General features: G+C 55.2%; 44 protein-coding genes, 1 tRNA gene and 1 riboswitch (1 of these 46 running past the window's edge). Of the genes, 4 read left to right on the top strand and 41 right to left on the bottom strand.

All coding sequences use genetic code 11. The annotated features are described in order from the left end of the window. From AB1724_14460 to amrA, 9 genes are all read right to left on the bottom strand, one after another. On the bottom strand, window positions 1–574 hold the 5' portion of the coding sequence (locus tag AB1724_14460; protein ID MEW6079013.1) for a glycosyltransferase family 2 protein. It extends 350 nt beyond the left edge of the window; 574 of the gene's 924 nt are visible here — the first part of the coding sequence; it begins with the start codon at window positions 572–574; its stop codon lies off the left edge, out of view. Between the two features lie 2 nt (window positions 575–576). After that, window positions 577–1266, bottom strand: a complete 690-nt coding sequence (locus tag AB1724_14455; protein MEW6079012.1) for a WbqC family protein — start codon at window positions 1264–1266, stop codon at window positions 577–579. Between the two features lie 2 nt (window positions 1267–1268). After that, a complete protein-coding gene (locus AB1724_14450) occupies window positions 1269–1808 on the bottom strand; it encodes an acyltransferase (GenBank protein MEW6079011.1) in 540 nt (179 codons plus the stop codon). Next, complete coding sequence (locus AB1724_14445; GenBank protein ID MEW6079010.1) at window positions 1795–2856, bottom strand: NAD(P)-dependent oxidoreductase; 1062 nt, start codon at window positions 2854–2856, stop codon at window positions 1795–1797. Before AB1724_14445 ends, AB1724_14450 begins: the two co-directional genes overlap by 14 nt. After that, window positions 2853–3995 (bottom strand): dTDP-4-amino-4,6-dideoxygalactose transaminase, encoded by a 1143-nt coding sequence (rffA, locus tag AB1724_14440; protein MEW6079009.1) that lies wholly within the window; start codon window positions 3993–3995, stop codon window positions 2853–2855. The genes AB1724_14445 and rffA overlap by 4 nt, the downstream gene beginning before the upstream one ends. After that, window positions 3992–4396, bottom strand: a complete 405-nt coding sequence (locus AB1724_14435) for a hypothetical protein (GenBank protein ID MEW6079008.1) — start codon at window positions 4394–4396, stop codon at window positions 3992–3994. Before AB1724_14435 ends, rffA begins: the two co-directional genes overlap by 4 nt. Window positions 4397–4555: 159 nt before the next feature. Next, window positions 4556–5746, bottom strand: coding sequence for an AmmeMemoRadiSam system radical SAM enzyme (amrS, locus tag AB1724_14430; protein ID MEW6079007.1), 1191 nt, complete (start codon window positions 5744–5746; stop codon window positions 4556–4558). Then, the gene (locus AB1724_14425; GenBank protein ID MEW6079006.1) at window positions 5733–7841 is read right to left on the bottom strand and encodes a hypothetical protein; all 2109 of its coding nucleotides are present in this window, start codon (window positions 7839–7841) and stop codon (window positions 5733–5735) included. Before AB1724_14425 ends, amrS begins: the two co-directional genes overlap by 14 nt. Further along, complete coding sequence (amrA, locus tag AB1724_14420; protein MEW6079005.1) at window positions 7825–8400, bottom strand: AmmeMemoRadiSam system protein A; 576 nt, start codon at window positions 8398–8400, stop codon at window positions 7825–7827. Before amrA ends, AB1724_14425 begins: the two co-directional genes overlap by 17 nt. 324 nt (window positions 8401–8724) lie before the next feature. Between amrA and AB1724_14415 the strand changes: the two genes are divergently transcribed. The 3 genes from AB1724_14415 to AB1724_14405 all read left to right on the top strand — a co-directional run bounded on the left by AB1724_14415 (window position 8725) and on the right by AB1724_14405 (window position 11096). Beyond that, window positions 8725–8800, top strand: a tRNA-Lys gene (locus AB1724_14415). A gap of 30 nt (window positions 8801–8830) precedes the next feature. Beyond that, a riboswitch (TPP riboswitch) is annotated at window positions 8831–8924 on the top strand. Between the two features lie 96 nt (window positions 8925–9020). Next, window positions 9021–10310, top strand: a complete 1290-nt coding sequence (thiC, locus tag AB1724_14410; GenBank protein MEW6079004.1) for a phosphomethylpyrimidine synthase ThiC — start codon at window positions 9021–9023, stop codon at window positions 10308–10310. 3 nt (window positions 10311–10313) lie between these two features. Beyond that, window positions 10314–11096 (top strand): sulfide-dependent adenosine diphosphate thiazole synthase, encoded by a 783-nt coding sequence (locus AB1724_14405; GenBank protein MEW6079003.1) that lies wholly within the window; start codon window positions 10314–10316, stop codon window positions 11094–11096. A 43-nt stretch (window positions 11097–11139) separates the two neighbouring features. Here the strand turns inward: AB1724_14405 and AB1724_14400 are convergent, their stop codons facing one another. From AB1724_14400 to AB1724_14245, 32 genes are all read right to left on the bottom strand, one after another. After that, window positions 11140–12816: a hypothetical protein gene (locus AB1724_14400; GenBank protein MEW6079002.1), complete on the bottom strand. Its 1677-nt coding sequence runs from the start codon at window positions 12814–12816 to the stop codon at window positions 11140–11142. 65 nt (window positions 12817–12881) lie between these two features. Beyond that, window positions 12882–14675 (bottom strand): outer membrane protein transport protein, encoded by a 1794-nt coding sequence (locus AB1724_14395; protein ID MEW6079001.1) that lies wholly within the window; start codon window positions 14673–14675, stop codon window positions 12882–12884. Window positions 14676–14693: 18 nt separating this feature from the next. Beyond that, window positions 14694–16586, bottom strand: coding sequence for an SPOR domain-containing protein (locus AB1724_14390; GenBank protein ID MEW6079000.1), 1893 nt, complete (start codon window positions 16584–16586; stop codon window positions 14694–14696). Between the two features lie 28 nt (window positions 16587–16614). Continuing rightward, window positions 16615–17397, bottom strand: coding sequence for a C39 family peptidase (locus AB1724_14385; GenBank protein MEW6078999.1), 783 nt, complete (start codon window positions 17395–17397; stop codon window positions 16615–16617). Window positions 17398–17602: 205 nt separating this feature from the next. After that, complete coding sequence (locus AB1724_14380; GenBank protein MEW6078998.1) at window positions 17603–18730, bottom strand: hypothetical protein; 1128 nt, start codon at window positions 18728–18730, stop codon at window positions 17603–17605. A gap of 134 nt (window positions 18731–18864) precedes the next feature. Beyond that, window positions 18865–19392: a DUF6160 family protein gene (locus tag AB1724_14375; protein ID MEW6078997.1), complete on the bottom strand. Its 528-nt coding sequence runs from the start codon at window positions 19390–19392 to the stop codon at window positions 18865–18867. Window positions 19393–19438: 46 nt separating this feature from the next. Then, a complete protein-coding gene (locus AB1724_14370) occupies window positions 19439–20074 on the bottom strand; it encodes a hypothetical protein (protein MEW6078996.1) in 636 nt (211 codons plus the stop codon). A 62-nt stretch (window positions 20075–20136) separates the two neighbouring features. Continuing rightward, window positions 20137–20658, bottom strand: coding sequence for a DUF6160 family protein (locus tag AB1724_14365; protein ID MEW6078995.1), 522 nt, complete (start codon window positions 20656–20658; stop codon window positions 20137–20139). A gap of 457 nt (window positions 20659–21115) precedes the next feature. Beyond that, on the bottom strand, window positions 21116–23515 hold the full coding sequence (locus AB1724_14360) for a tetratricopeptide repeat protein (GenBank protein ID MEW6078994.1): 2400 nt from the start codon (window positions 23513–23515) through the stop codon (window positions 21116–21118). Next, window positions 23512–24537 (bottom strand): lysylphosphatidylglycerol synthase transmembrane domain-containing protein, encoded by a 1026-nt coding sequence (locus AB1724_14355; GenBank protein ID MEW6078993.1) that lies wholly within the window; start codon window positions 24535–24537, stop codon window positions 23512–23514. The genes AB1724_14360 and AB1724_14355 overlap by 4 nt, the downstream gene beginning before the upstream one ends. Then, on the bottom strand, window positions 24530–25513 hold the full coding sequence (locus tag AB1724_14350; protein ID MEW6078992.1) for a radical SAM/SPASM domain-containing protein: 984 nt from the start codon (window positions 25511–25513) through the stop codon (window positions 24530–24532). The genes AB1724_14355 and AB1724_14350 overlap by 8 nt, the downstream gene beginning before the upstream one ends. Window positions 25514–25574: 61 nt before the next feature. Next, window positions 25575–26057 carry an acyltransferase gene (locus AB1724_14345; GenBank protein ID MEW6078991.1) on the bottom strand — a complete coding sequence of 161 codons (483 nt, stop codon included), beginning with the start codon at window positions 26055–26057 and terminating at the stop codon, window positions 25575–25577. 4 nt (window positions 26058–26061) lie between these two features. Then, on the bottom strand, window positions 26062–26994 hold the full coding sequence (locus tag AB1724_14340; protein ID MEW6078990.1) for a class I SAM-dependent methyltransferase: 933 nt from the start codon (window positions 26992–26994) through the stop codon (window positions 26062–26064). Continuing rightward, complete coding sequence (locus tag AB1724_14335) at window positions 26987–27967, bottom strand: glycosyltransferase (GenBank protein MEW6078989.1); 981 nt, start codon at window positions 27965–27967, stop codon at window positions 26987–26989. The genes AB1724_14340 and AB1724_14335 overlap by 8 nt, the downstream gene beginning before the upstream one ends. Beyond that, window positions 27968–29011 (bottom strand): glycosyltransferase family 2 protein, encoded by a 1044-nt coding sequence (locus tag AB1724_14330; GenBank protein ID MEW6078988.1) that lies wholly within the window; start codon window positions 29009–29011, stop codon window positions 27968–27970. An 87-nt stretch (window positions 29012–29098) separates the two neighbouring features. Further along, on the bottom strand, window positions 29099–31300 hold the full coding sequence (locus AB1724_14325; protein ID MEW6078987.1) for a tetratricopeptide repeat protein: 2202 nt from the start codon (window positions 31298–31300) through the stop codon (window positions 29099–29101). Window positions 31301–31304: 4 nt separating this feature from the next. Next, a complete protein-coding gene (locus tag AB1724_14320; protein MEW6078986.1) occupies window positions 31305–33083 on the bottom strand; it encodes a tetratricopeptide repeat protein in 1779 nt (592 codons plus the stop codon). Between the two features lie 38 nt (window positions 33084–33121). Then, window positions 33122–35311 carry a tetratricopeptide repeat protein gene (locus AB1724_14315; GenBank protein ID MEW6078985.1) on the bottom strand — a complete coding sequence of 730 codons (2190 nt, stop codon included), beginning with the start codon at window positions 35309–35311 and terminating at the stop codon, window positions 33122–33124. An 8-nt stretch (window positions 35312–35319) separates the two neighbouring features. After that, complete coding sequence (locus AB1724_14310; GenBank protein MEW6078984.1) at window positions 35320–37410, bottom strand: tetratricopeptide repeat protein; 2091 nt, start codon at window positions 37408–37410, stop codon at window positions 35320–35322. 179 nt (window positions 37411–37589) lie between these two features. After that, window positions 37590–38528: a lysylphosphatidylglycerol synthase transmembrane domain-containing protein gene (locus tag AB1724_14305; GenBank protein MEW6078983.1), complete on the bottom strand. Its 939-nt coding sequence runs from the start codon at window positions 38526–38528 to the stop codon at window positions 37590–37592. 3 nt (window positions 38529–38531) lie between these two features. After that, window positions 38532–39959, bottom strand: a complete 1428-nt coding sequence (locus tag AB1724_14300) for a radical SAM protein (protein ID MEW6078982.1) — start codon at window positions 39957–39959, stop codon at window positions 38532–38534. Next, window positions 39956–40318 carry a DUF2304 domain-containing protein gene (locus AB1724_14295; protein ID MEW6078981.1) on the bottom strand — a complete coding sequence of 121 codons (363 nt, stop codon included), beginning with the start codon at window positions 40316–40318 and terminating at the stop codon, window positions 39956–39958. The genes AB1724_14300 and AB1724_14295 overlap by 4 nt, the downstream gene beginning before the upstream one ends. Beyond that, on the bottom strand, window positions 40309–41025 hold the full coding sequence (locus tag AB1724_14290; protein MEW6078980.1) for a glycosyltransferase family 2 protein: 717 nt from the start codon (window positions 41023–41025) through the stop codon (window positions 40309–40311). The genes AB1724_14295 and AB1724_14290 overlap by 10 nt, the downstream gene beginning before the upstream one ends. Next, a complete protein-coding gene (locus tag AB1724_14285; GenBank protein MEW6078979.1) occupies window positions 41022–41672 on the bottom strand; it encodes a NeuD/PglB/VioB family sugar acetyltransferase in 651 nt (216 codons plus the stop codon). The genes AB1724_14290 and AB1724_14285 overlap by 4 nt, the downstream gene beginning before the upstream one ends. Before the next feature lie 39 nt (window positions 41673–41711). Continuing rightward, entirely contained in the window at window positions 41712–42821 is a 1110-nt protein-coding gene (locus tag AB1724_14280) for a DegT/DnrJ/EryC1/StrS family aminotransferase (protein MEW6078978.1), read from the bottom strand. 12 nt (window positions 42822–42833) lie between these two features. Then, window positions 42834–43829, bottom strand: coding sequence for an NAD(P)-dependent oxidoreductase (locus AB1724_14275; GenBank protein ID MEW6078977.1), 996 nt, complete (start codon window positions 43827–43829; stop codon window positions 42834–42836). Next, entirely contained in the window at window positions 43830–46118 is a 2289-nt protein-coding gene (locus AB1724_14270; protein MEW6078976.1) for a tetratricopeptide repeat protein, read from the bottom strand. After that, window positions 46115–47962: a tetratricopeptide repeat protein gene (locus AB1724_14265; GenBank protein ID MEW6078975.1), complete on the bottom strand. Its 1848-nt coding sequence runs from the start codon at window positions 47960–47962 to the stop codon at window positions 46115–46117. The genes AB1724_14270 and AB1724_14265 overlap by 4 nt, the downstream gene beginning before the upstream one ends. 17 nt (window positions 47963–47979) lie before the next feature. Next, window positions 47980–49815 (bottom strand): DUF6056 family protein, encoded by a 1836-nt coding sequence (locus AB1724_14260; protein ID MEW6078974.1) that lies wholly within the window; start codon window positions 49813–49815, stop codon window positions 47980–47982. Further along, complete coding sequence (locus AB1724_14255) at window positions 49805–51919, bottom strand: tetratricopeptide repeat protein (GenBank protein ID MEW6078973.1); 2115 nt, start codon at window positions 51917–51919, stop codon at window positions 49805–49807. The genes AB1724_14260 and AB1724_14255 overlap by 11 nt, the downstream gene beginning before the upstream one ends. Continuing rightward, on the bottom strand, window positions 51912–54080 hold the full coding sequence (locus tag AB1724_14250; protein ID MEW6078972.1) for a tetratricopeptide repeat protein: 2169 nt from the start codon (window positions 54078–54080) through the stop codon (window positions 51912–51914). Before AB1724_14250 ends, AB1724_14255 begins: the two co-directional genes overlap by 8 nt. Continuing rightward, window positions 54077–56494, bottom strand: a complete 2418-nt coding sequence (locus tag AB1724_14245; GenBank protein ID MEW6078971.1) for a tetratricopeptide repeat protein — start codon at window positions 56492–56494, stop codon at window positions 54077–54079. The genes AB1724_14250 and AB1724_14245 overlap by 4 nt, the downstream gene beginning before the upstream one ends. A 201-nt stretch (window positions 56495–56695) precedes the next feature. Between AB1724_14245 and AB1724_14240 the strand changes: the two genes are divergently transcribed. Beyond that, the coding region (locus AB1724_14240) for a hypothetical protein (GenBank protein MEW6078970.1) at window positions 56696–57671 on the top strand (976 nt) is incomplete at its 3' end.

The raw sequence follows: 57671 nt of genomic DNA, 5'->3' as shown, positions 1-57671 counted from the left end.
ATGAGATCTGTTTGAAACCTGTTATCGAATATATGCCCCCCAGTTCGACTTCGCTTTCTTTGTGCATGATCAAGGCTTGTACATATTTTCTGGTCATCAGCCTGGCCATAATGAGATTGGGCGGGAGATAATTTGAGGATAACAGATTGAAAAGAAAGTAATAAGCGGACCCGCTGATTCTCTCGAACAATTTTCCCTTGCGTTTTTCCTGGACACAATAAACGACATCAACATCATTGGTTTTTTTGAAAACTTCATGGCACTTGTTTAACAGCTCGGGTTCTTCTTCAAGATCGATGTCTATCAGAAAGACAAGGTCTCCCGTGGTTAATGACAGGCCGGTCATAACGGCCTTATGGTGACCGAAGTTCCTCGACAAATCCACAATTTTTACCCTTGAGTCTTTTTCATGGATACCCAGCGCCGCCCCGAGAGAATTGTCGGGAGACCCATCATTAACAAAGACGATTTCATAATCATTTGTGATGGATTGGAGCGCTCCGCTGATCCTCTCGTAAAATTCATTAATATAAGGTTCGGAGTAGTAAAGAGTGGTTACAACAGAGATGTCCATGTTTACGAAAAGCTCTTCATATATTGTTTGTAATTAGGGCCGGTATTGAATATGAGATCGATAATGCTGACAGAGTGGTCAAAAGGAGGATAAAGCTGCGGATGCTCAAGGTAACCGGTGTAATCCATATAGGATAAGACAATATGGTTATCGGAAAAAACGGTTTCATCGATATAATCTCTGGCCGCAGGACCTGAAATATAATGTTGAACCCCGGCGTTTTTGCATATTTCAACAATTCGTTCAGACTTATTGCCGGAAACAATAAAATCAGACGCATCAAGGATTTCCGTCTTGATACCCAGCAACTCACAAATTAATTTTATAAATTTCAGGTTTATCGCGCTCAGCATGACTTGATCGCAGTTTAAATATGCCTCTTCAAAGCATTGATAATAATTTTTAAAAAATTCGGATTTGTTGTAATTCTGACATATGGCCTTCCAGTGTTTTCTTCGCCAGCGTGAATCGGCCACTCGAGTCAGATTGATCGGTTGGCCAAGCTTTTCCTGAATTACGGGAATGGTAAGCCATTTAACACCTGTCGGCGTTTTAATCCTATTGCGATTGCGCCAGTCATTTTTTGTATACTGAACAGTATCATAAACTATAAAAATATCGACTTGATTGATTATGTCAAAATAGCCTTTCCAGGGGATATAGTTTGATTGTAAAAGGGCGCCTTTGATCATATTTACCTTAAGGGCTTTCTTTCTCCTATTTTCCGCGCCGGACTTCCCGCATAAATGCCCCAGGGATCCAGGTCCCGGTTCGCGAAGCTTCCCGCCCCCAAGATAGCTCCTTCACCGACAATAATTTCCGGCATCAGGGTACAATTGGCGCCTATATAAACATCATTCTGGATAACCAGTTTTCCGTATAACGCACGGGCAGAACCTTCCGGCAGACCGTCAACCATCATCAGCCCTTCATCATGAGCATATACGGCGGATAATAGGACTGTGCCCGGCCCGACCGAAACGCGGTCGCCGATGATGGTCTCCCCCCCGCCCCAGAAAGTGACATGGGGCTGAATATCGGTATAACATCCAATTTTTACCCCTTTCCCGGCAAAGATAAAGACAAAATCACAGATGCGGCAATGATCACCCAGATCAACACGGTCGGGAAGAGCAATTTTTGCCAGGGGGTTAATACGCACACCGGTGCCGCAGGATTTTAATTTATTTATTACGTTTTCGCCCATATTTTCAATATCTTTAAAATAATCCATCTTTATCCTCATGCGTACCATTACATTGGGGCCGGGTATTAAACATTTTTTTACGCTTGCAGACCAGATGACCAAACCTGTCCGATTGCATCTCTTTTTTATAATCGGTTAACATGGATTCAAAATCATATTCAGGTGTCCAGTTCAAATCCCGTTTCGCCCTGCTGATATCATAAAGGTAAGTTTCAATGAAGTGAGGCTTGTCCGGGCGTTCGATAATAACAACCGGCCGGCCGGCATCTCCCCAGAAAACCTTTGCGATTGCGGCCACCTCTTCCTTTAATGTCAATAATTTCCCGGACGCGATATTGTATAATCCATCCGCTCTATCAGTGGTAATCGCTTTGATAAAAGCCGACACCACATCTTTGACGTAGATAATATCCCTGCCGGCATTGCTGTCCCCCCAGACTTCGATCGGTTTACATGTCATGGAGTTTTCAATAAAGGTAAGGAAACCTGTTTTAAAATATTTCCCGTTTTTGTAAATTTCAATATGCGGTCCATATCCATAAACCGGAGGCAATCGAAATAAAATGCATGGCATGCCATATTGGGTTCTATAGTGTTCAATGCAATCTTGAGCGGCGCTTTCTGAAATACTGAACATCGCGTATTCGCCATCATATTTGAATTTTCTGCCATCGTCCTCTTTTATGGGGACTCCTTTTTCCCATAGAGCGCTGGTGTTCCTGTGTGAATAGGCAAAAATGGTTTTACGGGCCTTAATGGTTTTAGCAAATTCGAGTATATGCAAACACCCTATGGTATTCACCTTAATATAATCCACCGGATCGTATCGCTCGGTACTTATATTGGCCGGCTGCAAAGCGGCAAGACAAATGACCGTGGTGATATCCGTACCGGCAATTTTTTTAAAATCATTATTGTTCGTAATATCAATCTGAACATAAGGGATATTTCGATTTTTATAGAAGGTTTCGCCTTCTTCACAGGTATCCGAAGCGATCACATTGAATTTTCTCTTTACCAGTTCATCGATTAAATATGTCCCGATGAAACCGCCTGCTCCGAAGACCAGTATCATTTCATGTTCCTGAAAAATTTGTAAATTTCAGCAATTGTTTTGTCCTGCTCCTCTCTTGTAATTTCGAAATAACAGGGAAGACGCAGAAGCCTGGCGCTTAAATCATCCGTCACGGGTAAGTCCGGTATCGTCCGACCTGTTTTTTTCCCCATTGGGGATGTGTGAAGGGGGATATAATGAAAAACCGCCCAGACCCCTTTCAGCTGTAAGTGCGCGAGCAGCTTGTCTCTGATTTCCTGATTGCCGGAAACAAGAATATAAAACATGTGAGAGTTGTGCCGGCAGTGGGAAGGGCACACCGGTAAACGAATCAGGCCTTTTTCCTGCAGTAACGACAAATGCTGATGGTAGTAGTCAACGATTTGAAGACGTTTCCGGGTTATCGCTTCAATCTGTTCAAGTTGAGCATAGAGAAATGCCGCCACCAGTTCAGACGGCAAAAACGATGAACCCAGGTCCACCCAGGAATACTTATCGACTTCACCGCGCAGGAAGTTGCGTCGGTTGGTGCCTTTGTCTCTTATGATTTCAGCTCGCTCAATAAAGCAGTCATCATTGATGAGCAAAGCGCCGCCTTCACCGCTGATAATATTTTTTGTTTCATGAAAACTGTATGCGCCCAGATTCCCGATTGTCCCGAGAAACCGGTTTTTGTAGGTTGACTGAACCCCCTGGGCGGCATCCTCGATTACAGTCAAGTGGTAATGACGGGCGATTTCCATAATCCTGTCCATCTCGCATCCGACACCGGCATAATGAACAGGGACGATGACTTTCGTCTTTTTTGTTATGGCCGCTTCAATATGGTTTTCATCTATATTCAAGGTGTCAGGCCTGATATCGACAAAGCGTATTTTCGCGCCTCTCAAGGCAAAGGCGTTGGCCGTCGACACGAAGGTAAACGAGGGCATGATGACCTCGTCTTCCGGCCCGACATTGCAAAGCAGCGCGCTCATTTCCAGCGCCGCCGTGCAGGAGTTGGTTAACAGGACTTTTTTGGAACCGAAATTATCCTCCATCCATTTCTGACAGCTTTTTGTGAATCTGCCGTTGCCCGCGAGGTTGCCTTCAAGCACGGCCCGGGAAATATAGAAGAGTTCTTTTCCGGCAATAAACGGTTTGTTGAAAGGAATCATCATCTGCTTCCAAGATACAACCCGAAAAGGACAATGGACAATCCGAGCCATTGATTTGGGCGGACCTGTTCGTTAAAAACAACTAATGAAAGGATGGCAACCAGAGGAAAGGATAAGCTCATGAATGGATAAGCATAACTTAATTGGTAGTGCTGTACTGCTCTAATCCAAGATACCGCTGCCGCAAAAGCGGCCATAAAGCCTGAAATAATAAATATATTGTAGCCGTATGCCCAAAAGGATGGGGCTGATTTTAAATCAATCGCGCCTTTTTTTATTAATAACTGGCCGATGACGGTAAAGACGACGCAACTTATAATATATAAGAATTTCAATTCATTAAATCTCACAGAAGCGGGGGGTTTTTGAGTAAAACTAAAATTTCCCCCGGACTCCAACAGCATCAGGCCCCCCCGCATACATCAAAAATCGTCAGCAAAAGGCACCAGGCCGCGGATCGATATTTTGTTAAAGATAATGCAAATCAGGCATCTATGTCAATTTGAATATTCTGCGGAGGCGGCCGGTACCGGGTTGTAAACGATAGCGGGTTTTACTGTTATTCAAGCCCAGATGCCGGGTATCGGGGTGCCGCAGAACCGGCACTTCCCGTTCTCGAGGTGCCAGCCGCCGATCTGGTAGCCGTTTCTTTCAACCACCATTCTCCGGCAGTTATGACAATAGGTGTGGCAACCGTCGTGCCCCGGCACATTGCCCACATAGACGTAATGGATGCCAGCGGCCAGAGCGATTTCCCGGAAACGGGTCAGGGTCGACACCGGGGTCGGCGGCAGACGCTTTAACTGGTATTGAGGAGAGAACCGGGAAAAATGAAGGGGATGGTCGGGCCCCAGCGCTTCCAGGATCCAGCCGCACATTTGCTTCACCATCTTGTCGTCGTCCGTATAGTCGGGCACGACCAGATTGGTTATCTCAAAATGGACTTTCTGCCGGTGCAGGGCGCAGAAAGTGTCCAGTACCGGCTGCAGTCTTCCCCCGTTAAGCTTTCTGTAAATGGCGTCGCTATAGGCTTTCAGATTGACATTGGCGGCATCCATCACCCGGCACAGGTCCTTCAGCGGTTCAGGGCTGATGTAGCCGTTGGAGATCCACAGGTTGGACAGTCCGCTGCCGCGGGCAAGAGCGGCCGTGTCGATCATGTATTCAAAGAAGGTGGTCGCTTCCGAATAGGTGTAGGCGATGGAGGCGGCGTCTGCCTGCCGGGCCGACTGCACCACGGCCTCCGGAAAGAGGTCATAATGGCGGACATCTTCCGGACGAACCTGGGATATCTGCCAGTTCTGGCAATTCAGGCACCGCAAATTACATCCTGCCACCGCAATGGAAAACGCTTTGGAAAGAGGTTTGAAATGCAGCAGGGGCTTTTTTTCGATGGGATCGACATTGACAGAACAGGGATTGCCGTAACCCAGGGTGTACATGCGGCCGCCGATGTTGACCCGGGAACGGCAAATTCCGCGGTCTCCGGGTGAGAGCTGGCAGGAATTGGGGCAGAGCCCGCAGACGGTCTGGTCCGCCCGGAAGACCTCGTAATGCCGTGCCTCCCGCGACCATTTCCAGAGGGTTGCCGGCGCGTCATTTTCAAAGACATGGCCGCTGATGTCATCCCGTCCGGAGGATGCCGGATCGTTCCCGCCAAACAAAGAAAATGGGGCAGCCGGGGCGGCCAGGGAAAACAGTATGGCGCCGGCAGCGCCTGACTTGAGGAATTTTCTTCGATTAATGGGTGTCATGACTTGTTCCGATCATCGCCATGCTGGCGGTTTTCAGGCCCATGATCGCCAGGGCGGTTCCCCCCAGCCCGGTGTATGGGATCAAAAGCGTGCTGGTTATCAACGCACCGAAAGCGGCGCCGATCAGGTCGGCTGAAAAAGCGCCGGTTGTCTGACGGTCCCTGTCCCCGAACAATTTCAGGATGGCCGGGAATTGGAAGCCGCAGAGACAGGAAAAAACAAATCCGTAAGCAAGGAAAAAAGGCAGGGACAGACCGTGTCCGATAATCATGACGGCGGCGGCGAAGACTCCTGACAGCACAACCAGCAAGCCGTCAAGCAGCATGACGGCTTGCCGTGAATGGTAACGGGCGTGTCCGCCAAGCCAGGCGCCAGGAAAGAGCCCCGCCAGGAATACGGTCACTATCCATCCGATCTGAAAATAGATATATCCGAAAAAGATCTGGAAGGCAAATATGGCCAGGATCTCCGAAGCCATATTGGCAAAGCCGCTGGAGAACAGAACAAACTGGCCGCGGGAGAGTCGTGACCAGTAAACCAGAAGGAAAAGGCCGGTGACGGCATAAAAGAACGCCGGTGAGGAGGCGAACAGGGAAAACCAGCGGGAGAACATCAGCCGCATCAGCCGGGGGCGGGTATCTACGTTGACGGGAGCGTCGGCGTCGATGATGCTTTTCAGGTAATTCGTCCGTTCGGAGGTGATGTTCCCGTCAAAATAGGCGGCAATGTAGTCGGTCTCAATGCCTTTCTGTCGCAGCCGTCGGGGGATGTCCGCGGTCAAGGGGCCCGGACCGCAGATGAAGGAGATGACTTCTCCGGGAAGCACGAGGACTTCAGGAAAAGAGGCGGCCGCCGTGTTGTATACGGTAGAGAGCTTCTGACGGTCCGGTTCGGATGGATAGTTGTCGAATCCCTGCAGGCTGAAGGAAAAAACGCCCTTTGCAGTCAAACGTTGCCGTACGAGAGAAAAGAAGGAGAGCGTATAAAACCGGTTCAACTGATAGGTTTCAGGCTCCGGCAGACACATGATAATGGCGTCATAATGACGGGTTGAACGGGACAGAAAAGCCCGGGCGTCGTCATGGATGACGTTCATCCGGTCGGTCTTTTCAAGCAGGTTGAAGCGGAACATGGCCCCGGCCACTTCCGGATCGATTTCCACGTAATCAATGCGTCGAGGGTGATGCTTGTCAATCTCCTGCATGATTCCGGACTCGGCGGCAATGATCAGGACGTCCTCGGGTTCGTCTACCTGGGACAGAGGATAGTGGGCCGCTTCCTCCGCGCCCTGGCGGTCGCTGGAACTGGCGACAGGTACACCGTCCAGAAAGAGGGTAAACTGATCGGCCTGGTGTTCCACTTTAATCCTTCCACTGCGGGATTCCCGGTACCAGGCCAGGTCTCCGCCGGGAGGCGTCAGGGTCCGGGTTTCAATCCAGACCGGTGCGAGGACGACAACCAGGGTGATCAGGATCCCGATTAACGCGGCGGTGGATTTCAGGCCGCGGCCTGCCAGGAGCAGGATGGCCGCGGCCGTGAGAAGCAGCGATGCCAGGCATGCGCTCTGAAGCGGCGTGGCGATAAACAGCAGCACAAATGAGAATAGCGCCCCGCCGGCGACATCGCCGATATTGTCCATGATGTAAACCGTCGTTCCCGTGTATCCGGGCGATTCCCGCCGGAGAACGAAGAGGCTGTAGGGCAGGGCGAACCCGATCAGAAGGGAGTAGGGGCTGACCGTAACCAGGGTATAAAGAAGGGTCGGATAAAATCCGGCCTCGCTGCCGTGGACGAACACAACGTCCCTGAGAAGACGAATCGTCAGGAGAAGCGCCGGCGACATGGCCGCGGCCAGCAGGGAGACACCTGCCAGCCGCGGGATTGAAGGGAGAAAGAGACGATGGGTGATCCGATAGGCCAGCAGCGTACCGGCACCGCCAGCCATGAGCCAGATAAAAAAAATGAGGGCGATGACGAATTCATTACCGGCCAGGAGCGCCAGAAATTCCCGGATGGTCAGTAGCTGGGTGACCACCGATGAAACGCCGGTGGCCAGAATGACGAAATTTATGACGCGATCATTTTTTGCTCTCAAAGGATTGAACCTGATAGGTGAGGACTTTCAGATCCTGATGCTCCCAGGCGTTCGGCGGCAGGCCGGCTTTGGTGCAGAGATTCTCCATGAAGGCGACTTTGTCCGTAAGCTGTTCCCATACCTGGGGCAGAAACGTCGCCCGGGCCAAGCCTTTCTGGATGATGACGCCGTCCGCATGGGGGGTCAGTTTGGCCAGCAGGTCCTTTGGATTCTTGTAGACCAGCGGCTGCGGTTCCGTGAGAACGCTGACTTCCACTGCCACACGGGTCGCTTCCTCCGTTGTCAACGGAGGGAAGCGGGGATCCTGGAAGGCGGCGTTCACGGCGTTTCGTTTAACGCCGGAGAGGATGGATTCATCGGCGGTCAGGCTGCCGATGCACCCGCGAAGGGATCCATTGAGGGTCAGCGTGACAAATGTTCCCGCCCGTTCCGAAAAAGCCGGTTCTTTCTCCGGATCAAATTCCGGTTCTTCCGCTTTCATTCCGAGCCGTTCAAAGATTGTTTTCCGGGCCAGATGAACCAGGGCGGTTCCCTGTTTCTTCGTGATTTTTTTGGTCATGAACTGCCCTCCGTAAATTGCGATGACTGAATATCCGACGACGCGGTCGCGGTTACCCGCGGCGTCGTCGCTGTTGGAATAATGAATGAATACTAGTTCCCAATCATACGTTCGCGCCAGATCCGCAGGATTTCTATACGGGTTATGACTCAATATACCGCAGGGCAAAATGGCCGTCAATGGGATAAGCGGGTATATGCGGGTCGAAACCTTCATTGAAAGCCCGTCTTTCTCCTGAAACGGCTCCATTTTCCCTTGACTTGTGTTTTTCCGGTTATTATAGTGACTCGGTAATTGTGACCAAGCAGAAGGTCACAGGATATGGGGCCGTTAGCTCAACTGGCAGAGCAACTGACTCTTAATCAGTAGGTTCAGCGTTCGATTCGCTGACGGCCCACCAACATATCACGGGCAGGCGATTTTTATCGTATGTCCCGGCCAGGGGTGGCAGTTTTGCCTGAGATTATACCCGTTGAACCTGATCTGGGTAATGCCAGCGAAGGGAGATGCAGAGAGGATCGAACGGAAGTCGCGCAAGGCTGTTCCCCTTTTCGGGAACAGCCTTTTTGTTTTGTGATGTTATTCGTAAATATAAGAGAATGATAGGGCGAATGAGCGATATGACTCAACTTATTCAGGCGCGACAAGGCGTCATTACCGAAGCCATGAAACAGGTGGCCGCGAGCGAACATTTGTCTCCGGAAACGATCCGGGATGGCGTAACCGCCGGGACTATCGTTATACCCAGAAACGTCGGCCGCAAGTTTTCCGCCCTCGGCATCGGGAAAAACCTGCGTACTAAAGTCAATGCCAACATCGGCACTTCACCGGAACATTACGACACGGCAGAAGAGGTCCGGAAGCTGGGGGTTGCCGTGGCCGCAGGTGCCGACAGCGTCATGGACCTGTCCACCGGCGGGGATCTGGCGACCACTCGCAAACGCATTCTTGAGGAGTCTCCCGTGATGGTCGGAACAGTGCCCGTCTATGCCGTGGCCGCCGAGCTGAACCGCCGGGGGCGCCCGTTTTACGAAATGGAACCGGATATGCTGTTTGATTCCATCGCGGATCAATGCCGACAGGGCGTGGACTATATCACCGTGCACTGCGGCGTGACCAGACAGGCCAGCGCTCTTGCCACCGGATCCGGCCGGATCTGCGGGATTGTCAGCCGGGGAGGCGCTCTGCTGGCGTCCTGGATGCATCGCCGGCAACGGGAGAATCCTCTGTTTGAAGAGTTTGACCGGCTTCTGACAATCGCCCTTGAATATGACGTGACCTTGAGCCTGGGAGACGGATTGCGTCCGGGAGCGGTAGCCGACGCCACTGACGGCGCCCAGATCGAGGAACTGGTGACCCTGGCCGGATTGTCGAGGAGGGCCCGTGAGGCTGGTGTTCAGGTCATGATTGAAGGACCGGGGCATGTCCCCCTGAATCAGATCGCCGCCAACATCCAATTGGAAAAAGAGCTATGCGACGGCGCGCCGTTTTATGTGCTCGGACCATTGACCACGGATTGTGCTCCGGGATACGATCATATCACCGCCGCCATCGGCGGCGCCCTGGCGGCGTCGGCCGGAGCGGATTTTCTGTGTTACGTCACGCCTTCCGAGCATTTATGCCTGCCGGACCTGGAAGATGTCAGGATGGGAGTGATCGCGGCCCGCATCGCCGCCCATTCCGGAGATATTGCCAAAGGCATTGCGGGCGCGTTAGAGCGGGACATCAGAATGTCGGTCTGCCGCAAAGAACTGGACTGGGAGGGCATGTACCGCCTGGCCCTGGATCCGGAGCTTCCCCGAGTTAGGCGCGGTCGAAGCGAAGCCAGCGGGAAACCGGTTTGCACCATGTGCGGCGAACTGTGCGCGGTGAAATTGCATAATACCATTGTCGAATCGCAAGGAGAGTAACCAATGGAGCTCAATGAAGTCACCATCACCCGGGCCATTGTGGACCGGTTTTATGAAAAGTTGACGGCCAACCTTGAACTTGACGTGGCTATTGTCGGCGGGGGTCCGTCCGGTTTGATAGCGGGATATTATCTGGCCGGGGCCGGCCACAAAGTGGCCATGTACGAGCGGAAGTTGAGCATCGGCGGCGGTATGTGGGGCGGCGGTATGATGTTCAACGAAATTGTGGTCCAGAAGAGCGCGCTGCACATTCTGGATGAAGTCGGGATCGGCTACCGGAATTATCAGGAGGATTACTATACCGCCGATGCTGTGGAGGCGGTCGCTACACTGACAAGCCGGGCGGTCAAGGCGGGTATGGTTATTTTTAACTGCATTACCGTGGAAGATGTGATCATGAGGCCGGGGCGGGTGACCGGGCTGGTGCTCAACTGGTCTCCGGTGGAAATGGCCGGGCTTCATGTGGACCCGCTGGCTATCCGGGCCGGATATGTAGTGGACGCCACCGGGCATGCCACCGAGGTGGTCAAGGTCGTTTGCAGAAAAGTGCCGGGAACGTTGAACACCGCCTGCGGCGGGGTGGAGGGGGAGAAATCCATGTGGTCGGAGCGGGCCGAGTCGCTGACGCTGGAAAATACCCGCGAAGTCTATCCCGGCCTGTATGTGGCCGGCATGGCCGCCAACGCCACCTTCGGCGGACCCCGCATGGGACCGATTTTCGGCGGCATGCTGCTGTCAGGAGAAAAAACGGCGCTGGAAATCAGCCGCAGGCTGAAGGCCTCATAACCTCCAACGGCATCCCGTTCTATAATTTCCCGGCGGTTTCCGGTTATGATGGTTCGTTTATTTTCGCTTCCAGCCGGAAGAACGACAGTCCGGATTCCTTCTGGCTGGCAACCAGGATGAAGAAACAGCGCTCCCGGGCATCGAAGGCGATAATGGACCCGCGGATGATGCCATCGAAAGCGTTAATGCCCGCTTCGCCGTCCACCACCATTCGCCAGCGGCCGTCTTTTCTTGCCATATAGGCGACATGCTTTTCATCATCGGAAAAGATGGGCTGCATAATGGATTCAAACGAAGGGTGCGGTTTTCCGTCAACGACCATGTAAGCGGTTTTTTTATCCGGGTCATAAACCGGAAAGACCATCCGGCTTCCTTTGGGGCTGAAATAGGGCTGCTGGAAGGCAAATCCGAATTTTCCCGGTTTTTCTTCCGCGGGGATCCCAATTACCGGATATCGGCTGGGTTGCTCCACGTTATTAATCACCATGAACATGTCCGTACTGCCCTGCTGCATGGCCGCATAAGCGTATTGTTTTCCATCGGGACTGAAGAGTGGCGTCCCGATGGCATGGTAAAATTTTCCAGCGGTTTCATCCTTGATGACACTGTATTTTCCGTCTTCATTTTTGACCGCATAGAGGATGTTATTAGTCGCCTTGGCATAGGTAAACGCCTCGATCTCTTTAAAGGCCGGACCTCTGATGCCGTCTTTAATGATATGCCATTTTCCTTCGATACCGGCGGCATAGGCCGCGCTGGTCCCGTCACTGCTGAAGAGCAGTCGGCCCGGTACATCCATTGATAATTCTTTTTTTCCGTCTACCACATAACAGAATTTATTGTCCTTCTCTACCGCCAGATAAGCAAATCGCCTGCCATCCGGAGAAAATGACGGGGCAAGCGTTCCCGAGCCCTCGCTGATTTCCTCATTGTTTTTGACAATCAGGCGGCGGTTGTTTTTCATGGCAGAATAGACCAGCTGGCTCCCGTCAGGAGAGAATAACAGGTCGTTGATTTCATTGTATGCGGCACCTTTTTTATCGTCCAGCACTACAAACCATTTCCCTTTTTCCATGGCCTTATAGGCAATATGCCGTGAATCCGGAGAAAAAATAACATTTTCAATTTTTTCATAACTGCTCATTTTCTTGTTGTCCTTAACAAGAACAAAAGAGCTATTATCGTTGATTCCCACATACGCCATATGTTGCGAATCCGGGCTGAAGATGATGCCGACCTCTTTGGTGATTCCCCAATCAAACAATGGACCCGGTTGACCATCGACAACCACCTGCTGTTTTTTATTTTCATTTTCCACCCGGTAAGCAAGCCTTGAGCCATCAGGGCTGAAGGTGATGGTCCCGACGAATTTGTAACGGGCATGTTCCTGGTCGTCTATAACCACGAACATTTTAGCATTTTCCTGCGCGATATATGCCAGGCGATTATTTTGGGGAGAAAAAAAAGGAGATTGCTCGGTAACGCCGTCGTGAGTCTTGTTTGAGACGCCATCAAGCCATACCCGGAAAGTTTTTCCAATTCTGGACACATAGCTGATGTGTTTTAAATTCGAACTGATTTTCAGAGAATTTACATAGATCTCTTCGCCGCTGATGCCGTGACCGAGAGAAACGACCGTTTCTTTTACCGCCGAGTGTTGAGGATTTGCTGATACCAGCAGGGGGAGTAAAATCAGCGCAAAAACGACATACCGCCTCATTTTTTTTGTCCTTTCAGATGGATGAAACAGAAAAACAAACACTTCAAGAAATTTAAGGGTTACTGCTATTCCGGATGAACTGGTTTGTTCAGGAATGGTATCTGGTCTTTGATGTCGCGGCCGGTCTTTCGTAAAACCTGACCGACACGGTAGAGATATTTGAACGGCATGGAAAAGTTAGCCGACAGGATCGTGGCATCGATACTACCGGAAACATCCATGCCGCCGTAAGGGTTATATACTGAATTTATAAAATCAGTTGAGTTCAAATTTTTACTGCCGTTGTTCGGTACCCGCCATGATCCGGTGAGAAATCCTGCCGCCAGGTCGACTTTTAATCCGCTCTTGAAATTCAATCCCATTCCCACACCATAATAATCGGTGTCCGGCAACGGCGCCAGTACGGAGAAATAATCCATGTCAATGGAAGTTTTTCTGTCTTCCCAGCCGCACCGCAGGGCAAGCCAGTCCAGCAATTGGTATTCGGCACCCAGGCTTACATGGGTCTCATCCTTCATGTTCATTTCAAGTATCAACCGGTCGTTTCCATCCAGATGCCCCACGAATTTGGAAATCATCAACGGCTGAACGTCCTGGTCAAACTGAATTGTATATGCTCTTGTATTGGAATAATCGATCCAGTGAAGGTCACACAGCAGCCGTAATTTGCGGGTAGGTCTGACCATGACGCCGGCTTCCAGCCGTTGCGGCAGGTCCATCCCTTTCATATAAACGCTTCCGTTCTGGGAAGGGGTGGCCCGGTAGGGAAGATCCAGCAGATTGGATACGGCCAGCAGCAGCGGCGAGCTGCCCATCCAGGCGACAAACCGCTGAAATTCTTCGCTGTAGGTGAATCGAAAGGTCCCTTCCTGTTCCATTTTGACTTCGCTTTTGTAGCACAGACCGAACGATAACCAGTTTCTGGGATGCCACATTAACCCCAGGTTGTAATTGGGCGTGTAATCATCGCGGACCTGGAGATCCAGGTTGCCGATATCGTCCCAGGGGCCCACACCACCCCCGAACCAGGGGGGGGGCAGGGTCAACTGTGAGATGATAGGGATATTCAATCCTTGAGTGGATATGCCCATTATTTCCGTCAGTGCCGTCATGTCGTTGGGCAGGCGCATATCCGTGTCCAGCTGGGTGGCGCCCTGTCCGAGGCCCATGGTCACTCCAACAGACACGGTATCGCTCAACTGATAACTGACGGCCGGCGCTGCATAAACTATATGCTGCATGGAAACCTCACGACCGTTGTATCGGGCCGGATCATCATCATCCCGGTAATACCCTCCCATGGCCGGCGCGTATACGCCGAAGCCGAAAGTCCAGCGGGTATTGGGTTTTCGGTAAGACAGACCGAAGGGGAAGGGAGCGGCGGCCAGGGAAAAGCCGAATGGCGTGGGCATGCCGACGGAATCCATATCCTGGGGACCCATCAGGGGAATATACAAATGGACACCCTGGGTGGTTCCACTCTGTCCATTAACCGGATCGGCCTGGGGCCGGTAATCATAATAATTCGGATCGCCTGGCGAACCGGAGTGAATGCCACCCAGCCAACCCGGGAAATCAGGATCGGCTTTGAATTTTGATTTGATGGCAAATTCAGCGGTGAGAAGTCCCTGACTTAAATAAAGGCCGTCATGCAGGTCGGACAGCCCGGCCGGATTGTAATGGATGGATAGCTGATCCGGAGGGTAGGCGGTGCAGGTGTTTGCAAGGGAGATTGCCTTGGAGCAGACAGCCAGGTCTTCAAACAACGTTGCCAGGCAGATATCGTGGGCAAATGTAATTAATAGAAAACAGGCAATTAAGAAAAACCATCCCCGTTTGGCCTGTGGTCGTGGTCGCATTAATTCTCCTGTCCCGTTTTACAGTTGGTAATCAAAAGGAATTCTGAAGGCAAACGAAAAGTCAGAAGCATCATTGGTTAGACCGAGACCAACGTTAAAGCTGATCGTTCGTTTGGCGGAAAAGCGCCAGCCGGTACCCAGGCTGAGGCTGGCGGTTACAGTATCATCGGTCTCGGAGGATTCGCCGTCTTCATAATGGTACTTCGTTCCAAAGGCGTAAGACAGGCTGAAAGAGGCGTTGATGGTTGCCGCGTAGGACATGGCATATCCCATCCCCAGGCTCATACCAAGCCCGCTTCCGGGTTCAACCTCGTCAAGAACCCTGCCGTCACCCAGGTAATAGTTCAGTCCTGAATCCTTGAATTGATAGGAATAGGCCAATCCTCCGTAGGCGACAACCGGATCAATTTTTTTGTTGGTATTTACACCCATAGATAAAGAGTAGAGGCCGGCGCCGGTGGAAAGATCGATTTCCGGGTTGATTTCATAAGGCCCCCTGCCGGTGGGTGCGGCGACGCTGGCGCTGAGAATGAGCGGCGGAATCTTTTGATCAGATTTGGTCGGCTGCCAGCTGCCGCTGAAGGAAACGTCGCCGATATCACTGACATCCTTGGAGCCGCTGGCGCCCATATCATTATATTTATATTTAAAGGGGATGGATGTGGCCAGGGTAAGGTTGTCATAAAGAGCGTAGGCGGCGCTGATGGTGTTGGTCAGGGTATGATCAGCAGTATGGATGATGCGCTGGGCATTCCATTCAGCTTCGTCGAAACTGTTATGGGAGTATCCGAAACTGTAGTCAAAACTTAATGTTCTGGCCGGAGACAGGACGTATTCCCGGCCGGCGGCGGAAAGGATCTCCTCTTCTTCCTGCTGCTGTTCAGCCTCCGTCATTTTCAGTTTTTTTCTGGCCTCCGATTCAGTGCGCAGCTTTTCGACTTCTCCCTGAAGGGATTGAATCTGCTTATACAAAGTTCGGAGATCTTCACTGGCATACTCTTTGTCAAGGTCGACTTTCTCTTCCTTTCCAGAGTGGACGAAATCCTCTTCTTCGTTGATCAGATCCTCCCGTTGTATGCTCTGGGTGGAGTTGATGTAGGTGACAAATGCTTCCTTGTGTTCTTTCCCCATGTAATGGGTTACCTCGGCATAGGCTTCCTGGACCGTCTCGTAATCTCCCAGGCGAACCGCGAAGATTGCATTCCCGAGTTCATCCCTGGTCCTGAAGATATAGGGATCATACCCTCTGGCCTTGACCGATTCCAGCATGGCAATGGCATTTTCCTTGTCTCTGAATATACCTACCTGAATTGAATAAGGGTATTTCCCGATATCCTGCAGGGTCCCTCTCCCTTCGATTTCTCCCATTTCTTCGGGTGAAAATTTTGATGTATCGATAATAAATTTAACACCCTGGGCGTTAATGGCAGCCAGGTCTTTTACCGTGAGCCGGGCCTGCTCGTCGGAAAGAGTTCCCCGGGCGTTTATTTTATCTATTTCATCGGGCGTCAGTTTATTGATAAACCCGTAACCAACCATGTTTTCCAGTTCGGTCAGAGAAAGGTCGGAACCAAAACCACGACCGGAAGACATGGACAGTTCCAGAGAGGTCACATGTTTGATACCGGCACCGGTGGTCTGATTGAGTTCATCGCTGGTCATATCTTTTTTGAGACCGGCGCCACTGGCATTATTGAGTTCATCGCTGGTCATATCTTTTTTGAGGCCGGCGGCGGTTTCCCTGTCAAGTTCATTGGAGTTGAGGCTTCTGGTAAAGCCGGATCCAGACGATGGATCGGATTTTTTAGTCGCACTGTCGTCCGGTTGATTTTCCTGCCCGCTGCTGCTGATCGCCAGTGCTGCCAGGAGAAACAGGGCCCCCACAAGAATTATTTTGATATTTGCCTTCAAAATATTACCTCCTGAAGAGCATTGCGGTTTATCTTTTGTAATATTGTCTTTCGTCCGGATCCGTTTCAATCGGCATCTTTTCCATTTCAACCATTCGGTCACGGAACATGATATCCAGTGTCCGGTCTTCATCCATGAAACGGAGGTCGTCGTTTTTCAGTTGCAACAGTTTTAATTGTTCTTCACCTGAAGGGTAAACCACGAAAATGACATTCTGATGCCAGAGCTTCTTGAATTGTTCAACAGGGTAACTGGTATTGCCCTGGAAGGGGTCGGCCAGAAAGACATGTCCTTCACGGATATCCTTGAAAACGGTAAAATGGCGGTAACCATATAGTTCCATAGGGAGAATGCAGGGCATGTCAAGGGATGCCAGGTCGTCAATTTCAGCCTTGTAACCTACTCCCTGGTAACCGATGGCGTTAACGAAACTTTTCATGTCCAGCAGGGAGAACGCCCGCCGTTCGATAATTTTCTCCTTGTCGCCGTATTTCAACAGGCCGTGAATGATTTGGCCTTCCTCGAAATCTTCTGCCACATGATATTTGAGCAGGGTGGCCAGCGCCGCCGATCCGCAACTGTAATCATATTTCTGGCTGACGATACGGGAATACTCGATATCCTTAGCGGTTCTCATCTCAAAGCGCATTTCAACAGGCTGCAAAACATGAGGCAGGTAATTGTCGGTGTTGCTGATAATTCCATCGTCAGGAGCAACGGTAAAGCGGATCTCATTGTCCGGCGCTTCCCTGACAGGAAGAATACCGGCCAGCAAAGACGCGCTGATTATAAAAGCAATGAGTACATGCATAAAATTATTCCCCTGCCCCCGGTTTCAAAAATATCAAATAAACACTGTTTATCATTACAATGATAAAGGATCAAACCTGTTTTGTAAAGCAAAAAATAAGGGAAAAAAGGGACCGGAACTCAGTAAACTGCGGCCTGCGGGCGGGCGTTGGGGATAAGATTCGGACAGGACCGGAGGAACCAGTATGTTCATCAGGGAAGAGTCCTTATTGGCAAATATCCAAATCTTCATTGGTGTAGATGTAAATATTGTTGCCGCCTTTGAGAAAAACATCGAGATCCCGGATATCCATCATGCCGAGTTCCTGATATCGGTTAAAGTCGGGATAATGGGTCTGATCCCCGATCACCTCACCCGGTGCGACGGGAAGTCCCATAGGAGCAAGACCGATACTCATGGCTAAACTGGGACTGGAAATATGAAGGTCATTGAATATGGTGTTTCTCAAGTAAACGGTATCGGGAGGGACAACGATACGGCCGGAATCGGACAGGATGGGGTCGTCTCCGGTAGCGCCGGACTCGAGAAAAACGGCGCCAAAATTATGGGTAGTGTCCTGGAGAGTGATGATGGAAAAAGTGCCATCGCTATTGCGGACCATTTCCATTCTCGGCCTTCGCTGGACCCATTCATACCGGTTATAACTTCTGAATGTGGCCGAACGTTCCAGCAGCACTGTTTTTTCATTTTTGTATTTACCGCCGCCCTTGTGTTCTGTGTAACTTAACGCATAGGGAGGCAGGAATTCCAGGTCAATTCGAACGGGCTGTGTAATGACTTCGCCGTTATAGGAACGGACGAAGTCACCATTTATTTTCTGGTCAGTGGTGATGATGACTTCCCGGGTCCGTGGCCCGGAACCGTCTCCGGAAAAGGTGTTGCCGGCGTTGGGATTGCCCCGGATATAGTCAGTGCCGATCACATTGATCGGGAGCCCCCCCAGAGAGGGGAGGGCCTTTAAAAACCGGTCCACATCCGCCTGGCTTTGAAAGCTGTATTTAAATGTATCATATTGATAATCCATGTAGGGAACATCGGTGACGACAAAGCCGGGCCTGAACCCGCAACCTGCTCCTTCGTTTGTAAAGCCGTCCATATCTCCCCACCAGCTGGGCTCGGGGTCGATATATGCGGAAGAAGGGGTTTCATAAAAAGCGGTCACGCAGTTGTCAGTGGTGCCGGCCGTTATTTCATCGATACACGTATCGGAAAGCAGTTCGGGCGCTACCGTGCCGCCGATGGAAGGGAAAGCGGTTGCGGCAAGAATCAGAAAGGATAAAATCGCCGGTCGGGAAAAGACAGATAATATATTATTTAGATGATAAGACGTCATAGCGCATTACGTCCGATATGGGTAAACCCCGGACAGGCGATGCGATGATCAACGCAGGCACCTGCCCGGGGATTATCCAATTTTTAACTGATGCTATTGCTTTTAAGCAATACCATCATCATCCGACCCGGTTATCAATGAGCCCAGATGTACAGGGCGTCCGGGGTGCCGGCGGTAACACTCAGGCCCCGCAGGTTCAGGATGCCGAGGGTGCCGTCGATGGCGGCTGAAGTATCGGCCAGGCCGACGTTCAGGGTAGCCGGAACGGTGATGGCCATGGTCGTGTTGGGCAGGCTGACCGCGATAAAGGTTTCGGAAGCCGGGATGTAGACAGCGCCGGCGACGTTACAAGAAGCGGCGCCGGTGGTGCCGATATCCAGGACCAGTCTCTCGCCGTCGGCAATGGACTGGGCAATGGTGACGGCGCCGTTGATGATGATCCAGCCGGCGGTGCTGCTGCAGGCGGTCAGACCGTCAGGGTCACCCCAGGCGAGCTGGGAGAAGTCGATGGTGGTGGTGCTGTTGCCGCCAAAGGCGATGGTCACGCCGGCCTGGCCGGTGACACCGCTGAGGTCGCCGCCGGACATCTTTTCCAGAGCCAGGGCGGACATGGGCAATGCCAGCAGGGCGATAATCAATACAGTCAATCCAAATCTCTTCATTATTATTTTCCTCCAAAACAGTAAAGTTTTTAAATGGTCGGCAGCATCAGGGACGGGCCCATATATAACATGTGCTTTTCATGTCGGCCTTATTAATCATCAGGTTTTCAGCGTGCATTATACCGACGATATCCATGGAGCCTGGCGCCAGAGTGGCATCGTTGCTCATCATGACATTAACCGTGTACGGTGTTTGAAGACCGATGGTGGTTTTCGTCAGGCTGAAGGAGAAAAAAGGCGTGTTCGGTGGAACAGTGATCCCCGCGTACGGGGCGCCGCCGGCAACCTGGCAGGTAGAAGCCCCTGTGGTAGCCACATCTACTGTCAGTACTGCGTTCGCCGGAATGGTAGTCCGCAAGTAACCGCTGTTGGACCCGGTGCCGATCAACACGATCCAGCCGGGATTGTCATCCGGGTTGGCGGCCCATACGGCAGCTTTACCGCCCCATCCGTCCGTGTCTCCTTGGCTCAGGGAACGGAAAGACGCCTGCACCGTAACGGCGTCACGAAACGCTATGTTAATGCCGGACTTTCCGGAGACTTGATTCAACTCCGAATAGGTCAGGGCATCCATGCCGTAACCGGGAGGACACCACTGAAAAGCGATTCCCGAAAAGAGAATCGCTCCGGCCAGCGATTTGATCCACTTCTTTCCGACGCTCTTTTTTCTGCCTTTTTCCATGTACGCTGAACCTGTCTTACAATTTTCAGGCCATCATTATCCCCGTACTGCCTTTAGTCGAATTAGTGCGCCCAGATGTACAGGGAGTTCGGAGTTCCGGCCGTAACACTCAAGCCCCGCAGGTTCAGGATGCCGAGAGTGCCGTCAATGGGGCTGGAAGTATCCGCCAGACCGATGTTCAGCGTGGAAGGAACGGTTATCGTCATGGTGACATCAGGCAGTCCGACCGCCACGAAGGTTTCGTTGGCCGGAATGTAGACAGCGCCGCCGACATTACAAGAAGCAGCAGCGGCGGTGGTGCCGATGTCCAGAACCAGGCGCTGGCCGTCGGCGATAACTTGAGTGATGGTGACGACGCCGTTGATGATGAGCCAGCCGGCGGTGCTGCTGCAGGCGGTCAGGCCGTCCGGGTCACCCCAGGCAAGCTGGGAAAAGTCGATGACGGTGGTGCTGTTACCGCCAAAGGCGATGGTCACGCCGGCCTGGCCGGCAACACCGTCGAGCTCGGCGTTGGTAACGGCGTCCATGGCCATTACCGATAGCGGAAGCACTAATAAAAGCAGTGTAACGATTAATTTTTTCATTCAAATTTCCTCCAAAACGGTTAGACAACTGTGGTTTGTTTGACTTCTAACTGATTTTTGTTTCTGTTTTCAGAAACATACCGGCAAGATCCCACCTTGATATTGCTCAGTGGGCCAGCGGTTTCCTACCCCTTTGCATCACCCCCTTTCGCGAACGTAAACACTGTTTAGCCGTTTACGTTAAAAAACTTTTTTATGTTACCCTTTATATTTTTTCTCTGTCAAGCTTTTTTTGTTTCCCCCGTCGCTGGCTTCCGTCGCTGATGGTAGCCAAAAGAATAAGAGCAAATTCAATGCCATTTGGCTCTCCCAGCGACTGTTTTTTAAAATCAACTATTTCGTTATGTTGGACACCGGGAACGGAACCGGTCAATTGATTGAGAATCAAAAAGCCAAATTTCTGCCGCTTTTTGTCCCGGGCGTGACAAAAAGCGGCATCTCTCCCTTCTGTCGGCGATCATATCCCCGGTTCGGCGGGCAGCAATGGCATCAGGGTTTTAAAATAGTCCGAATTCCGGATGTTGTTCAGGTCAGGATCGGCTCTCAGGTGGTCCCAATGGTCATATCCGAGAGATACGGCTCTCCTGAGATGGTCGATGGCGTTTCCCGGGTTGTTCATTCGAGCATACAGGCAGGCCAGATTATAATGGATCATGGGGTTGTCCGGTTCCGCCGCCGCCATCTTTTCGGCCAGAATCGCGGCCTCTTCCAGTTTCTGCGCATCAATCAGATCCATTAACAAATGCCGGAGCATGGCCCCGTCTTCCCTCTTCAGGTCGGTGCTTTCCTCAATCAGGGGTATGACTTTATCCGATTGCCCGGTTTTCAGAAACAGCGATGCCAGATTGTATCGGGCCAGGTGGTAGGTCGGTGCCAGCTCCAGCGCCTGGCGATAGTGGCCAACGGCCTGAATGATGTCGCCCTGTCTTTCGGCCGCCAGTCCCAGGTTATTGTGGGCTTCGGGCATCATGGGCGCGGCCGCCAGCGCCATCTGAAATTCCCGGGAGGCGTCTTCGTACCGGTTCCGGTCGAGCAGGACCAGCCCCAGGCTGTTGTGGAGTCCAGGATGGTCGGGATTTTGGGACAGGCCGTGTTTCAGGATGTCGATGGCTTCATCCATTCTGTCCAGACGGTGAAGCGCGATGCCGAGGTTGTTGGATATTCCCGGATCGCCAGGATTCAGGGCGGCGGCCTTTTCCAGCCACTCCAGCGCTTCTTTTTCCTGACCACGGTCGAGCAGCAGTCCTCCCAGATTGAGCAAGGCTTCGACACAAACCGGATCAAGGGCGATGATTTGCCGCAGCTGGGCTATGGCGTCATCCGGCCGGCCCAGCTCTTTCAGCAAACCGGCCAGGTTGTATCGGGCCTGGATGTTGAGGGGATTGTTTTCCAGGGCTGTCCGGAAAAGGTCTATGGCCTGATCGGGCCGGCCCAGACGCATCAGGGCGACCCCCAGGTTCACGCGGGCGGAATCAAGGGACGGGTCCTTAGCCAGGGCGGTGTTAAAGGATGACACCGCCTGTTCGGTATCGCCCGCGGCCAGGAGGGCCTGGCCCAGATTGTTACCGGCCTCGGCCACGTCAGGTGCCTTGGCGACATTGTCGCGCCAGAGCAGAACGGCGTCGTTCCAGGCGGAATTGCGTTGCCAGGTCCATAAACCGCAAACGGCGATGAGAAGGCAGAGAATTGCCACGGCTATGTTGCGTGTGCGGGATGGCGCGGTCACCAGCGCGGTCAGGGCAATAAACGGAAAAATGGACGGCAGGTAGGTCCGATGCTCATACGCTATCGCCAGACCCAGCACCGAAGACTCGATGACCAGGGTGATCAGAAACCAGAAAACAGAGAAGGACAGCAACCGGTGTCTGGCGGACAGGCGGAGGCCGCACAGGGCAAGGGCGATGAGGCCCATGAAGGCCGTTGCTGTTGTCAGGGGCTTAAAGCAAGAGGCGGAGACGGGAAAGTCATAGAGCAGGATCAGCCGGTCCGGGTGGGGGAAGAACAGGAGGCTGATATAGTAGAGCACCACGGCCGGTTCGGTTAACAGCCGCTGGACTGGAGTGAAATCGTGTTTCTGATAGTCTTTTAGAATCTGGTCCACCGGGCTGGTTCCCAGCAAAACGGCCGCCGGCAACAGGCAGGCGACGGCCGCCAGGCCGATCCAGCGGAGCCGGCGTTTCAGCCAGAACGGGTCACGATTCTGAAAAAAATACCATTCATAGAGAAACAGGATAACCGGCAGGACGGCGACGATCTCCTTGGAAGTCAGACCGGCCAGGCCGGCGGCCAGGCTGAAGACGTAGAGCGGAACCCGCCGGATCAGACCCCGTCCGGTCCGGTCTGCCGTTCGAGCCCGGATATAAAGGAACAGGGACATCATAAAGAACATGGCCGCCAGGGAATTCATGCGCTGGATGGTGTAGGTGACCGACTGGGTATGGACGGGGTTGACCAGCCACAGGGCCGCGGCCATGAGTGGCGCGGGCGTGTTTCCCGCGCCGCACAGTCGCAGCGTCTGCCTGGCGACCAGGAACATCAGCAGGGCCGTGACCACATGAATGAGCAGGTTGACGGCATGATAGCCCCGCACGTCGTAACCATGGAGATAGTAGTTCAAGGCCAGCGTCAGGTTGGCCATGGGACGGGTGGGAACGGGACTGTTGAGCACGTCCAGGATGCTGTCACAAGTTACGGCGGTCATCCGGATGTGGGTGTTTTGAGTGATGTTGAGCCGGTCGTCAAACACGAAGGGCGCGTCGGATATGTTGGCGTAGACCAGCAGGGCGATGAGGACCAGGATGGCTGCCGATGGCAGCATTCGGCGGGTGGCAGCGGCTGTTGATAATAGAATGTTCATGGCTGCTTTTTTATCTTTATGGAATAGCCCTTCCATTTGAGAATATACATGCTGAACCATCCCAAGAGAGATATCGCCAGGCGGAGCAGAATCAGGCTGGCGATAAACAGGACGATATTTTCATGCGGGCAGCCGTAATAGGCTAAAAGCCCCGTCAGGGCCACATCCCTGGTACCGATGCCGGCAAAATTCAATGGAACGACGACGGCGATGGTGGCCATGGTGTCCACCATGATCAGTTCCACGGGACGGATCGGGAGAGAAAAACATTTCGCCAGCAGAAAAAGCGTTATGTAGTAAGCGGAGAAAGCGGCAATCGAGAAAATCGACATGCGTACAAAAATGCGGCAGTTATATTTTCCCGGATCAGCAGAGACCAACAAACGAATTTTGCCGCCCAACGCAGCAAACCTTCCGCCTTCAAAGGAGTTTCTGAATCCGTGCTGAAGCCAGACAAGCAGTTGCCATACAGCACAAGGCAGCACGACAAGGAATACGCCCCATATTTTCCAGATATCAGAAGGGCTTGCCTTCGATAAAACAAACAGCAGGGAGATGAAGCCGAGTCCAAGAGGGATAACCCAGTCAAATAATTTGTCCAACAGTAACAACCGGACCATTTGGCCCGAGTTTTTGAATTCTTCTTTGAGATAGAGCCCGCGGACCGCGATGGACAGACCGGAAATAAAATTGTTCAGAAAAATATCGACCAGGTACATTAAAAAGAGGCTGGTCCCTTTGGTCGTGATGAAGAAATCTTTAAGAAGGCTGCGCCAGCGGAGAACCCTCAATAGTACGACTATTACGGCGATGAGATAACCGATGACAAGCAAGCCCGGATCGGCTCCCTTGAGGAGATTGTTAACCGCATTCAGCTCAATGTGCTTTGAATAAATGAAACCGGCTGCCAACAGCAGACCGGCGGAAATCATCTGCCTGATCCAGTAATGGATTCTGGACTTTTCTGTTGAGCCGGCGTTTATCGTATTCATTCTTTTAAAAATGGTAGCGCTGTCAGCCATAAAATTCATTGCAATGGGAGCATAACTTCGGAAATTGACCCCGTATATGCAGTCGGCGCAGCCGGCGCATTGCCGGGCCGTTGAATATTTTTCCCACGCTTTCCAGTTTTGCATCGCCCAAAATCAATTCGCCTTCAGCATCCACACAGCATGGCACGACCCGGCCGTCAGAAAGGACAACCATGCGTCGCCACAGATGCATACAGCGCTTTTTCCGACGGTTTTCCTTCTGACTTACCAGCGGTTGGGCGGTAACAAGGTCGACTCTGGTCTCCCATTCCCGGCGGACTTCTTTTTCTCCTCCCCCCGTTGTTTGTTCAAATATAACGACGTTGATTTCCACGAAAGGCTTTTCAGCGTGATTCTCCCGCAATTTCAGAAAATTGATGATATTCGCCCTGATCTTGTCGTAAGGCATGCCTCTGACTTGTTCATAGACCTGGCCCACTCCGTCCAGGCTGAAGGTGACAACGCTGACCTTGGAATCCAGCAACTCGGATGATTTCTCCTGGTCCAGCAGGGTGGCATTGCTTACTATGGTCGCGATTAGCCCTTTTTCGCGTGCCAGCTCAATCATTCGGAAAATATCCTTGTGCAGCAGCGGTTCGCCCCATCCGGTCAAATGTACCCGTTCCAGAACAGGGGAATGATCCAGAATACGGGAAAAAAGGCCCATGTTCATTTTTTCCTTTGGCCTTTTCATCCCCCGGTTTACCGGACATTGCAGACAACGGATATTGCACTGGTTAAGAGGTTCCACCGTGAGGCTGGTATACCCGAATGAACGATCCGAACGAACAGAATAGTAAAAGATGTTTATGGCCTCAATTATTGCGCCTTTAATGCTGCCGATTTTGTGCGGGACTGTTTTCCGGTAACGGCCATGCCCTGTTGCAAGGCCGGCAATTATTCCCAAGGATTTCAACAACGCCCCCTCAAGCTGTCTGCCAAATCTTGAGACGCGCCGTCGTTTCATCGCCTTCTGTAATTGATCCATCTGATCGTCCTCATGTCGTAACCTGTAATGGACCTGATATTCACATTTCCCTCCTTGATCTCCGGGGTCTTATCACTTTAGCTGGAGATCCCATCGCTATCACCATGGGAGGGATGTCTGAAGTCACTATCGCCCCCGCTCCGATCACCGTTCCTTTGCCGATGGTAACCCCCGGCATAATCATTGCGTGCGACCCGATCCAGACATCATCCTCAATTACAACCGGCTTTGAAATTTTTGAGAAATACATATGTTCCGCCTCCGGATTGTGGGTCAGGCTGGTAATCGCTGTGTGCGATCCTATCATAACGCGATTGCCGATGGTTATTCCTCCGTGCCCCCACATATGAACAAACGCCGCGATGGAAACGTCGTCCCCGATGGTGATGTTTTTTTTCCCGCGCAATCGGCAGGGGGGATCCACATATACTCTTCTGCCGTAACTGTGCAACCCCATCAGCAGAAAAAAATTCACTATCTCCACGATAATGTCCATCAGTGACTTTTTAAGACTGGTTGTCATATTTTTACTGATAACTCCTGTAAATACTTCTCATGATTCCCCCTTTTCCCGACAGACTTTCTATGAGAGCCAGAGGGAGAGCAGCAACCTGCATCCCCAGGTAGACAAAAAGGATCCATGATGAACTTTTGTGTCTGATGTTCCTCGGGTCAAATGAGGGAAAGAGGCTGACCACGATACCCGCCATGGAACTTCTCATGGAAAAAAAAGATCGTTTATAAAGAGTGACGCCCGCCTGTCCGGCCAGAGAATCAAGGGTAGCCGGTCCGAAATGGGTTAAATGAATCGGAATGTCCAGCGGATACCAGTGCTGCCTGAAAACAGCGAACTGCCAGCTGTCTATATTGGGGACTTCTATGAAAACGAACCCCCCCGGATTCAGGATCGATACCGCTCGCCGCAAATTGTCCGCTGGAGACAGGACATGCTCCAGCACATTGTTGAAAATAATCGCGTCGTAGCGTTTGTTCAGTTCGATTTCCGTAAGATCCCCCGGGTATCCTTTGACGCCAAGTGTTTCAGTAACCAATGAAAGCATCTGGTGAGAATATTCGGTTACCTCCACCTGGAAATCATGTTCCAGCAGGATACGGCTTAATTGACCGGCTCCGCAACCGACTTCCAGGACGGTCGCACGGGGGGGGAGAACCTTTACAAGCGGGCGTATGACCTGTTTCAGCCGCCATGAATTAAACCCGGCCACCAACCGCTTCAGCCCTTTTTTTTTCTTGTCGATATCTGTCTCACTCCAATAATACGCGTCATAGGCTTTGGTAAGGGCATCCAGGGTCGGCCTCGGGCAGGTAAAAACCGTCCGGCATTCTCCGCACTGAAATAATTGATAGATCGTATTGTCCTTTCCCGGAAAAGTGGACTTATGGAAAAGGACTCCTTTTTCGTTACAAACGGGACATAAAGATGCCTGATTTTCATTCATGAGTGGACCTGTTAAGGAAAGACAACTCCTGGATATGTTTTCGAGAGGCCCCCGATCTCAAGTTTCGGTAGATCCAGTAGGGCAGGAGCATGCCAAACAGCGGGAGCATCAGGGCCACCGCCACTGTCGCTTTTTTTTTCATTTTTTCGGACAGGGGCAGGAAATCGATTTTTCGAAACAGACCGTAAAACAGGTCGGGAACAATTCGCATAAAGGAGAGAAAAGAAAGATTGATGGCATAGACCGTGATGCGATTGGCGCTGACCCGGGCAAATTTTTTTAACTGGCTTAATCCCGATCCCCGGATGGGTCTCTGGTTGTGATACAGAATCGCGGCTGGTTCAAAGCTGAGCCGCCATCCTTTTGACAGAATCCGCAACGACAGGTCCAGGTCCTCGCAATAGGCGGTCCCCCCCCACAGATCCTCAAAAAACGGATCTTCGCCTTCCAGGGCTTCCCGGCGGACAAAACACCCGCCGCCGCTGATAAATCCGGTGTCGCGGCTGGAGGACTCCGTATCCCGGTAATCGGCGAAGCCATAACGGTTCAGAAAGTATCCGCAGCCGGCGGCGGGCCGTTCTCCGTCAATAAACCGCTGCAGATCCATTACCCAGGGCATGATCATGTTGCTGTTTATCCCCCCCAGGCGCGTTTCCTGTTCAAACCGGTTCAGTCCTGCGGAGATGAATTTCGGATCCAGGACCGTATCGGCATTGATGAAAACCAGAACGCTGCCGGTGGCGTGCTGGACGGCGATATTGTTGCATTTTGAAAAACCGACATTCTCTCCGGACAAAAGCAGCATCCGGGGATAATGCGCTTTGACCCAGGCGCAGGTATCGTCCCGGGAGCCGTCATCCCTGAGGATGACCTCCAGTTCGTGGTGGCCCAGTTCCTGCCGCTCAACACTCGGCAGCAGCAGGCGGAGGTCTTCCAGATTATTATAGGCCGGAATAATCACGCTCGCTTTCATCTATCGCCACCAGCTCCTGATGACAATTTTCGCGAAATTAAGACCGTAAAACCAGTTCCGTCCCTTCTTGCTCTTGCCGTATTTGCGTTTCATTATGGTGACCGGCGCTTCGCGGATCCGGAAGCCGGCCTTGGCGGCGTTGATGATCAGTTCACTGGTGTGAAACTGGTCTTCGTCCAGGGGGATGCGCCGGACCACATCCATTTTGAAGGCCCGGAATCCGCTGGACGGGTCGGTGATGGCAAGCCCGGTCAGCCGGTTGATGATAAAACTGAAGAAATAGACCCCGGCCAGCCGGAAGAGACTGTCCTTTTCCCGGGAGCCGACAATACGCGAGCCGATAACGATATCGCTTTCATTTTCCAGCAGTGGCCGGAGAAGGCCGGGGATCTCTTCCGGGTTGTGCTGGCCGTCCGCGTCCATGGTGACGCAGATGCCGATGCCGGCTTTTTTCAGGATATCATACCCCATCCGCAGCGCGGCGCCGCCCCCCCGGTTGATGGGGCTCCGGACCGCCAAGGCCCCGGCGGAAATCGCGCCGTCAAAGGTGTCGTCCTCGCTGCCGTCGTCGACCACCACCACGCCCAGCTTCAGATCCCCCACCTTTTCGGGAATGCGGGGAATGACCTCCCGCAGATTGGCGGCCTCGTTGTAGGCCGGGATAATCACGGCCGCGTCACACCCGGCCAGTCCGCCGCGGATTTTTTCCAGGTGGTCGGCAATGCTCACGGCCCGCACCAGCCGGTCAAACTGATATTTTTGCTTTAAAAATGAGGTGCGCAGCAGAATGAGGGAAAACCACAGGATGATGACCGCGAAGATCAGCAGGGCCAGCAGCCGTCCTTTTTCCGCGTCGTCCAGGGCCAGCATGCGCTGGAGGATATTGATCAGGGCGGGGTTCAGGGAGAGGGCGGAGAGGAACAAACCCGAGGCGGCAAAGAGGAAAAAATTCGCCCGGTTCCATCGCTGGCCGCGAAAGATGCGGAAGCTCAGAATGAAAAGGGCAAAACCCGCGATCATTCCGATCAGCCTGAGGTTTGACATTCACGTTTCCCCGTGTGGTTGAATTTTCAAGACCGCCTGTATTTTTATCTTAATCGCAGGTGCCGGGGGAGTCAATCATTCCCGCGGCTAATTTTTTAATATCGTCGCTTCCCGGTCCGGAAACAGCCCCTGAAAATAGTCGGTATCATGAATATTTTTCAGATCCGGATCACTTTTTAAATGATCCCACCGGTCATAGCCCATGTCCACGGCTTTTTTCAGCTCGGCCACCGCCGCTTCCTTTTTCCCCTGAAGCGCAAACGCGCAGGCCAGGTTGTAAGACGCGATCGGGTTCCCCGGCAGCAGATCCGCCAGACGGGTCAGAAAGGGAATCGCTTCCGCGTACCTGCCTTGCATGACCAGGACGGTGGACAGGTTGTTGAGGACAAGCACCGACCCGGGATTCAGCCGGTCGGCCTGCACCAAATGCTGGCTGGCGCGCTCCAGATCCTGTCGTTGAAACCAGGCCGTGCCCAGATTGAAGTGGGTGGTATCGTTTTTCGGGTTCAGCCGCAGGGCCTGTTCATAGTATCCGATGGCTTCATCGATTCGTCCCAGCTGCGACATAACCAGTCCCAGATTGTTATATGCTTCGTCATATTCAGGGTTAATGCGGATGGCCCATTCGATATGGTAACGGGCGCCTTCCAGATCGCCTTTTTTAATTAAAACGGCGCCGAGGTTGTTATGGGCGGTTTCGTAATCCGGATAAATATGAAGAGCCTTTTGGTAATATACGATGGCTTCGTCGAGTCTCTGCAGATGCTGCATGGCGGAACCCAGGTTGCTGTAAGCCTCGTGATTGTCCGGCGCCAGGGAAATGGCTTTTTCCATATACGGCAGGGCTGCGGCGGGGCGTCCCAGGTTGACCAGGATCCCGCCGATATTGGTGTAGGCTTCATCGTAATCAGGTTCGAGCCGGGCCGCTTTCTGAAACCACTCCAGGGCCTTTTCCGGCTGATCGTGTTTCTGGAAGGCCATGCCGACTCCAAGGGCAGGCCTGGCTTTCCGTGGAGATTTGCCGGCGCAATCCCGCCAGAAATCGAGCGCGTCGGTCCATAAGGCATTGTATTGATATGTCCAGACGCCGCCGGTGATCATTACCAGGCCAAAGCCGATGACGGCCGCGTGCCGGGGAAGACGCCGGAGCAGGAGTGTCGTAATGAGGAGAACGGGAAACAGGAAAGGCAGGTAAGTCCGGTGCTGAAATATGATGGCCAGACCGATCACCGAGGATTCGATGACCAGATTGCCCAGGAACCAGAGAATGGAAAAAGACAGCAGCCGGTGCCGTCCGGGTTTGTAAAAGGCCGCTGCCAGCAGCGCGGCAATGGCCGCCATGGCCAGACCGCTGCCGGCCGGTCCCAGCGATGAAACGGAGAGCGGAAAATCACAGTCCACGTTAAGCCGGGACGGGTGCGGGAAGAACAACAGTGACAGATAGTAGACGATCACCCGCGGTTCGGTCAGAAGCCGTTGCAGCGGCGTAAACGGCTGTTTGTCGTATGAGGCGAGGATGCCGCCGATAGGATCGCCTTTGAGGTACAGCATGGCGATGGATAGGAAGACTGCCACGACCAGGACGATCCACTTGATCCGGGTTTTCAGCCAGGCGCTGTCCAGGTTCCGGAAGAAAAACCATTCGTACATGAATATGCAGACCGGCAGAGTGGCGGCAATTTCCTTGGAAAAAACGGCCAGCAGTCCTGAAACCGCGCATCCGCAGAACAGGAGAAGGCGTTTTACCTTATCTCCTCTGCCGTTTTGCCGCGTCAGCCGGGCCTGAATATAAAGGTACAGACCCAGCATGAAGAACAAGGTCGCCAGGGAGTTCATGCGCTGGATGATATAGGTGACGGACTGCGCGTTAAGGGGATGGATCAGCCAGGCCGCGGCAGCCAGTTCCGGGATCGCGCCCCTTCTGACCCCGGCCAATTGCAGGGTGGGACCGGCGATAAGAAACAGCAGCACGGCAATGGCCAGGTGGATGGTGATATTGGTCAGGTGATAGCCGGTGGTGTCGTAACCGGAAAAGTAATAATTCAGGGCGAAAGAGAAATTGGCCACGGGCCTGAACGGGCAGGGCCCTCTGGTGGCGCCGATAATCCGCTCCAGGGAAGGCTCCGTCATGCGGATATGGGGGTTTTGAGTAATATTGGGAATATCGTCGAACAAAAAAGGCGCTTCCAGGGTATGGGCATAGGTCAATAAAGCGGTCAATGCCAGGAGAATGACACCTGCGAACAATCGAAGCCGCGACTGTTTGTTATCTGGGTAAGAACGGATCATGGTTTTACGGGCCCTCTGTCAAGCGGTTTTCAGTCTTCAAGATTACCCCCAGATTATAACACGCGTCAATATTATCCGGATCAAGTTCAACCGCTTTATGAAAAAATACAACCGCCTCATCAATTTCGCCCTGGGCCGCTAAAGCCGCTCCCAAATTGTTATAAACACTTACCAGATTCGGATCTTTCGGGTCCGGTGCCGACAGCAGACCGGTTCTGTAATGCCTGATTGCTTCAAGGCGGCACCCCGTTTTATAAAGCGCGAATCCCAGGTTAAAATGGGCGTTGACGTAATCGGGGTTCAGGCGCAGGGCAGCACGGCAATGGTCGATGGCCTCCGCGTATCTCCCGGCCCCGACCAGGGCAGCGCAAAGATTGTTGTGAACACTGGCAACGTCGGGATTAACAATCGCGCGCAGGGCAATCCGGAAATGGCTGATGGCCGCCTCATATTGTCCGGCCCGGCTTAAAGCGATTCCCAGGTGGTTGTGTGTATTAGAATCGTTCGGTGTTTTGGCCAGGCTGTCCTGCCAGAACCTTGCGGCATCATTCCAGACGGCGTTGCGCTGGTGTGTCCAGAAGGCGCAGATGACGATCAGGACTCCTGAAATGATAAAAGACCGCTTTTGCGCCGGCAGCCTGTGGAACAACAATGCCGTCATGGCGATCAGCGGGAAGACCGACGGCAGATAAGTGCGGTGTTCATAGATCAGGGCCAGGCCGATGACCGATGATTCGACGGACAGGGTGATCAGAAACCAGAGAACGGCAAAGGAAATCAGCCGATGCCGTCTGGCGCCGTACACCGCCGCCAGGGTAAGCATGAGCATGGCGGCCAGGGCCGGGGCGGTGGAAAGGGGATCGATGGGCGTTCGCGACAGGGGGAAATCGTAATTGATGACCAGCCGGCCCGGGTGGGGAAAGATCAGCAGGCTGATATAGTAGACGACCACGCCGGCTTCGCTCAACAGCCGCTGTCCCATGGTGAACCCCTGCTGGTCGTAGAGATCATTGAGTATTCCGGCCAGGGAGGTCTCCCGCATCAGAAAAAGGACCAGCGCCGCGGCCGCGGCCGCCGCAATCCCCATCCAGGGAAGCTGCTTTTTCAGCCAGGTCCGGTCCAGGTTCTGAAAGAAGTACCATTCATACAGCAGCAGAACCACCGGCAGGGTGACGGCGTTTTCCTTGGAGGCCAGGGCGAGGGCGGTCGCCGCCAGGCAGAGGACGTACCCCAGGGCGTCCCGGACGCGGCCGTGGCTCCCGCCGGTCTTCATCCGTGTCCGGATATACAGGTACAGGGCCAGCATATAGAACATGGCCGCCATGGCGTTCATACGTTGGACGATATACGTGACCGACTGGGTGTGAACCGGGTTGACCAGCCACAGGGCCGCGGCCAGCAGCGCGGCCGGGTCGTTTCCGGCATTGCACAGGCGCAGGGTGCGCCGGGCGACCAGGAACACGAGCAGGGCCGTGATGAGATGAATGATCAGGTTGACGGCATGAAAGCCCCGGACGTCATACCCGTGAAAATAGTAATTGAGGGCAAAAGTGAGGAAGGCCAGGGACCGGGTGGAGGTGAGCACTTCCATCAGGCGGGAGGCGCTTCCCGGAATGGACGGCGTGAACCGGATCCGGGCGTTCTCGACGATATGGGGCAGATCATCGAAAACAAACGGCGTGGTAAAGGTGTTGGCGTAGGTCAGCAGCGCCAAAACCGCCATCAGGATTATCGCCGCCATTGTTCGGGAAACGGAGGGGGTGTCGGCATATGGTTCCGTCATAAAGAGTTCGTTCCCGAGGGTAAAGCCGGTTTGTTTGGTTATCGTTTCAGGAGCGTTTGGTAATACGTCGTGTCGGAGATGTTCTCCAGATCCTTGTCGGCTTCCAGATGGTTCCAGTTATTATAACCGTTTTCCACGGCTTCTTGAAGCTTTTCTAAGGCTTTTTCTTTTTCATTCAGACGCGCGTAGAGACAGGCCAGGTTGTAAAATACGGTCGCCTTGTTCGATATCTGTGTCGCCAGTTTTTCAAATATCTCCGCGGCATCGCCGATGCGGCCCGCGTCGGCGTATGCATTTCCCAGGGCATTAAGGTATAAGGCCCGGTCGGGCTCAAGTGTCAGGGCATTTTCATACCAGAAGACGGCCTGGTCTGTCATGCCGGCGGCCTGGCTGATCTGTCCTGTTTCATAGGCCAATTGCGAATTTTCAGGTTGCGCCTGGGCGGCGGTTTTCAACCGGTCGATTTCCCTGCCGTATTTGCTGACGACTCTCTCGATGGTTTTAATGTTGGCGATTGCTCCCTGATGATAGGGGTTGACGGCCAGCGTCTTATTGAAATAAGCCAGCGCCAGTTCTGTGTCGCCTTTTATGAACCAGGCGTTTCCCAGGTTATTGAACGCTTTGTCCAGATACGGGTGTATTTCCAGGGCGCGGAGGTTGCTTTTTATGGCCTCATCGGTCCGCCCCAGGCGCATCATGGCGATGCCCAGATTGAGATGGGCATTCACAAACTCGGGATAAGCGGCGATGGCCTGTTGTGAACAGTCGGCTGCTTCCTTATAGCGGTTTTGCAGCAGCAGCAGTTCGCAGCTGTTGGACAGGGCGATGACGGCCGTTTCCTGTTGTGGTTTGGAATGCTGCCATGCCCGGGTATAGCAGTCCATGGCCTGGTCGATTTCACCCTTGTCCTTGTAAATAATGCCGAGATTGACATAGGGAATCGCCAATCCGGGGGATTTGGCGACGGCGTCCTGCCAGAAGGAGAGATCGTCGCACCAGATGCTGTTTCTGCGCCAGGTCCAGAGGCCGCTGACGGCGATGGCGGCGCACAGAAGAACGACGGCCGCTGGCCGGGGCCGGAGGTGCCGGACCGCAAGTGCCGTCATGGCGATCAGCGGGAAGACCGACGGCAGATAAGTGCGGTGTTCATAGATCAGGGCCAGGCCGATGACCGAGGATTCGACGGACAGGGTGATCAGAAACCAGAGAACGGCAAAGGACATCAGCCGATGCCGTCTGGCGCCGTATACCGTCGCCAGAACGAGCATGAACAGGGCGGCCAGGGCCGGGGCGGTGGAAAGCGGATCGATGGGCGTTCGCGACAGGGGGAAATCGTAATTGATGACCAGCCGGCCCGGGTGGGGAAAGATCAGCAGGCTGATATAGTAGACGACCACGCCGGCTTCGCTCAACAGCCGCTGTCCCATGGTGAACCCCTGCTGGTCGTAGAGATCATTGAGTATTCCGGCCAGGGAGGTCTCCCGCATCAGAAAAAGGACCAGCGCCGCGGCCGCGGCCGCCGCAATCCCCATCCAGGGAAGCTGCTTTTTCAGCCAGGTCCGGTCCAGGTTCTGAAAGAAGTACCATTCATACAGCAGCAGAACCACCGGCAGGGTGACGGCGTTTTCCTTGGAGGCCAGGGCGAGGGCGGTCGCCGCCAGGCAGAGGACGTACCCCAGGGCGTCCCGGACGCGGCCGTGGCTCCCGCCGGTCTTCATCCGTGTCCGGATATACAGGTACAGGGCCAGCATATAGAACATGGCCGCCATGGCGTTCATACGTTGGACGATATACGTGACCGACTGGGTGTGAACCGGGTTGACCAGCCACAGGGCCGCGGCCAGCAGCGCGGCCGGGTCGTTTCCGGCATTGCACAGGCGCAGGGTGCGCCGGGCGACCAGGAACACGAGCAGGGCCGTGATGAGATGAATGATCAGGTTGACGGCATGAAAGCCCCGGACGTCATACCCGTGAAAATAGTAATTGAGGGCAAAAGTGAGGAAGGCCAGGGACCGGGTGGAGGTGAGCACTTCCATCAGGCGGGAGGCGCTTCCCGGAATGGACGGCGTGAACCGGATCCGGGCGTTCTCGACGATATGGGGCAGATCATCGAAAACAAACGGCGTGGTAAAGGTGTTGGCGTAGGTCAGCAGCGCCAAAACCGCCATCAGGATTATCGCCGCTCCGGTGTGGAGGCTATTGAATTTGTTGAAGGAAGACGTCGCCATGCCGGATATCAATGGTTTTGAATTAAATTTTGATAATACGTTGTGCCCCTGATATTTTCAAGGTCTTTATCGGTCCGCAGCCGCGGCCAGTCGTTATATCCGCCGTCCACGGCTTTTCGCAGGGTCTCCACGGCTCTGCTCCGGTCGTGCTGCAGGGCATACAGGCAGGCCAGGTTGTAAAGAAGTTTGGGGTTGCCCGCCTGTAAGGCGACCAGGGTTTCCATCCATTCGGCGGCTTTTCCGTAATTGCCGGCCTCGCTGAAGATCAGGACCATTTCCCAGATCAGGGCGGGATCGTTTGGTGAAAGTTTCCGTGCCTTTTGCAGGTATTCGATGGCCTCATCGGTCCGGCCGCTTTGCGCCAGGCTGCTGCTCAGATAATAGAGCGCCTGGTCGTTGGCGGGATGAATCGCAACGGCTTTTTGGAACCATGACACGGCCCCGGGAATATCTTTACGGGCCCGTTCGATCAGTCCCAAATTCATGAGCGCCTCGAAGTTGTCCGGTGTTTGTTCCAGCACCCGGTCGAAGCGCTCCCGGGCCTGGTCCAGGTTCCCCTGCTCCCGCAGGATGAAACCCATGGTGTTGAGGGCTTCGAGATGGCCGGGGTCGGTATCAAGGGCCGCGCGGCAATGGGCCAGGGCTTTTTCGTCGTTGCCGGTCAGATGGCAGGCGATGGCCATGGCGTTGTGGATGTCCGTGTAATAAGGGTCCAGCACCAGCCCCCGGGCCAGGGGGGCGATGGCTTCTCCGGGTTTTCCGGCCAGCAGCAGTTCGGACCCGATATTGCAGTAAGGCCTGGCTTGGCCTGGGGATTTAGCGGCGGTATCTTGCCACAAACGGATCGCATCCGTCCAGACCGCGTTTCGCCGGTATGTCCAGAAGCCGCAGACGCCGATGCAGAGGCTTAGAAGGACGACGGCCGCGAATTGGGGGCGGATGTGCCGGTCGGCGAAAGCCGTCAGGGCGATCAGCGGAAAGACCGAGGGCAGGTAGGTGCGGTGTTCATAGATCAGCGCCAGAGGTAGGACGGACGACTCGATGGACAGGGTGATCAGAAACCAGAGAGCGGCAAAGGAGCAGAGGCGGTGCCGCCGGGCGCCGTACAGGGCCGCCGCCAGCATCAGGCCCAGGGCAATCATGGCCGGAAATGTGGAAAGGGGAGCCGTCATGGCCCGCGAGAGAGGAAAGTCCGGATCCAGGTTGAGACGGGCCGGATGGGGGAAAAAGATCAGGCTGACATAATAAATGACCACACCGGCTTCGGTCAGCAGCCGCTGGCCCATGGTAAAGCCCAGCCGGTTGAATCGGCCGTGAAGCATGTCCGGGTTTAGCCCCAGGTAAAGGATGGCCAGGGCGATGAGAAACGCGGCCGCCAGCTCTGTGCCAAAGAGCCAATGCTTCGGCCGGGCGGTGCCCGGGCGGTAAAAGAAAAACCATTCATACAGCGGCAGAACCACTATCAGGGTGGCGGCGTTTTCCTTGGAGGCCAGGGCCAGGACGGCGGCCGTCAGGCAGAGGGCGTACAGCAGGATGCTCCGGCCCTGACTACTCCCGGCGTTCATCCGCGCCCGGATATACAGGTACAGGGCCAGCAGATAGAACAGAGCCGCCATTGAATTCATGCGCTGGACGATATAGGTGACCGATTGGGTGTGGACAGGGTTGACCAGCCACAGGGCCGCGGCCAGAAGCGGGGTCCAGGTGGTATCGTATCCGCCTAGCCGCAAGGTTTCCCGGGCCACCAGCATCACCAGCAGGGCGGTAATAATATGGATGGCCAGGTTGACCGCGTGATATCCTCTGACGTCGTATTGGTGAAAGAAGAAGTTGACGGCCAGGCTGAAGTTGGCCAGTGGGCGGGTGATTAACCGGCTGTCCAGTATCCGGATCATTGCTCCCGGCGTAATCTCGCTCACCCGGATGCAGGGGTTTTCCGTGATATGGGGGAGGTCGTCAAAAACAAACGGCGCGGTAAAGGTGTTGGCATATGTCACCAGGGCCAGGGCTGCCAGGATGATAACCGCCGGCAGCAACCGAAGCACGCGGCCAAAGCCCGATACCGGCGAAGGGGTAACCGTTAGATGATGATTCAGCATCCGGATATTATCACCTGAAACGCTTCTTCCCTTCAACCCCTTTTCCCTTAAACCTTCTGACTAACAAGACTGCAAGTCATTGTTAGTTGTCGGTTTGGTTCCGTGCCCGGCCCGGTTCGGACGCTTAAAACTTAATACTTAATACTTAAAACTTAAAACTTAAAACTTAAACCGTATTTTCATTTTTCAAGCAGGTTTAAAATGCCGCCGATGAAGGCGAAAACCAGCATCTGCGTGAAAAACAGCAGCCCCACGACAACGCCCTGTTCCGAAGGCAGACCGTATAGCGTGAAAAGGTAGGCATAGGCCCCCTCGCGAAGCCCCAGGCCGGCGAAGGTGACGGGCAGCACCTGGATCATCAGCACCAGCGAACCCATCCAGGCGGCCTGTACAATTCCGAAGGATAACCCCATGGCGAAAAACAGAAAGTAGATGCGGACGATATAGAAGATTTGCCAGCAGACGGTCAAAAAAAACAGTAGACCCAGCAGTTTCCATGACCGGTCCTTGAGCTCCAGATTATTCATTAGCAGATAAAGCCGGCTGCTCTCTTTGAGGTGTAATGTTTTTTTGAGAAAACGGTTGGTGACGGATTGGACTTTGGCGTTGAAGAGATACAGCCAGCCGCCCATCAGGATGGTACCGGCGCCCAGTGCCAGCGGGATCAGCCGGTCTCGCAGGACGGTTATCCCCGGGGTCCCATGATCAAACAGCAGCGGGATCAGGCCGAAGCCGATCATCGTCAGGACGAACAGAATCCGTTCATAGGCGGTGACGGCCAGGAAAAAACTCTTGCCCTGCTTGCCGCGGGTGACCTTATACCAGCGCACCGCCTCGGTCCCCACGGCCATGGGCAGAAACAGCGCGAAGAACTGGCCAATGAAAAAGATGACCATCAGGCGCGCCATCGAAAGCGACAGATGGGTTTTTCGTATCAGCCGATGAAATTTAGCGGTGGCGATAAAGGCGCACACCAGCATGACGCCGGTGGACAGAAAATACCAGAACATATCGGTGCGGCTGAGAATCTCGGCTATGATCCGCCAGTCGACCTTGCCGCTGATATAAACGAGTATCAGGCAGGAAAATAGTATACGGATGATATATTTGAAGATCAATTTTTATAAATACAACCCCAGAAAGGTTCTCAGCAGCACAACGTATTTCTTCACATCCTCCAGGGAGTCAATGGATCTGACCAGTCGCCACACCTGAACGGGCCTGACAAAAAATTCAAAATAGGCCTGGCGCTGCATTTTATGTAAATATTCCACGGTCAGCCCCTTGGGCACGAAACTCAAGGTGTCGCCGGGATGACCGGTGCCCAGGGAAAGGTCGTAGTTCACCTCTCCATAGTCGTGCGCTATTTCCCGGACCTTTGAACCCGGCAGAAGCTGCAGAATACAGATATTCACCGTGAAGAGGGGCAGCGACTTGGCCAGATTAATCGTATCTCGTATGGTCTGCCTGGTATCGACCAGATGACCGATGATGAAGAACCCCCTGATTTTAAGGCCTGCTTCATTCGCCCAGCGGCAGGCCTGTCTGGATTCTTCCACGGTTAACGGTTTTTTAATGAATTTCAGGACGTCATTGTTCCCGCTCTCGATCCCGAAAGAAATCAGCCAGCAGCCCGCCTGTTTCATTTTCAATAAAATCGGTTTGTCCACGGTTCTGACATTGGCCGAACAGGACCAGACAATTTTTATGTTTTCATTGATGAGGATGTCACATAATATTTCGATTCGTTTTTTATCGATCAGGAAGGTATCCTCATAAAACAGGATTTCCCTGATATGGTGATCCCGCACCATTTTTCTTATGAAACCGGCAATATATTCCGGTGAATTCAATCTTATTTTTTTGCCCCATATGGAATTGCAGAAAATACAATTAAAGGGGCAGCCCCTTCCCGTGATAAAGGTCACCATCGGCAGCCGTTTATATAGAAGCTGCATGGGCTTGTAATCTTCAAGATTGTCGAGCAGGTGATAGGCGGGATAGGGCAGGGAATCAAGATCGCTGATAAATTCTCTGTTTTTCGTTTTGATGACCTGCCCGTCTTTTCGGTATAAGATTCCGTCTATTTGTGAAATGTCTTTGAGCGATAAATAATAGTCGGCTATGTCGGACATGGTGTACTCGCCCTCGCCGTAAGCGAGGATATCGATACTGTCACAATCGGCCAGATCTTCCGGAAAGACGATGACATGAGGACCGCCGACAACGATGACCGCCGGCGATATGCTTTTGATAAAGACGGCGGTATCGATCACCTGCCGTCTGGCGATCGAGTATGCGGTCATGCCGATGATATCCGGCTTGAAATCGACAATGATTTTCCGGATATTGTCCAGCGTCAATCCCTGCTGGGTATCGGCGTCGATGACGCGAACGATATGGCCCTTTTCTTCCAGGACACCGGCGATGGACAGCAGCCCGTAAGGCGGCAGGTAGCTTCCCACGGATTTGAATTTACCGTAGCGTACGTCTCCGGATATCCGCGGGTTTAACAGCAGTATCCGGCAGTTATTGAGACCCGCGTTCATTTTTTGCTTTCCTTGTCCTTTTTCTCCAGCTGGTAGGTGAGCAGCGCCAGTTCCTGAATGGTTTTGGCCCAGTTACGCTCCATCCGGTCGAATCGGGTGCTGAGGTTGAAGATCAGGGCCAGAAGGATGAAGATAGCCGACAGCAGAACGAACAGCAGCCTTTCCTCCAGATGAACCAGCCGGATGAACCAGTCCAGCAGTTCAGGGAAGAGCCCGAAGAAACCGATGCCGCTCATCAGACAGAGCCACACCACGGCGGAACGGATACCGATGGTCTCTTTTTTGATCTTGGAGAGAACCACGGCAATAATAAGAACCGCAAAAAAGGCGATAAAGACGGTTACGGGTGTTATTCGCATGGCTGCCTCAAATGTCGGTAAGATTTGTCGACCAGCACGCGGGTGATGGCTTTAATGACGCCAAAACCATAGCGCGCCAGTCCTTTATACGAAATACCGCTGGAACGTTCCTTAAGATCGATGGGAACTTCGGCCACGGTCAGGCCGGCCCTGGCGAAACGCAGAAACATTTCCGCCGCCAGGTACTGGGGTTCCAGCATGTCGTTGAGCAGCCCCGCCACCCGGACCAGGGATTCTTTCCGGAAGGCCCGGAAGCCGCACATGGAATCCGTCATGGTATAGCCGCTGAGCCGGTTGATGATCCAGGTGAAATACGGCAGAAACGTTCTGCGGAAAAACGGGGCGGTGCTGTAGTTTGAGCCGAGAATGCGGGAACCGACCACGATATCGGCGCGGGTGGTTTCCAGTTTTTCAATGAACCGGGGAATCTGCGCCGGATCGTGCTGTCCGTCGGCATCCATTTCAATGATGATGTCGCAGTCCTCCGTCAGGGCCGCCTTGAAGCTGGTCAGCACCGCGTAGCCCTGCCCGAGGTTGACCGCGTGGCGGATGACCGCTGCGCCCAGGGAGGCGGCAATCTCCCGGGTGTTATCGGTGGAACCGTCATCCACCAGGATGCATCCATAGCCGCTTTCCCGGATGGCCGTAATAACACGGCCGATGTTTTTGGCCTCGTTCAGGGCGGTCAGGGTGACGATAACGTTCATCCGATCTTCTTCTCCGTGATTCTGGCCGGCGAGCCATAGGCGACGATGTTGTCCGGCAGGTCTTGGAGGACTAAGGATCCGGCCCCGACCACCGTGCCGGCGCCGATGGATACGTTGGGCGCGACCACTGTGCCGGAATAGATCGTGGCCCCCTGCCCGACGGAAACGCCGCCGGCCAGGGTGACACCGGGCGCCAGGTTGACGAAATCGGCGATGCGGTTGTCGTGTTCGACGATGACGCCGGCATGGACCATTACCCCGTTCCCGATGGCGGCAAAGGGCTGAATCACCGCTCCGGCATTGATAATGACCCCGCGGCCGACGGTGGCCAGCGAAGAGATGACGCCGGCCGGATGGATGGCGTTGTCGATTTCAGCCAGCGGCGCCAGCAAATTGAACAATTCCATTTTTAAATGATTGTCGCTGACGCCGATGATAACGGCGCGTCTTTCGTCCTTCAGCAGTTCACGGATCTCCTCCGGGTCAAATCGCCGGATCGGTATGCCGTTGATTTGTCCGCCTGCCCTTTTCCCGATGGGGTCCAGTATCGCTTCCGCCTTCGCGCCGGTTTTTGAAAAAATATCAAGAACGTATTTGCACTGGGCGCCGCAACCGATGATGATATGTCTTGTGCCGATTGGACTCATTATACGGTCATCATGTTTGAGTAGAAAAAACAGGTTGCTTTAAAATTTCCGCAACACCGCTACAATGCGTTCCAGCATTTCTTTCGTCAGACCCGGGTGGTTGGGCAGGCCGATCACCTGCCCGGCCACCTTTTCCACGTTGGGTAGCCGCAGGTCGGCGTAACCGGGGTCGATTTTTTTCATCACCGGCTGCCGGTAGAGAGGCGAATCATACCGCTGCCGGAACTCGATGCGGTTTGTTTTCAGGTGATCCTTCAACCCCTGGATGGTTTTCCCGGATTCTTCCCGGATCATGACCGGGCACCAGAAATAAGTGTGCTTGACGTTCTGTGCAGGCACCGGAACATGTGCCCAGGCCAGTTCTCTGACCCGTTCCAGCAGATACTCCGAGTTGGCGATCCGTTTCCGGTTCAGCTCGTCGAGTTTCCCGAGCTGCACCAGCCCCATGGCTGCCTCCATTTCGGTCATACGGTTGTTGTAGCCCAGCAGCACATGATCGTCCCGGCCGGTCATGCCGTGACTGCGGAGGATTTTGGCCGTTTTGACGATATCCGGGTCGTTGGTGGTGATCATGCCGCCTTCGCCGGTGGTCATATGTTTGGTGGCGAAAAAGGAAAAAGCCCCGGCCCGACCCAGGCTGCCCGTTTTTTTGCCCCGGAATTCAGTCCCGTGCGCCTGGGCGCAGTCTTCCAGGACGGGAATTCCGTGGCGTCCGGCGATTTCCAGCAACCGGTCCATCTTGGCGGCGGCCCCGAACAGGTGCACCGGCAGGATGGCCTTTGTCCGGGGGGTGATCCTGTCTTGCACGCTTGCCGGAGAGAGGCACAGGTCGTCCAGATTCAGATCGGCAAACACCGGCACCGCGCCCAGGTAAAGCACCGAGGAAACCGTGGCGAAAAAGGTCAGGGGGGGGACGATGACTTCGTCGCCCGGGCCGATGCCCATGGCCTCCAGGGCGATGTACAGGGCCGAGGTGCCGTTGCTGACGGCCACTGCGTATGTCGTGCCGATATAGTCGGCAAAGGCGGCTTCAAAGGCCGCTACCTTCGCGCCGGAAACGTAGTTGCCGGACAGGAGCACCTGCCGGACGGCTTCGGCCTCTTCTTCGCCCACGATCGGCTCGGCGACTTTGATGAGGGAATCGGACATATTCGGAAGCCTTCATATATATTTGAAATTGTTGTTGCGGTATTTCCATGATTCCCAGTCCAGACCCAGGCTTTCGAATTTTTCCACCAGTTCGCTGATGCCGTCGGCCACGCTGTACCGGGCCTCCCAGCCGATGGTGTTCTTCAGCCGCTGGCAGTTGATCTGGTAGTCGCGCCGGTCGGTGGGCTTGCCCTCGCTGACCTCGATGACGGCCCGGGGCAGGCGCTGCTGAACGATTTCGGCGATTTCCTTGACGGTCTTGTTGTTCTCTTCCTCGCCCAGATGAAAGATCTTCCGGTCGCGCATGAACCGGGGGGCGTTTAACGTCTGCACCAGGGCGCGGGCGACGTCGTGAACATGGATCAGCGAGCGGTATTGCTTGCCGTCGCCGAAGATGGTCATTTTCCCGGTTTTCCATGCTTTATAGGTAAAAAGGTTGGTGACCAGGTCCAGCCGGGGCCGGGGAGACCAGCCGAAGACCGTGGTCAGTCGCAGTACCGTGGGGTGGAAGTGAGGGATTTCCCGGGCCCGGTCAAAGATAATCTGTTCCGCCCGGAGCTTGGCATGAGCGTAATCGGACAGCGGCGCCGTCGGCGTTTCTTCCGTTACTTCCCGGTAGAGCCCCTTGACATTGCCGTAAACCGAGCAGGAGGAGGCGAAAATAAAATCCCGCACCAGGTCCAGTTCCGGATCGGTGCAGCAGTTGATCAGGGTGCGGGTGCTCTCCACATTGATGGAAAAATGGGCCTTGTGGTTGCTCTGGCAGGCGAATTCACCGACGATTCCGGCCAGATGAATGATGGCGTCCACGCCCTCCAGGGCGTAGATGATGTCCCGGGAATTACGGCAGTCACCTTCAATAACGTCGATCTGATCGCCGAAGGGGTCAATGGACTCACGCCCCCAGTTGAACAGATCCAAGACAACCGGCCGATGGCCGCTTTTCAGCAGTTCGTCCACGACCAGGCACCCGATATAGCCGGCTCCGCCGGTGACCAGTACCCGCATTTACTCCCTCTCTTTCGTCTGATGGTTGGCGATTATTTTTTTAAAATACTCCGTGTTCCGGATAAATTCAATGTCTTTGTCGGTCATTATCTGGTTCCAGTCGTTGTATCCCTTCTCGAGGGCGGTTTGCAGATGGTAAAGGGCTTTTTCCGGCTGTTCCTGCAGAGAGTATACACAGGCCAGATTGTAATGAATCTTGGCTGAATCCGGCAGTAACTCCAGCATGCGTTCGAACATGGTTACGGCCTGCGGGTATTGATAATGAGCGGCATACAGGCTGCCCAGTCGGCTTAAACAGTCAACCGCGTCCGGCTGCAGGGAAAGAACGCGAAGGTAATGCTCCAGGGCCGGGACGGGCATGCCGGCTTTTTCGTATGTTTCCGCCAGGCGGAAATGCGTCTGCGGATGGTCCGGCTGCCGCAGGAGTTCCTGTCGCAGCCGGGAGATCTCTTCCACCTGGGTATCAATTAGATATGTAATCCGTTTCAAGTTGTTATACGCCTCGACATGAAAGGGATCGATGTCCAGCGCCCGGTTGAAACAGGCCCTGGCTTCGTCCGTCATGCCTTTCTTGAAACAGGCAATGCCCAGGTTGCTCCAGGCTTTGACAAAATAGGGATCCAGTTCCAGGGCACGATGAAGGTGAACAATGGCCTGCTCGATGTTGAGCTGCCGCATCAGGGCCACCCCCAGGTTGTTGTGAGCCTTTTCATAAAAAGGGTTGAGCCGGAGGGCTTCCCGGAAGGCCGTAATAGCGGTTAAAATTTTGTTCATGGCCATCAGGGCGAGGCCGCGGTTATAGTGGCCGTCATAGTATTCGGGTTCAATGGCGACGGCTTTGTCAAAAAGGCCCAGGGCTTCATTCGGCCGGTTCTGATCCATCAGGATGGTTCCCAGGTTGCTCAATGCACTGAGCCACTCGGGATCATATCGCAGTGCTTCCTGAAAGGATTGGCGGGCGGCTTCGATTTTGTTAATGTCCTTGAACGCGACTCCCAGATTGTTCAGGATGCGGGGGCTGAAGGGGGTTTTGGTGTTGCAGTCCTGCCAGAAGGTGAGGGGATCGGCCCAGACCCGGTTGCGCCGGTATGTGCCCCAGGCGCAGAGGGCGATCAGCAGGCAGATCGCTATGGCTCCGGCCGGGGCCGGTTTGATCCGGCGGGTCAGGAAATGGGCCGCCGCGATGGCCGGAAAAACCGAGGGCAGGTAGGTGCGGTGCTCAAAAATCAGGGCCAGCCCCAGAAACGACGACTCGATGGCCAGGGCGGCCAGAAACCAGAAAACGGAAAAAGCGTAAAGCCGGTGTTTCCCGGCCGCGACCACGGCGACGGCCGCCAGGGCCGCCAGGGCGCAAATAGCCGGCAGGGTAATGGCCGGCTGCAGCATGGAGTCGGCTGCGGGAAACCGGTAATCCAGGTTGAGCCGGTCCGGGTGGGGAAACAGCAGCAGCGTCAGATAATACAGGATGACCCCGGGCTCGGTCAGCAGCCGCTGGCCTGGCGTGAAATCCAGTTTGGCGTACATTCCCGCCAGTTTTTCAAAGGGGTGCCCCGCCGTCAGCACGAGCGCGGCGACAACCGCGGCCAGAGCGGCCGGGCCTATCCAGGCGAGCTGCTTTTTCAGCCAGGCCCGGCTCAAGTCCTGGAAAAAGAACCATTCATAGAGCAGGAGGAGGACCGGCAGGATGGCGGCGGTCTCCTTGGCGGCCAGGCCGCACAGGCCGGAAAGCGCGGTTCCGGCCAGCAGGATCAGCGGCCGGTAACCGGTCCGGCCTTGCCGCTGCAGCCGCCGGGCCGTGATGTAGCAGACCATGGCCAGGAGCACGAACATGGCCGACAGGGCGTTCATGCGCTGGACGATATAAGTGACCGACTGGGTATGCACGGGGTTGACCAGCCACAGGGCCGCGGCCAGAAAGGCCGTCCCCGCCCCCTGTTTACCGTCCGGTCCGGGGGTGAGCCGGGCGACCAGAAACACCAGCAGGGCCGAGAAGATATGGATGGCCAGGTTGACCAGGCGGTATCCGGCCACGTCATATCGGCCGATGTAATAATTGAGGGCAAAGGAGGCGTAGGCCAGGGGCCGGTTGCCGAACTGGTTTTCCATCACCACGGCCAAGGCGTCCGGGGTGACGGCCGTCAGGCGGATGCGCGGGTTGTTGACGATGTTGTCGATGTCGTCGAATACAAAGGGCGCCCGGAGTGCCGGCGCGTACAGAGACCAGCCGGCGGCGGTGCATAAGGCCGCGACAAGAATGATTCCGGACAGGAAGCGAATCGGTCTGATCATGGAGTTATTTTAATCGAATTGGAAAGGTTGTAAAGGTTTTCCCGGCACTGCCCGGTCCGGGGGTGTTGTTCTCCCAGATGCCGGCGGTAAATATTCAGGGCGGTTTCCAGGTGGTCCCGGGCCTGGTCGATGAATCCCGCGCCGGCCAGGGCCAGGCCCAGGTTGTTGTGCAGGTCGGCCACTTCCGGATGGTTGGAGCCCACGGCCGCTGTTCGGGCGGTCAGGGCTTTCCGGCACCAGTAGACGGCCTGGTCAAAATCCCCGTTTCGGCCGTACAGGACGCAGAGGTTGTTATACACCCCGGAGGTCATGAGGTGGGCAGGACCCAGGCGGCGGCTTAAGATGTTCAACGCCCGGCGGTAACTGTCGGCGGCGTTTTCGACGTCACCCAGGCGGTCGTAGGCAACGCCCAGGTCGTTCCAGGTTTCCCCGGTCCGGTAATGATCCGGGCCGACGGTGTCCAGCCGTATGCTCAACGCCTGGCGGTACGCCGCGACGGCTTTCCGGTCATCCCCGCCAGCCTGATAAGCCCGACCCAGGTTATGATAGGGCCTGGCCGAGTGCGGGGATTTTGCGGCGGCGTCCTGCCAGAGAGTCAGTTCATCCTGCCAGACCCGGTTGCGCTGACGGGTCCAGAAGCCGGACAGAATAATGGCGGCGACTAGAAGGCAGACGGCCGCCGGCCTGGATTTGACGATATGAAACACGAACGCGGTCAGGGCCATGAAAGGGAAGATGGACGGAAGATAAGTCCGGTATCCCCACATCAGTTCCAGCCCGATGACCGATGATTCGATGACCAGGTTGGCCAGAAACCAGATGACGGCGAAAGACAGGAGTCGATGTCGTCTGGCCGTGATGACGGCGCCGGCGAACAGCGCGGCCAGGGCAATGCCGGCCAAGAGGGTGACGGCCGGAGAAATCAGGGAAGAGGACAGGGGAAAATCATAGTCCAGGCTGAGCCGGGACGGATAAGGAAAGAGCAGCAGGGTAATATAATAAAGGATGACCCGGGGTTCGGTCAGCAGTCGTTGGCCCATGGTAAAGGGCTTGTCCGCATAAGATCGCAGGATGGCCTGAACCGGAGAGGCATCCAGGAAGAACAGCGCCAGGCCGGCTGCGACCAGGACCGCCAGGCATGCCCACGGCAGTTTTTTCTTCAGCCAATCGACGCTCAAGTCCTGAAAGAAAAACCATTCGTACAGGGCCAGCATGACCGGGAGGGTGGCGGCGTTCTGTTTGGAAGCCAGGGCCAGAAGGCCGGCAATAAGACTGAAGGCGAACAGGACGATGCCGGCGGATCTGCTGCCGCGGGCGGACAGGGCGGTTTCCCTGGCCCGGATATAACCGTACAGGGAGAGTATGAAAAAAAGCGCGGCCATTGAGTTCATGCGTTGCCAGATATAGGTTACCGACTGGACGTGAAGTGGATTGACCAGCCACAGCAGGCCGGCCATGACGGGGATAACAAGGGATGAATTCCGGCAGCGGACGAGGGTGCGGCGGCAGACCAGAAAGACGAGCCAGGCCGTGACGGCATGGATCAGGAGGTTGAACAGGTGGTAACCCGTAACGTCCCGGCGGCCGAGGCGGTAGTTGAAGGCGAAAGTCAGGCTGGGCAGGATCCGGGGGGAAATATTTTCCATGGTGATCCGGGTCACGTCGGCGATGTTTCCCGGCGTTATTTCAGTCAGCAGAAGATGCGGATCGTTTAAAAACCCGAAATCATCCAGAACAAAAGGGGCTTTGAGGACGTTGGCATAGAGCAGGATGGTCGCCAGGGCGAAAAAGACCGGGACGGCCATGGCAACACCCCTTTGAGATCGGGTGGCCTTGCGGATCATGTCTTTCCCCCCTCTCCTTACGGCTCACCATCCGCCGGGACTTCCAGGGCGGACAGGTTGTCTTGGGCGGTTCTGGTGTAGGGATGATCTTCACCAAGAAGGAGGCGGAACAGCATCAGCGCCCGGCGGTAGCACGCTTCCGCCTGGCGGCGATCGCCAACGGCGCCGTAGGCCACGCCCAGGTTGTTGTAAATTTCGGCGATATCCGCATCCGGCGGGCTGGTCGCGCCAGTCCAGACGGCCAGGGCCTGTTGATAGAGCCCGATAGCGGCGCCGGGGTTTCCCAGACGCTGTTCCGTTATGCCCAGGTTTTTGAAGATCTGAACGGTCAATGTTCGATCCGGCCGGCCGGCCTTTTCATCGTGCCGTAATGCCAGCTCAAAATACTCCCTGGCTTCCTGGAACCGTCTGGTTTTCAGCAGGGAAGCGCCGAGATTGTTGCCGATATTGGCGATTTCCGGATGACCGCCGCCCAGACGGCTGATGGCCAGGCCCAGGCTTTGACGGTAGAAATCGATGGCTCCGGCAGAATCGCCGGCGCGGTCCAGGGCCAGCGCCAGGTTGTGGCAGGCCCGGGGGTTGGCCGGCGTTTTCATGACGCCGTCCCGCCAGAGTGAGTACTCGTTTTGCCAGTGACGGTTGCGCTGCCAGGTCCAGAGTCCGCCGACACCGATGGCGACTGCCATGAGAAGTACTCCCGCCCGGCGGGGGTGAACGTACCGTAACATCAGGGTGACGCCGGCCATGACCGGCATGACCGTGGGCAGATAGAGACGATGTTCGAAGACCGGCGCCAGTCCGATGACCGATGATTCGATGGCCAGATTGCCGAAAAACCAGGCAATGGCAAACGACAGGAGCCGGTTCTTACGGGCCGAGACAACGGCCATGATCACCAGGGCCGCCAGGGCCGCCAGTGACAGCAGGGTGGTGGCCGGATCGGTCAGCGCCCGGGCCTGGGGGAAATCATAGTCTAAAATCAGCCGGTTCGGGTGCGGGTAAACCAGCAGGGACAGATAGTAGGCGATCACCGCCGGCTCGGTGAGTAACCGTTGCACCGGCGTGAACGGCTGGTCCTGATATGTCGCGGCGATCCTTTCCAGCGGATGCCCTCCGAGATAGAAGAAGGCGATCAGGCCGCACACCAGGATGACCATGCCCAGGCGGGGAAGATGCTTTTTCAGCCATTTCCGGTCCAGATTCTGAAAGAAAAACCATTCATACAGAAAAAGAAACGCCGGCAGGGTGGCGACCGTTTCCTTGGAAACCAGGCCGAGCACGCCGGCCAGGAGGCAGCCGACAAAGCCGGCGGCGACCTTTCCTCCTCCGGCACCGCTGACCCGGGATTCTCTGGCCTGAACATAACATGACAGAGAAAGAAGGTAGAACAGGGCCGCCAGAGCGTTCATGCGCTGGACGATGTAGGTTACGGACTGGGTATGGATCGGTATGACCAGCCAGATTAAGGCGGTGAAAAAAGCCGCCAGGTCGCTTTCCGTTCCGGAGCGGCGGAGGGTTTGCCGGGTCAGGCGAAAGATCAGCCAGGCGGTGATCACGTGAATGAGCAGGTTGACCAGGCGGTATCCGTGGGCGTTAAGCCCGTGAACGGCGTAATTGAGCGCAAAAGAGGCCATAGCCAGGATACGGTTGCATGGCGGCCGGCACAAATCCCTGAACGCTTCCGCCGTGACGCCCTTCATCCGGATCTGGGGATTGTCGACGATCAGCCCGTAATCGTCGAATACGAACGAGGCCGGGAAAGAATTGGCGTAAATCCCCGCGGCCATTACGGCAAGAACGATGAAACCCGCCAGGCTGATCATGACCCGGAAAGGCTTTTGACTAATCGTCATGGGCCGTTTCCTCCGATTCCGGGCCGGCGGCCGGTTCCAGGCCGGATAACCTTTCCAGGACGGTCCGGGTGGCGGGATGGCCGTCGCCGAACCGGTCCCGGAAAACGGTCAGGGCCTGTCGGAAATGGGTTGCCGCCAGACCGGCGTCGCCCCGGGCCAGGCAGGCCAGGCCCAGGTTGTAATCAATTTCCGCGGAAGAAGGATGCCGGGGCCCCAGGAGCCGGAGCCGGATGGCCAGGGCCTGGTTGAAACAGGCGAGTGCCCGGGGTACGTCGTTCTGGCGCAGGGCCACCATCCCCAGATTATTCCAGGCGGTGGCCGTGCGGTTGTCTTCATCCCCCGCTTTATGACGAAACACCCGCAGCGCTTCCTGAAAACAGGCCGCGGCCCGATTATAATCCCTCTGGCGCTCGTAAACCAGTCCCAGATTGTTCAGCGACTCGGCGGCCTCCATGCTGTCCGCTCCGGCCCCTGAAATCCTCATTTCCAACGCCTGGCGGGCATGGGACAGGGCCAGGTCCACATCGCCGGTCCGGAGATAAGCCACCCCCAGGTTATTGTGAATTTCAGCGGTATCCAGCCCCTCGGCCGCGAAGCTTTCCGTCTGAACGCTTAAGGCCGTCCGCAGGCTTGTGATGGCCTCCTGATAAGCTCCTGTTTCCAGCAGCGCCGCGCCGAGGCTGTTGTTGATCTGGGCGATTGCCGGGGACCCTTTTTCCAACCGGCGGCCGGCCAGGTCCAGGCTTCTGCGAAACCATTGGATGGCCTGGGGGTAATCACCGGAACGTTCCAGCGCCAGACCGAGGTTATGGCAGGCCCTGGCGTTTCCCGGCGCTTTTTTGACACTGTCCCGCCAGAGATCGATATGGGTCAGCCACACGCCATTTCGCTGCCAGGTCCACAGGCCGCACAGGCAGATCGCTGCCGTCAGGACAAAAACCCCTGTTCTGGCGGGCCGGATATGAGCGGCTGCCGACGCGACAACGGCCATGACCGGAAATATCGACGGCAGGTAGGTGCGGTGTTCGAAGATGAGGGGCAGGCCGATGAACGAGGACTCGATAGCCAGGTTGCCCAGAAACCAGAAAATGGCGAACGACGGCAGCGGGTGTTCCCGGGCCGCGGCTATTGCCAGGACGATCAGCCCGGCCAGGGCTGCCAGGGCCGCTATCGTGGGAAGCGGGTCCATCAGCGACAGCGACAGAGGAAAGTCGTAATCCAGGGTCAGCCGGTCCGGATGGGGGTAGAGCAGCAATGACACAAAGTAGATGACCACCCGCGGCTGGGTCAGCAACCGCTGGCCGGGGGTGAACGGCTTGTCCCGGTACGTCTCGGCTATCCGTTCCAGGGGGTGGCCGCCAAGACAGACAACGGCAAGAAACCCGCATAAAATTCCGATGATCAACAGCCAGGGGAAACGTTTTTTCAACCAGGCGGCGTCCAGGTTCCGGAAGAAGTACCATTCATACAGAAAGAGGAATGCCGGCAGGGCGACGATCGTTTCCCTGGCGGTCAGGCCGACCAATCCGCACAGGGCGCATCCGGAAAACAGGATGGCCGCTTTTTTTTTGCCGGCGTTCATGCCCAGACGGATCCGCCCCTGAATATAGCATATCAGTGCCAGCAGGTAGAACACCGTGGCCAGCAGGTTCATGCGTTTGACGATATAGGTGACGGATTGAATGTGCGGCGGCAGCGCCAGCCAGAGAAGGCAGGCCAGCAGCGGTGTCGATCGCGTGTTCTGATGCATCATGCCCAGAGTAAGCCGCGTCAGATAATATACCAGCAGGGCGTTGACAATATGGAGAGCAAGATTGACGAGGCGGTAACCGGTGACATCCAGGCGGTGTAGAGCGTAGTTCAGTAGAAACGTCAGTTTGGCCAGGGGGCGGCGGGCGGAAGGGCCTTCAAATAAATTGGTCAACGCCTGCCAGGTAAGGCCGCTGACCATGATCTGGGGGTTGTCGGCAATAATACCGTCATCGTCAAACACGAACGGCGCCGACAGCGTATGGCCATAGACCGCCAGGGCAACCAGAACCACTATACCCGCCGCGGCCAGCGGGTGATGCAGCAGGTTGGAGTGGGGGCAGCGCCTATTCATCGGCCTTTTCACCGGATCTGGTCGTAAGCGCTCTCATTTGTTGGCTGGCACCGGCATGTTCCGGGTGGTCGGCGAGGACTTTCCGGCACTGGGCAACGGCCTCGTCCGTCAGGCCCTGTCCGGCCAGAGCCGCCGACAGGGCCAGCCGCGCCTTGGAAAAATCGGGCCGCAGGGCCAGGGCCTTTTCCAGGTGCGTCCTCGCGTCCTGGTATTTTTCCTGCCGCACCAGGAAAAGACCGAGTTCGGCGCGGGCGACCGGAGCGTCCGGCGCCAGGTAGACCGCCCGGAAAAGATGAAACGCCGCCGTCACGGGGTCGTTCAGCTTGTCGTAAGCGATGCCGATATTAATATTGGTTTCCGCCAGGTCGGGCGACAGCTCCAGGGCTCTTTTCAAGTGGGGCAGGGCTTCCCCGGCATCGCCGGTCCCCAGGAAGATGGCCCCAAGATTGTTTGCTGCGGCGGCGTTTCCCGGGTCCAGTTCCAGTGCCCGGCGGCCGTGGCGGATGGCCGGTTCCACCTGACCGGCCTGATAATAGGCCCTGCCCAGGGCGTTATGAGCTTCGGAATCGCTCGGGCAAAGGCGAACGGCGGTTTCCAGCAGCGGCAAGGCTTCCACCGGGCTTCCCTTTTCGGTCGCGATGATACCCATGCTTGTCAGGGCTCCGGCGAAATCCGGCTGCAATGAAATGGCCTGCCGGAATTCGTTTTCCGCCGCCGCCATATCTCCGGATTGATAGGAGAGCAACCCCCGGTTGTAGTGAACCGGCCCTTTTTCGCCATGGGGGAGAGCCAGGGCTTTTTCATACTCGTCCCTGGCCTTTTCCACCTCCCCGGCTTCGGCCAGGGCCAGTCCGTAGTCATTCCGGGGGGAGACCAGCCGCGGCGACTTCATGCAGCCGTCTCGCCAGAAGGAGACCCGGTCCTGCCAGGTGATGTTCCGCTGGTACGTCCAGTACCCGCCGGCAATGATGATCCCACCGGCCAGAATGATCGCCACCCCCCTGGACCGGACGAGCCGGATCAGGAGGGCGGCCGCGGCCATGGCCGGGAAGATTGAGGGAAGATACAGGCGGTGTTCGAAAGCCATGGCCAGACCGATCAGGGAAGACTCGACCGCCAGGGACCCCAGATACCAGAAAACGGCAAATGACAGCAGCCGCTGTCGCCGGGCCGTTTTTACGGCCAGGACGACCAGGGCCGCCAGGGCCGCCAGGGCCAGCGCGGTTGTCACCGGGTCGGTGACAGCACGGGAGATGGGGAAATCATAGTTCAGGGTCAGCCGGTCCGGATGGGGATAGAACAGCAAAGACAGATAATAGACCAGAACCGACGGCTGGGTCAGCAGGCGCTGTCCGGGGGTGAACGGTTTGCCTTGATAGGTGTCCGCTATCCGCGCCAGGGGGTGGCCGCCCAGATAGATGCCGGCGAAGAAAACGCACAACAGGATCGCCAGAAGCGGCCACCGCCAACGCCGCCGCAGCCAGCCGCTGTCCAGGTTCCGGAAAAAAAACCACTCATACAGGAAGATAAATGCCGGCAGGGTGGCGACAATCTGCTTGGACATCAGGCCGGCCAGCCCGGCCAGGCAGCAGCCGGAAAACCACAGGGCGGTGACGCCTTTGCGGGCGTCCCGCTCCTGACGGGTTCGGGCCCGGACATAGCAGATCATGGCCAGGAGGTAGAACAGGACGGCCATGGCGTTCATGCGCTGGACAATATAGGTTACGGACTGGGTATGCGCGGGCTGGACCAGCCAGAGCATAGCGGTCACCAGAGACGGGAAAAAGGGCTTGCTTCCCGTCAGGCGAAAGGTCTGCCAGGCCAGACAGAAAACCAGCCAGCCGTTAAATACATGCAGAAGAAGATTGGTCAGATGGTAACCGCTTTCCCGATATTGATGCAGGTAGTAATTGGCGGCAAAAGTCATTAGGGGCAGGATCCTGCCCGCGGGGTTGTTCCTTATGGCATCAGTGAGTTGCTCTTTGGTTAGCCGGGTCAGGCGGATATGGGGATTTTCGCTGATCAGGGAGAGGTCATCGCAATAAAACGGCGCCGTAAGAGAATTGCCGTAGACCAGCGCGCCGATGGCGTAAATCATCAGAAAAACGGCCGGAGCCGCTTTCCGGAAAACCATGGCGCTGTCGGAATGGCCGGGGGTCATGGGGTGTCTTTCAGGTTATTCATCATCTGTTGAAAGCGAGGCGTGCCGCGGATCGATTCCAGATCCGGATCCGTCCGCAACGCCTTAATATCATGGTATCCTTTTTCCATCGCCTTTTCCAGTTGACCCAGGGCCCTGTCGGTCTGGTTCTGCCGGGCATACAGGCAGGCCAGGTTGAATGACACCGTCGGGGCTTCGGGCAGCAGTTTTTCCAGTTTTTCCAGGATCCCGGCGGCTTCATTGAATGCCTGGCCGTTGGCCAGTGCTACCGCCAGCTGGTTGAGCAGTTCCGGGGTGTCGGGAACGACCGACAAAGCCCTGCGGTAGTAGTAGACGGCTTCGTTCCATTGCTGTTTTTTTTCGCTGATCAGGGCCAGTTTTGCCAGAACCGCGGGATCGTCCGGTGACAGATCCAGAGACCGGGTCAGCTCCGTCCGGGCCTCATCCAGGCGGTTGGCGGCCAGCAGCCCCGATCCCAGTTCGGCCCGGGCCAGGGCCATTTTCGGCAGGGCTTCCGCGGCCCGGGTGAGACAGGCGACGGCCTCTTCCGGCCGGTTCAGCCGGTTTAAGGCGATGCCGGCGTTTAAATTGGCCTGGGGATGGGACGGTAACCGGTCGAGCACCCGTTTCAGGTGAAACAGCCCCTGGTGCGGATTCCCCCCATGCTGCAGCAGGGCGCCCAGCATGACTTCGGCGTCGGCGAAATCGGGATCCACCGCCAGGGCCCGGCGGCAGAGATCCATGGCCCGGTTGATGTTTCCGTCTTTCTGGTAACCGGCCCGGGCCAGCAGGGGATAGGCGGGTGTCAGCCATGGGGACAGACGGACCGAGGTCTCCAGGTGGGTGACGGCCTCGTCCAGACGATTTGACGCCAGCAGGGCGCTGCCCAGGTTCATGTGCGCTTCCGCCAGGTTCGGATTGATCTGGACGGCCCGCTGGCCGTATTCAATGGCCTTTTCGGTGTCGCCCAGGGCATCATACATTCTGGCGATATTGTTATAGGCGTCAGCCGTGTTGACTTTGGGCGGGGAAAGGGCGATGGATCGAAGACAGGCGGTGATCCCTTCTTCGTTCCGGCATTGTTTGCCGAGGGCCATGCCCAGGTTGTTGTAGGCGATGAAACTGGCGGGCGACTTTTCAATGGCGTCCTGCCAGAGGCGGACGTCGTCGGTCCAGACCCCGTTCCGCTGCCGGGTCCAGAACCCGCAAACGGCGATCAGCAGAACGATCGTTGCCATGGCCAGCCGACGGGGGGCGATGCGTTGCATGAGAACGCAGACCATGGCCATGAACGGAAAAACCGAAGGAAGATAGGTGCGGTGCTCGACCAGCATGGCCAGGCCAATGACGGACGATTCCACCGCCAGGACCCCCAGAAACCACAGGATGGCAAAAGAGAACAGGCGGTTGCCGCGGGCCTTGCGGACGGCGGCGATAACGGCCAGCGGCAGCAGAACCAGCGCGGGCAGGGTGGTGGCGGGACGGGTCAGGGCCGTGGAAACCGTCACCCAGTGATCGACGGTCAGTCGTTCCGGCAGGGGCAGCAGCAGCAGGGAAATATAATGAACGATCACCCGGGGCTGGGTCAGCAGGCGCTCCCCCATGGTAAAGGGCTTCTTCTCATAGGTGGCCAGGATGGCCGTGACCGGGTCGCCTTTGAGGTAGATGAAGACAAGGACGGTGAGGGCGGCCGCCATGGCAAACAGGGTCGTGGCCTGTCTGCGGATGAAACCGGCTTCCAGATCGCGGATAAAAAACCATTCATAGAGGAAAATCATCAGCGGCAGGGTGATGGCGCTTTCCTTGGAGGCCAGGGCGCATATTCCCGATACCCCGCTGCCGATCAGCCACAGAAACGCGACGGCCCTGGGGCGCCCGGCGTCCGGTGAAACCGTTCTGGCCCGGATGTACATGACCAGAGCGGCGAGGTAAAACAGGGCGGACAGGGAGGTCATCCGCTGGATAATGTAGGTGACCGACTGGGTGTGAACCGGATTGACCAGCCACAGGGCGGCGGTCAGAAAAGGCGCCGCCGGAATTTCTTTTTTCAGCAATGCCAGGGTCTGCCGGGTCAGAAGATAAACCAGCAGCCCGTTGATCAGATGAATGAGCCAGTTGACCGCATGATAGCCGGAAACCTGGTAGCCGTGAAAATAATAATTCAGGGCGAAGGACAGCACGGGAATCGGGCGGGTGATGGAGCGGCTCCGGAAAACGTCGGCCAGGAAGGACAGGGACAGGTCCCGTACCCGGATATGAGGATTTTTCGGGATGTTGAGGATGTCGTCAAAAACAAAGGGGGCCCGGAGGGTATTGCCGTAGACGGCCAGACACAACAGACCCAGGGCAATAAAGACGACCGGTATCCGCCACCGCTCTTTCCCGGGCGCCAGAGGTTCGATGATCGCGTGCATGCAAGAGGACATTAAGTGTTAAGTGGTTAAGTGTTAAGTGTTAAGTGGCTACGGGGTTATACATCGCATAAGTGTCAGGTGAATTCAAGAACCTTCAAGTTACTTGATCACTTAACCAAAATTTCTCCTTGACATTTTTTCGCGATTCGGCAACCATAATTCATAAACACTGTTCGCGGATACAAATTCAGGTGCTTGATTATGATCGATCACGCTGTACGATGGCGGGAGATGATTCGTTTCGGATTCAAGGTCCGGCTAGAGATGACCTTTCGGATAATGCTCCTGTTGCTGCTGGCGACATTTATGCCGTTACCCGGTATGGCCGGTATGGACGTCATGACCAATCATGAAATGGGTGAGCTGGAAGGCGGCAAAATGTGTGAACTGGCCATCAGCGACCCGAACTATTACAGCTCCACCACCTCCGTTACCGTGGTCCGGTTTGCCAGCGATATTTACCTGGAAGCATACGGAGAAGTCGGTGCCCTCAAAATGGGGGACTACCCCCGCTCGGTGGCCGAACTGGGGGACATGGCCTCCATGGACTCCAACTACACCATGGTTTTCGGTCCGCAAGACCGCGCCGGCCCGAGGGGTGGGGGGAGTCAAATTAATGCAAGTTACACGGGTACCGGGACCGATAACCCCTACATGACCAATACCAACCGGGTCGACCGGATTCATGACCGTTACATGGGCACCGGCTCCGGCACCCTCGATCTGGGCACATCCGCCTATCTGCAGTCCACCAACGCCCCCTGGCAGAACTTCGGGTCCTACCTGGCCACCCATTATCCTGAAACTCAGTGGGACATCAACTGGGAGGCCATGAAAACCGGGCTTTCCGCCGAATACCCCTTGCGGATTTACGGTCTGGTGTTGAGGGCGGAGTTTGATCACTGGGGCACGTCCCGTCAGCAGTTACGGCGATTCGTGATCGGCTCCAACAATCTTTACGGTTATGCTTCGGCCCGGCCCCTGGTGAGCAGCGGCTGGCTGAACGCTGAAATGGCCCGGCTCAATAACGCCGTCATGCCGCTGGTGCGGCAGACCTGTTTTCAGGTCCAGCGGGATCCGATCATGGATCAGTACTGGTCCCTGTCCAGTTTTTATTTCAATCCCGACAACACCGGGGCCCATGGCTCCTTCCGCCAGTTCTGGTTTAATACCTGCA

The organism is Thermodesulfobacteriota bacterium (assembly GCA_040753795.1).
GTDB lineage: Bacteria > Desulfobacterota > Desulfobacteria > Desulfobacterales > Desulfosudaceae > JBFMDX01.
The sequence above is the reverse complement of the archived record's forward strand: the minus strand, read 5'-3'. Positions and strand labels throughout refer to the sequence as shown.

Coding starts and splice junctions, on each gene's coding strand:
- AB1724_14455 (MEW6079012.1), bottom strand. CDS start 1,266: ATGATCAAAGGCGCCCTTTTACAATCAAACTATATCCCCTGGAAAGGC.
- AB1724_14450 (MEW6079011.1), bottom strand. CDS start 1,808: ATGGATTATTTTAAAGATATTGAAAATATGGGCGAAAACGTAATAAAT.
- AB1724_14445 (MEW6079010.1), bottom strand. CDS start 2,856: ATGATACTGGTCTTCGGAGCAGGCGGTTTCATCGGGACATATTTAATC.
- rffA (MEW6079009.1), bottom strand. CDS start 3,995: ATGATGATTCCTTTCAACAAACCGTTTATTGCCGGAAAAGAACTCTTC.
- AB1724_14435 (MEW6079008.1), bottom strand. CDS start 4,396: ATGCTGTTGGAGTCCGGGGGAAATTTTAGTTTTACTCAAAAACCCCCC.
- amrS (MEW6079007.1), bottom strand. CDS start 5,746: ATGACACCCATTAATCGAAGAAAATTCCTCAAGTCAGGCGCTGCCGGC.
- amrA (MEW6079005.1), bottom strand. CDS start 8,400: ATGACCAAAAAAATCACGAAGAAACAGGGAACCGCCCTGGTTCATCTG.
- thiC (MEW6079004.1), top strand. CDS start 9,021: ATGACTCAACTTATTCAGGCGCGACAAGGCGTCATTACCGAAGCCATG.
- AB1724_14405 (MEW6079003.1), top strand. CDS start 10,314: ATGGAGCTCAATGAAGTCACCATCACCCGGGCCATTGTGGACCGGTTT.
- AB1724_14400 (MEW6079002.1), bottom strand. CDS start 12,816: ATGAGGCGGTATGTCGTTTTTGCGCTGATTTTACTCCCCCTGCTGGTA.
- AB1724_14395 (MEW6079001.1), bottom strand. CDS start 14,675: ATGCGACCACGACCACAGGCCAAACGGGGATGGTTTTTCTTAATTGCC.
- AB1724_14385 (MEW6078999.1), bottom strand. CDS start 17,397: ATGCATGTACTCATTGCTTTTATAATCAGCGCGTCTTTGCTGGCCGGT.
- AB1724_14380 (MEW6078998.1), bottom strand. CDS start 18,730: ATGACGTCTTATCATCTAAATAATATATTATCTGTCTTTTCCCGACCG.
- AB1724_14375 (MEW6078997.1), bottom strand. CDS start 19,392: ATGAAGAGATTTGGATTGACTGTATTGATTATCGCCCTGCTGGCATTG.
- AB1724_14370 (MEW6078996.1), bottom strand. CDS start 20,074: ATGGAAAAAGGCAGAAAAAAGAGCGTCGGAAAGAAGTGGATCAAATCG.
- AB1724_14365 (MEW6078995.1), bottom strand. CDS start 20,658: ATGAAAAAATTAATCGTTACACTGCTTTTATTAGTGCTTCCGCTATCG.
- AB1724_14360 (MEW6078994.1), bottom strand. CDS start 23,515: ATGAACATTCTATTATCAACAGCCGCTGCCACCCGCCGAATGCTGCCA.
- AB1724_14355 (MEW6078993.1), bottom strand. CDS start 24,537: ATGGCTGACAGCGCTACCATTTTTAAAAGAATGAATACGATAAACGCC.
- AB1724_14350 (MEW6078992.1), bottom strand. CDS start 25,513: ATGAAACGACGGCGCGTCTCAAGATTTGGCAGACAGCTTGAGGGGGCG.
- AB1724_14345 (MEW6078991.1), bottom strand. CDS start 26,057: ATGACAACCAGTCTTAAAAAGTCACTGATGGACATTATCGTGGAGATA.
- AB1724_14340 (MEW6078990.1), bottom strand. CDS start 26,994: ATGAATGAAAATCAGGCATCTTTATGTCCCGTTTGTAACGAAAAAGGA.
- AB1724_14335 (MEW6078989.1), bottom strand. CDS start 27,967: ATGAAAGCGAGCGTGATTATTCCGGCCTATAATAATCTGGAAGACCTC.
- AB1724_14330 (MEW6078988.1), bottom strand. CDS start 29,011: ATGTCAAACCTCAGGCTGATCGGAATGATCGCGGGTTTTGCCCTTTTC.
- AB1724_14325 (MEW6078987.1), bottom strand. CDS start 31,300: ATGATCCGTTCTTACCCAGATAACAAACAGTCGCGGCTTCGATTGTTC.
- AB1724_14320 (MEW6078986.1), bottom strand. CDS start 33,083: ATGACGGAACCATATGCCGACACCCCCTCCGTTTCCCGAACAATGGCG.
- AB1724_14315 (MEW6078985.1), bottom strand. CDS start 35,311: ATGGCGACGTCTTCCTTCAACAAATTCAATAGCCTCCACACCGGAGCG.
- AB1724_14310 (MEW6078984.1), bottom strand. CDS start 37,410: ATGCTGAATCATCATCTAACGGTTACCCCTTCGCCGGTATCGGGCTTT.
- AB1724_14300 (MEW6078982.1), bottom strand. CDS start 39,959: ATGAACGCGGGTCTCAATAACTGCCGGATACTGCTGTTAAACCCGCGG.
- AB1724_14295 (MEW6078981.1), bottom strand. CDS start 40,318: ATGCGAATAACACCCGTAACCGTCTTTATCGCCTTTTTTGCGGTTCTT.
- AB1724_14290 (MEW6078980.1), bottom strand. CDS start 41,025: ATGAACGTTATCGTCACCCTGACCGCCCTGAACGAGGCCAAAAACATC.
- AB1724_14285 (MEW6078979.1), bottom strand. CDS start 41,672: ATGAGTCCAATCGGCACAAGACATATCATCATCGGTTGCGGCGCCCAG.
- AB1724_14280 (MEW6078978.1), bottom strand. CDS start 42,821: ATGTCCGATTCCCTCATCAAAGTCGCCGAGCCGATCGTGGGCGAAGAA.
- AB1724_14275 (MEW6078977.1), bottom strand. CDS start 43,829: ATGCGGGTACTGGTCACCGGCGGAGCCGGCTATATCGGGTGCCTGGTC.
- AB1724_14270 (MEW6078976.1), bottom strand. CDS start 46,118: ATGATCAGACCGATTCGCTTCCTGTCCGGAATCATTCTTGTCGCGGCC.
- AB1724_14265 (MEW6078975.1), bottom strand. CDS start 47,962: ATGATCCGCAAGGCCACCCGATCTCAAAGGGGTGTTGCCATGGCCGTC.
- AB1724_14260 (MEW6078974.1), bottom strand. CDS start 49,815: ATGACGATTAGTCAAAAGCCTTTCCGGGTCATGATCAGCCTGGCGGGT.
- AB1724_14255 (MEW6078973.1), bottom strand. CDS start 51,919: ATGAATAGGCGCTGCCCCCACTCCAACCTGCTGCATCACCCGCTGGCC.
- AB1724_14250 (MEW6078972.1), bottom strand. CDS start 54,080: ATGACCCCCGGCCATTCCGACAGCGCCATGGTTTTCCGGAAAGCGGCT.
- AB1724_14245 (MEW6078971.1), bottom strand. CDS start 56,494: ATGCACGCGATCATCGAACCTCTGGCGCCCGGGAAAGAGCGGTGGCGG.